The sequence below is a fragment of the Thiohalocapsa sp. genome (assembly GCF_022340605.1).
Taxonomy (GTDB): Bacteria; Pseudomonadota; Gammaproteobacteria; order Chromatiales; family Chromatiaceae; genus Thiohalocapsa.
The window spans coordinates 1-55,892 of the sequence record NZ_JAJDNQ010000038.1 but is presented as its reverse complement, the minus strand read 5'-3'; the positions used below and the strand labels follow the sequence as shown (position 1 = coordinate 55,892).

45 protein-coding genes and 2 pseudogenes are annotated in these 55,892 nt (G+C 67.9%); 27 read left to right on the top strand and 20 right to left on the bottom strand.

Annotated elements, in window-relative coordinates:
- Positions 1-266, bottom strand: a 266-nt coding sequence (locus LJE69_RS04895; RefSeq protein WP_296922069.1) for a PepSY domain-containing protein, incomplete at its 3' end; no start/stop codon positions are given.
- Between the two features lie 962 nt (positions 267-1,228).
- Here LJE69_RS04895 and LJE69_RS04890 point away from each other — a divergent pair.
- Positions 1,229-2,800 carry an aminotransferase class V-fold PLP-dependent enzyme gene (locus tag LJE69_RS04890; RefSeq protein WP_296922067.1) on the top strand — a complete coding sequence of 524 codons (1,572 nt, stop codon included), beginning with the start codon at positions 1,229-1,231 and terminating at the stop codon, positions 2,798-2,800.
- Positions 2,801-3,053: 253 nt separating this feature from the next.
- Here the strand turns inward: LJE69_RS04890 and LJE69_RS04885 are convergent, their stop codons facing one another.
- Both LJE69_RS04885 and LJE69_RS04880 read right to left on the bottom strand, forming a co-directional pair.
- Positions 3,054-3,632, bottom strand: a complete 579-nt coding sequence (locus tag LJE69_RS04885) for a DinB family protein (RefSeq protein ID WP_296922064.1) — start codon at positions 3,630-3,632, stop codon at positions 3,054-3,056.
- Between the two features lie 77 nt (positions 3,633-3,709).
- Entirely contained in the window at positions 3,710-5,383 is a 1,674-nt protein-coding gene (locus tag LJE69_RS04880; protein WP_296922062.1) for a glutamine--tRNA ligase/YqeY domain fusion protein, read from the bottom strand.
- A 558-nt stretch (positions 5,384-5,941) separates the two neighbouring features.
- Between LJE69_RS04880 and LJE69_RS04875 the strand changes: the two genes are divergently transcribed.
- Positions 5,942-6,499 (top strand): EF-hand domain-containing protein, encoded by a 558-nt coding sequence (locus LJE69_RS04875; protein ID WP_296922060.1) that lies wholly within the window; start codon positions 5,942-5,944, stop codon positions 6,497-6,499.
- Between the two features lie 136 nt (positions 6,500-6,635).
- Here LJE69_RS04875 and LJE69_RS04870 read toward each other — a convergent pair whose 3' ends face one another.
- From LJE69_RS04870 to LJE69_RS04855, 4 genes are all read right to left on the bottom strand, one after another.
- Positions 6,636-7,076: a peptidylprolyl isomerase gene (locus tag LJE69_RS04870; RefSeq protein ID WP_296922058.1), complete on the bottom strand. Its 441-nt coding sequence runs from the start codon at positions 7,074-7,076 to the stop codon at positions 6,636-6,638.
- A gap of 231 nt (positions 7,077-7,307) precedes the next feature.
- Positions 7,308-7,700: an SET domain-containing protein-lysine N-methyltransferase gene (locus LJE69_RS04865; RefSeq protein ID WP_296922056.1), complete on the bottom strand. Its 393-nt coding sequence runs from the start codon at positions 7,698-7,700 to the stop codon at positions 7,308-7,310.
- Between the two features lie 24 nt (positions 7,701-7,724).
- Positions 7,725-10,049, bottom strand: a complete 2,325-nt coding sequence (locus tag LJE69_RS04860; protein ID WP_296922054.1) for a Tex family protein — start codon at positions 10,047-10,049, stop codon at positions 7,725-7,727.
- A 38-nt stretch (positions 10,050-10,087) separates the two neighbouring features.
- The gene (locus tag LJE69_RS04855) at positions 10,088-10,297 is read right to left on the bottom strand and encodes a hypothetical protein (protein WP_296922053.1); all 210 of its coding nucleotides are present in this window, start codon (positions 10,295-10,297) and stop codon (positions 10,088-10,090) included.
- Positions 10,298-11,026: 729 nt separating this feature from the next.
- Between LJE69_RS04855 and LJE69_RS04850 the strand changes: the two genes are divergently transcribed.
- The 3 genes from LJE69_RS04850 to LJE69_RS04840 all read left to right on the top strand — a co-directional run bounded on the left by LJE69_RS04850 (position 11,027) and on the right by LJE69_RS04840 (position 15,317).
- Positions 11,027-13,300 carry a response regulator gene (locus tag LJE69_RS04850; protein WP_296922051.1) on the top strand — a complete coding sequence of 758 codons (2,274 nt, stop codon included), beginning with the start codon at positions 11,027-11,029 and terminating at the stop codon, positions 13,298-13,300.
- 180 nt (positions 13,301-13,480) lie between these two features.
- The gene (locus LJE69_RS04845; protein ID WP_296922049.1) at positions 13,481-14,305 is read left to right on the top strand and encodes an undecaprenyl-diphosphate phosphatase; all 825 of its coding nucleotides are present in this window, start codon (positions 13,481-13,483) and stop codon (positions 14,303-14,305) included.
- Between the two features lie 43 nt (positions 14,306-14,348).
- Positions 14,349-15,317: a hypothetical protein gene (locus LJE69_RS04840; protein WP_296922047.1), complete on the top strand. Its 969-nt coding sequence runs from the start codon at positions 14,349-14,351 to the stop codon at positions 15,315-15,317.
- A 448-nt stretch (positions 15,318-15,765) separates the two neighbouring features.
- On the opposite strand, the gene LJE69_RS04835 is transcribed toward LJE69_RS04840, so the two are convergent.
- From LJE69_RS04835 to LJE69_RS04825, 3 genes are read right to left on the bottom strand one after another with little or no spacing between them, the layout of a single operon-like run.
- Positions 15,766-16,461, bottom strand: a complete 696-nt coding sequence (locus LJE69_RS04835) for an N-formylglutamate amidohydrolase (protein ID WP_296922046.1) — start codon at positions 16,459-16,461, stop codon at positions 15,766-15,768.
- A 14-nt stretch (positions 16,462-16,475) separates the two neighbouring features.
- Positions 16,476-18,173 (bottom strand): gamma-glutamyltransferase family protein, encoded by a 1,698-nt coding sequence (locus tag LJE69_RS04830; RefSeq protein WP_296922044.1) that lies wholly within the window; start codon positions 18,171-18,173, stop codon positions 16,476-16,478.
- Between the two features lie 16 nt (positions 18,174-18,189).
- On the bottom strand, positions 18,190-20,334 hold the full coding sequence (locus LJE69_RS04825; RefSeq protein ID WP_296922042.1) for an ATP-grasp domain-containing protein: 2,145 nt from the start codon (positions 20,332-20,334) through the stop codon (positions 18,190-18,192).
- 176 nt (positions 20,335-20,510) lie between these two features.
- Here LJE69_RS04825 and LJE69_RS04820 point away from each other — a divergent pair, with 176 nt between their 5' ends.
- The 4 genes and pseudogenes from LJE69_RS04820 to LJE69_RS04810 all read left to right on the top strand — a co-directional run.
- Positions 20,511-20,753 carry a hypothetical protein gene (locus LJE69_RS04820; protein WP_296922040.1) on the top strand — a complete coding sequence of 81 codons (243 nt, stop codon included), beginning with the start codon at positions 20,511-20,513 and terminating at the stop codon, positions 20,751-20,753.
- A 12-nt stretch (positions 20,754-20,765) separates the two neighbouring features.
- Positions 20,766-21,158, top strand: coding sequence for a type II toxin-antitoxin system VapC family toxin (locus tag LJE69_RS04815; RefSeq protein ID WP_296922038.1), 393 nt, complete (start codon positions 20,766-20,768; stop codon positions 21,156-21,158).
- A 212-nt stretch (positions 21,159-21,370) separates the two neighbouring features.
- Positions 21,371-21,445, top strand: a pseudogene (locus tag LJE69_RS20945) (hypothetical protein); the annotation flags it as partial.
- A 16-nt stretch (positions 21,446-21,461) separates the two neighbouring features.
- Positions 21,462-21,770: pseudogene (locus LJE69_RS04810) on the top strand (PD-(D/E)XK nuclease domain-containing protein); the annotation flags it as partial.
- A 142-nt stretch (positions 21,771-21,912) separates the two neighbouring features.
- On the opposite strand, the gene LJE69_RS04805 reads toward LJE69_RS04810, so the two are convergent.
- Together LJE69_RS04805 and LJE69_RS04800 are read right to left on the bottom strand one after the other, a co-directional pair.
- Positions 21,913-22,620: a NapC/NirT family cytochrome c gene (locus tag LJE69_RS04805; protein ID WP_296922036.1), complete on the bottom strand. Its 708-nt coding sequence runs from the start codon at positions 22,618-22,620 to the stop codon at positions 21,913-21,915.
- On the bottom strand, positions 22,617-24,140 hold the full coding sequence (locus LJE69_RS04800) for a multiheme c-type cytochrome (protein WP_296922034.1): 1,524 nt from the start codon (positions 24,138-24,140) through the stop codon (positions 22,617-22,619). Before LJE69_RS04800 ends, LJE69_RS04805 begins: the two co-directional genes overlap by 4 nt.
- Positions 24,141-24,461: 321 nt before the next feature.
- Here LJE69_RS04800 and LJE69_RS04795 point away from each other — a divergent pair, with 321 nt between their 5' ends.
- Positions 24,462-25,775 carry a cytochrome c family protein gene (locus tag LJE69_RS04795; RefSeq protein ID WP_296922032.1) on the top strand — a complete coding sequence of 438 codons (1,314 nt, stop codon included), beginning with the start codon at positions 24,462-24,464 and terminating at the stop codon, positions 25,773-25,775.
- A gap of 292 nt (positions 25,776-26,067) precedes the next feature.
- Here LJE69_RS04795 and LJE69_RS04790 read toward each other — a convergent pair whose 3' ends face one another.
- The 6 genes from LJE69_RS04790 to LJE69_RS04765 are packed head-to-tail and all read right to left on the bottom strand — an operon-like array spanning position 26,068 to position 34,419.
- Positions 26,068-26,547, bottom strand: coding sequence for a type IV pilin protein (locus LJE69_RS04790; protein WP_296922031.1), 480 nt, complete (start codon positions 26,545-26,547; stop codon positions 26,068-26,070).
- 26 nt (positions 26,548-26,573) lie between these two features.
- Positions 26,574-31,580, bottom strand: coding sequence for a PilC/PilY family type IV pilus protein (locus LJE69_RS04785; protein ID WP_296922029.1), 5,007 nt, complete (start codon positions 31,578-31,580; stop codon positions 26,574-26,576).
- A gap of 17 nt (positions 31,581-31,597) precedes the next feature.
- The gene (locus tag LJE69_RS04780) at positions 31,598-32,122 is read right to left on the bottom strand and encodes a PilX N-terminal domain-containing pilus assembly protein (protein ID WP_296922027.1); all 525 of its coding nucleotides are present in this window, start codon (positions 32,120-32,122) and stop codon (positions 31,598-31,600) included.
- Between the two features lie 7 nt (positions 32,123-32,129).
- On the bottom strand, positions 32,130-33,296 hold the full coding sequence (locus LJE69_RS04775; protein WP_296922026.1) for a PilW family protein: 1,167 nt from the start codon (positions 33,294-33,296) through the stop codon (positions 32,130-32,132).
- Between the two features lie 2 nt (positions 33,297-33,298).
- A complete protein-coding gene (pilV, locus tag LJE69_RS04770; RefSeq protein ID WP_296922024.1) occupies positions 33,299-33,832 on the bottom strand; it encodes a type IV pilus modification protein PilV in 534 nt (177 codons plus the stop codon).
- 11 nt (positions 33,833-33,843) lie between these two features.
- Complete coding sequence (locus LJE69_RS04765) at positions 33,844-34,419, bottom strand: GspH/FimT family pseudopilin (protein ID WP_296922022.1); 576 nt, start codon at positions 34,417-34,419, stop codon at positions 33,844-33,846.
- A 320-nt stretch (positions 34,420-34,739) separates the two neighbouring features.
- Here LJE69_RS04765 and LJE69_RS04760 point away from each other — a divergent pair, with 320 nt between their 5' ends.
- The 5 genes from LJE69_RS04760 to LJE69_RS04740 are packed head-to-tail and all read left to right on the top strand — an operon-like array spanning position 34,740 to position 38,109.
- The gene (locus tag LJE69_RS04760) at positions 34,740-35,276 is read left to right on the top strand and encodes a GspH/FimT family pseudopilin (protein ID WP_296922020.1); all 537 of its coding nucleotides are present in this window, start codon (positions 34,740-34,742) and stop codon (positions 35,274-35,276) included.
- Positions 35,273-35,884 carry a prepilin-type N-terminal cleavage/methylation domain-containing protein gene (locus tag LJE69_RS04755; RefSeq protein WP_296922019.1) on the top strand — a complete coding sequence of 204 codons (612 nt, stop codon included), beginning with the start codon at positions 35,273-35,275 and terminating at the stop codon, positions 35,882-35,884. The genes LJE69_RS04760 and LJE69_RS04755 overlap by 4 nt, the downstream gene beginning before the upstream one ends.
- 28 nt (positions 35,885-35,912) lie before the next feature.
- Positions 35,913-37,061 (top strand): PilW family protein, encoded by a 1,149-nt coding sequence (locus LJE69_RS04750; protein WP_296922018.1) that lies wholly within the window; start codon positions 35,913-35,915, stop codon positions 37,059-37,061.
- Between the two features lie 14 nt (positions 37,062-37,075).
- Positions 37,076-37,609 (top strand): PilX N-terminal domain-containing pilus assembly protein, encoded by a 534-nt coding sequence (locus LJE69_RS04745; RefSeq protein WP_296922017.1) that lies wholly within the window; start codon positions 37,076-37,078, stop codon positions 37,607-37,609.
- A 26-nt stretch (positions 37,610-37,635) separates the two neighbouring features.
- Complete coding sequence (locus tag LJE69_RS04740) at positions 37,636-38,109, top strand: type IV pilin protein (protein WP_296922015.1); 474 nt, start codon at positions 37,636-37,638, stop codon at positions 38,107-38,109.
- A gap of 262 nt (positions 38,110-38,371) precedes the next feature.
- On the opposite strand, the gene LJE69_RS04735 is transcribed toward LJE69_RS04740, so the two are convergent.
- A complete protein-coding gene (locus LJE69_RS04735) occupies positions 38,372-43,144 on the bottom strand; it encodes a PilC/PilY family type IV pilus protein (RefSeq protein ID WP_296922013.1) in 4,773 nt (1,590 codons plus the stop codon).
- Positions 43,145-43,632: 488 nt separating this feature from the next.
- Here LJE69_RS04735 and LJE69_RS04730 point away from each other — a divergent pair, with 488 nt between their 5' ends.
- The 3 genes from LJE69_RS04730 to LJE69_RS04720 all read left to right on the top strand — a co-directional run bounded on the left by LJE69_RS04730 (position 43,633) and on the right by LJE69_RS04720 (position 46,090).
- The gene (locus LJE69_RS04730; protein WP_296922011.1) at positions 43,633-44,529 is read left to right on the top strand and encodes a carbon-nitrogen hydrolase; all 897 of its coding nucleotides are present in this window, start codon (positions 43,633-43,635) and stop codon (positions 44,527-44,529) included.
- Positions 44,530-44,643: 114 nt separating this feature from the next.
- Positions 44,644-45,744 carry an anthranilate phosphoribosyltransferase gene (locus tag LJE69_RS04725; RefSeq protein WP_296922009.1) on the top strand — a complete coding sequence of 367 codons (1,101 nt, stop codon included), beginning with the start codon at positions 44,644-44,646 and terminating at the stop codon, positions 45,742-45,744.
- Between the two features lie 10 nt (positions 45,745-45,754).
- Entirely contained in the window at positions 45,755-46,090 is a 336-nt protein-coding gene (locus LJE69_RS04720) for a non-heme iron oxygenase ferredoxin subunit (RefSeq protein ID WP_296922008.1), read from the top strand.
- Positions 46,091-46,363: 273 nt separating this feature from the next.
- On the opposite strand, the gene LJE69_RS04715 is transcribed toward LJE69_RS04720, so the two are convergent.
- Positions 46,364-46,978 carry a DUF2726 domain-containing protein gene (locus LJE69_RS04715; RefSeq protein WP_296922006.1) on the bottom strand — a complete coding sequence of 205 codons (615 nt, stop codon included), beginning with the start codon at positions 46,976-46,978 and terminating at the stop codon, positions 46,364-46,366.
- 525 nt (positions 46,979-47,503) lie between these two features.
- On the opposite strand from LJE69_RS04715, the gene ccmA reads away from it, so the two are divergent.
- From ccmA to ccmI, 9 genes are all read left to right on the top strand, one after another.
- On the top strand, positions 47,504-48,133 hold the full coding sequence (ccmA, locus tag LJE69_RS04710) for a cytochrome c biogenesis heme-transporting ATPase CcmA (protein WP_296922004.1): 630 nt from the start codon (positions 47,504-47,506) through the stop codon (positions 48,131-48,133).
- Positions 48,134-48,182: 49 nt separating this feature from the next.
- Entirely contained in the window at positions 48,183-48,854 is a 672-nt protein-coding gene (gene ccmB / locus LJE69_RS04705) for a heme exporter protein CcmB (protein WP_296922002.1), read from the top strand.
- A gap of 316 nt (positions 48,855-49,170) precedes the next feature.
- Positions 49,171-49,971, top strand: a complete 801-nt coding sequence (gene ccsA, locus LJE69_RS04700) for a cytochrome c biogenesis protein CcsA (protein WP_296922000.1) — start codon at positions 49,171-49,173, stop codon at positions 49,969-49,971.
- Positions 49,971-50,198 (top strand): heme exporter protein CcmD, encoded by a 228-nt coding sequence (ccmD, locus tag LJE69_RS04695; protein WP_367114627.1) that lies wholly within the window; start codon positions 49,971-49,973, stop codon positions 50,196-50,198. Before ccsA ends, ccmD begins: the two co-directional genes overlap by 1 nt.
- Positions 50,195-50,680, top strand: a complete 486-nt coding sequence (gene ccmE / locus LJE69_RS04690) for a cytochrome c maturation protein CcmE (RefSeq protein ID WP_296921998.1) — start codon at positions 50,195-50,197, stop codon at positions 50,678-50,680. Before ccmD ends, ccmE begins: the two co-directional genes overlap by 4 nt.
- The gene (locus tag LJE69_RS04685) at positions 50,680-52,692 is read left to right on the top strand and encodes a heme lyase CcmF/NrfE family subunit (RefSeq protein WP_296921996.1); all 2,013 of its coding nucleotides are present in this window, start codon (positions 50,680-50,682) and stop codon (positions 52,690-52,692) included. Before ccmE ends, LJE69_RS04685 begins: the two co-directional genes overlap by 1 nt.
- Before the next feature lie 10 nt (positions 52,693-52,702).
- Positions 52,703-53,248: a DsbE family thiol:disulfide interchange protein gene (locus LJE69_RS04680; RefSeq protein WP_296921994.1), complete on the top strand. Its 546-nt coding sequence runs from the start codon at positions 52,703-52,705 to the stop codon at positions 53,246-53,248.
- A 296-nt stretch (positions 53,249-53,544) separates the two neighbouring features.
- The gene (locus LJE69_RS04675) at positions 53,545-54,066 is read left to right on the top strand and encodes a cytochrome c-type biogenesis protein (RefSeq protein WP_296921992.1); all 522 of its coding nucleotides are present in this window, start codon (positions 53,545-53,547) and stop codon (positions 54,064-54,066) included.
- Positions 54,067-54,091: 25 nt separating this feature from the next.
- Positions 54,092-55,480 (top strand): c-type cytochrome biogenesis protein CcmI, encoded by a 1,389-nt coding sequence (ccmI, locus tag LJE69_RS04670; RefSeq protein ID WP_296921990.1) that lies wholly within the window; start codon positions 54,092-54,094, stop codon positions 55,478-55,480.
- Positions 55,481-55,892: the final 412 nt, after the last annotated feature.

Sequence of the window (55,892 nt, the reverse complement as noted above, 5' to 3'; positions counted from 1 at the left end):
TCGCCGGTTGCCGGGTCGATCACCACATCCTTGATCTCCTGGCCATTGACGATGTCGACCTCGAAGATCCAGTTGCCGTCTTTACGCTCGATTGCGGCACTGGCCGCCTTGCCGCCGAGGTGCTTCTCGGCGGCCGTTATGGCATCGATCAGGCTGATCTTCGCCGAGGCGATGCCCAGCTCGTCGGGTTCCTGGGCCGACGCGGCGCCCGCGGCGGCGAGGGACAGCACGGCAACAACGGCGGCCTGATGTAGCTTCGACTTCATGATGAACCTCGTTTTGTCAAGTCACGCGGATAGTCGCGTGGTTGTCACGATAACGCTCGAGAATTAGCTGAACATTAGCGCGGGCGGCGTTGGCGCATCTTTCCGGCCATTGAGCTCAGACCCTCAGGGCTAAGATTTCGAAGAAGTTGCGGGTTACGCGGCAAAGACCACGCACGATTTCCAGTTGCGGCCATGGTGCCCAACCAACAGGCTGGCGCCCGACATGCTCATCGCTCATCGGCGTCCCTGCTGGGTAGGAATTCGCGGATCGGCAGGACGTTCTCGGGCAGCGCGCCCATCTGGTCGAGGCTCTCCAGGGCCAGCGGATGGTCGGCGAAGAATCGCAGCCAGGTCCGCCACTGCGGGTCGCTGACCGGAATCCAGATGTCGCCCTGTGCGCATAATGTATATTATGTAAAGTGCTATACCTTCGCAGTCGCGGCCATTGGCCGCGGCGCGGGATGCGTGTGCGTGGCGACATCTTCTCCTTATTCTTGTTCTTGGTCGCGGCGCCGTAGTCCGGTTCGAGGGGCTCCCTGACGGTTGTTGCCTGCTCGGCTAAGCACTGGGATTCTCCAAGCAAGAATCCGGGGGGCGACTGTCGGCCATGGGGCTGACACTTAGGGCCGTTTCCCTGTTTCAGATCAGATACACTTTACGTTGCTTAACCTTCATCGTTCCGTGTGTGACTTGGTGCACCGCCGGCGTCGATCCACTCGCCTAGCTTAGACAGGCACAACGCGGCTGCTTTGGGTGCGGCCCGCGTTTTGCTGCCGAAGTTGTTCCACCGCGGCGCCGATCATCCCTCAGTCGATCCGTGGAGATGCCCGGATGGATGTGGACGACGACGCCTACTGAGGGTGCCTTGTCTGCGCCCAGGCTGTGGCTCCTCGCGTCTGCGGTGGTTGCGCGACGGCACGCTTGCAGTAAGCCCGTACAATCCAGAAGACCAGGAGTCCAGCATGATCACGCGCAGCCGCAAGGCCCAAAGCCCCGACGTTCAGCAACAAGCGCCGGCCGAAGGTTGGAACCGCCGCGAATTCATCCAGGGAGTGGCCACCGCCACGGCCATGGGCGGCATGATGGGGCCCGGTGTCGCACTGGCCGGGGATGGTCACCACAGGAATAAGCTTCGGTTGCCAAACACGCTTCAGGCGCCGCCGGAGATCCATGGCGACCCCACACACGAACACTACTGGGCCAAAGTCCGCAGGGCGTTCACGCTGGACCAGGACTATATCCACATGAACACGGGCACGACGGGTTCCCTGCCCGCCTTCGCGCTCGCCAACCTCGCCGTCTACAACCTCTATAAGGCGCAGGACCCGAAGGACTGGGAGGCGAACCTGAACGCCGACTACCCGGACCTGTTCCCGCTTGGCGCGTCTGTGTTCGGCCCGTCGGGGCTGGCCGCCCGCCAGCAGCAGGTAGCTGACGCTTATAACGCCGCGAGTGTCTCCGAGGTGGTGTTGAGCTACAACACCACCGACGGCTGCAACCTGATCTTCGCCGGCACGCCTTGGCAGCCCGGGGACCGCATCGTCACCACCAGCTTCGAGCATCCGGCGCTGAGCGGCCCCATCGCCTGGGCGCAGGCGACCCGCGGCGTAGAGGTCGTGACCATAGACATGGGCCTGGTCACGCCCTTCACCGCGGACATCACGGTGCAGGACGTGCTGGACCTGTTCGAGCCGGCGCTGGCCGCGCCGCTGCCGGCGGGCGCGAAGCAATACCTGGCGTTTTCGGAGATCTTCTACAAGAACGGCTTGCGCCTGCCGGTCGAGGACCTCTGCGCCCTGGCTCGCGCATACGGCGCCTACAGCATCGTTGACACGGCCCATGGCTTCGGCATGCTGCCCATCGACTTCCAAGCCTATGGGGCGGACTTCATGTCGGGCGCCGGGCACAAGTGGCTCTGCGGGGGACCGGGCACCGGTAACCTCTACATCCGCAGCACTGGCACCAATCTGCCACCGTTCGATCTGGGCAACTTCTTCCTGTATGCCTACGTGTCGCCCGCGGACATGTCGGTCCGCGCGTACGATCCGAGCGCTTGGGTGCAACTGCGCGGTGAGAACAATCGCCCGGCCCTGTACGCCATGACGGACTCGCTCGCCTTGTTCCAGCAGGTGGGCATCGATGCCATCTACCAGCGCGGCGTGGAGCTGGGCAACTATCTCAAGGCGAAGATCGAGGCGCAGTGGCCGGGGGCGCTCTGGGTCGAGGCACGAGAGCCGTACAGCCCGTTCGCCACGGCGCTGACCGCCTTCAATCCGTTCGTGGGCCGTGACGACAGCAGCGCTTATGAGGCCCTGCACACGGCAGTCAGCGACGTCGTCGATGCCTTGGCCGCGGACGATCCCAAGACCTATATCCGTTACACCACCTGGGAGTCCAGCCTGGCAGCGGCGGGTGACGACCGCGTGGGCTTCCGGGTGTCCACCCATGGCGTCTACAACAACTACGACGAGGTGGACGACATGTTCGACCGGCTGGTGTATCACGTCCAGCAGACCGGGGTGCCGACGATCTGAGTGGGAGCGGCGTCCTCGCCGCGATCGGCAGTGCCCCGCGGGTGATCGCGCCGGGAACGGCGCTCCCACGGCGTGCGCAAATGTGGGAGCGGCGTCTCCGCCGCGATTGGCGATGCCCGCCGGGTGAGATCGTGCCAGGGACGGTGCTCCGACGGCTGCACAGGCGCCCTCGTCCGCTCGCCGCGGCGCCGGCGGTCCGCAGGTTGCGAGGACTCATCCCCGGGGCGAGCGGTCCGGCTGCCCGATCCGGGCTTTAGAGTGCGCGCATGATGCGTTTCACCTGGCGGCGATGAACACTGTTGTGCACCGCCGCCAGGGCATGCCACTGGGCCGCGGACAGCTCGCCGAACCAGGGGTGCGTGTAGCGAATGCCGGCGCGCAGGTTGCCGAGCTTGTCCACCATGTCGGTGTAGCGCTCGACGATGTTGGCCAGGTCCTCCAACTGCTCCGGCCCCGCCTCCGGCACCGGCTTGAAGTCCTGCACGCGCACGGTGTCGCTCACCTCCAGCCCCGAGAACAACCTGGGCAGGGTCGCGGCGATGGCGGAGTTGACGATGACCAGATGCTCCAGGGTCATGTAGATGGACCAGTCGCGGCTGCTGTCCTCCATGCCGAACAGACGCCCCACCAACACGCGCCGGCGGCCCTGATCCTCGTCGATGCCGCGCGCGAGGGCCATGGCCTCTTCGGCCTCGGCACGGAACAGTTCCGTCAGCCGGTCCTTGGACAGGAAATTGGCGGCGGCGCGCAAGCCGGCGCCGATGACCTGTCGTTCGTAGCCGGGGATGCCAGCCCCCGGTGGGTCGAGCTCTGGTGTTGCTCTGTCGCGCATCACCGACCTCCGTGATTTGCCGGTCGCTGGGAAAACGCCGATTGACTGGTGGGTGCGATTACCGCAAAAGCCCGGGCTCAGCCGCCGCCCGCCTGTCGTTTGCCCCAGGTGTCACGCAAGGTGACGGTGCGGTTGAACACGGGGGCGCCGGGCACCGAGTCGGCGTCGACGACGAAGTAGCCTTCGCGCTCGAACTGAAAGCACGCGCCGGACTCCGCGTCGGCCGGAAGCGGTTCCACGATACAGTCCGTGAGCGTGCGCAGGGAGTGTGGATTCAGGTCGGTGCGGAAATCCCGCCCGCCGGCGCCGGGCTGCGGCACGGTGAAGAGCCGGTCATACAGCCTGACGGTCGCCCGCACACCCTGCGCCGCCGCAACCCAGTGGATCACGCCCTTCACCTTGCGCCCTTCCGGGTTCTTGCCCAGGGTTTCGGGGTCGACGGAGCAGCGCAGTTCCGTCACCTGGCCGTCGGCGTCCTTCACCACCTCGTCGCAGCGGATCACGTAGGCATTGCGCAGCCGCACCTCCCCGCCGGGCACCAGCCGCTTGAAGCCCTTCGGCGGGTCTTCCGCGAAGTCCTCCCGGTCGATGTAGACCTCCGCGCCGAAGGGAACCTGACGGCTGCCCATGTCCTCGCGCTTGGGATGATTCTGCGCGGTGATGCTGGTTGGCGCCTCGGCCGGCATATTGGTCAGAACCACCCGCAGCGGGCGCAGCACCGCCATTGCGCGGGGCGCGTCTCGGTCCAGGTCGTCGCGGATGGTGCTCTCCAGCATGCCCATCTCCACCAGGTTCTCTGCCTTGGTGACACCGATCCGCTCGCAGAATTCCCGAATCGACGCCGACGTGAAGCCACGGCGGCGCAGTCCGGCAATGGTGGGCATGCGTGGATCGTCCCAGCCCGCCACGATGCCCTCCTCCACCAATTGCGTCAGCCGCCGCTTGCTCATCACCGTGTATTCCAGGTTGAGCCGGCTGAACTCGATCTGTCGAGGCTGGCAGGGCACGGAGACGTTTTGCACGCACCAGTCGTAGAGGGGCCGATGGTCCTCGAACTCCAGGGTACAGAGGGAGTGGGTGATGCCCTCCAGCGCGTCGGAGATGGGGTGCGTGTAGTCGTAAGTGGGATACAGACACCAGGCGTTGCCGGTCTGGTGGTGGATCACGCCATGGCGGATGCGGTACAGCACCGGATCGCGCAAGTTGATGTTGGGCGAGGCCATGTCGATCTTCGCCCGCAGCGTCCGCGAGCCGTCAGGGAACTCGCCGGCGCGCATGCGCCGGAACAGGTCCAGGTTTTCGTCTCGGCCGCGGTTGCGATACGGGCTGTCCTGGCCGGGTTCGGTGAGGGTCCCGCGCATGGCGCGGGTCTGCTCCGCCGAGAGATCGCAGACGTAGGCGAGATCCTTCTCGATCAGCTCGATCGCGAAACCGTAGAGCTTCTCGAAGTAGTCGGACGCGAAGTACAGCCGGTCCTGCCAGTCGTAGCCGAGCCAGCGCACGTCGGCCTTGATGGACTCGACGAACTCGACGTTCTCCTTGTGCGGGTTGGTGTCGTCGAAGCGCAGATTGCAGGTGCCACCGTAGTCTTCGGCGATGCCGAAGTTCAGCACGATGGACTTGGCGTGCCCAATGTGCAGGTAGCCGTTCGGCTCCGGTGGAAAACGGGTGTGCACCGTCCGGTGCTTGCCGCCGGCCAGGTCCGCATCGATGATCTGGCGAATGAAGTTGGTGCGGGGTGTGTCGCTCATCTGTGTCGTCAGGGCCGCATGATGGCGCGGGCGGCCGATTCCGGCACCGGGTTCAGGCCACTACCCGCCACGATAAACCGTGCAGCATACTTGCTTGTGCACCGGCTTAGAAGGGTGCGCGATGTGCGGCCTTGGTCGTAACTCCGTTCAGAGCTATGGCCCCGTGGGAGCGGCACCCCCGCCGCGATTGGACGCCCGTCGCGCCGAGGACGGCGCTCCCACGGCGGCGGACGCGCTCATGATCGACGCCCGACGTGAACGCCATGGCGCCGGCAACCGTGCCGCGGCACCAGCGATCTCCGGACTATCGCACAGTCGGTTTCCGGCATTTGCCAGCGGCCGTCGCTGCCACTACCCTTGCGCATGGTCGCTTGCAGGTGCCGCTGCGCCCCGAGCCCGCCAGCGGCCGGAGCCCGCGGCCAGCACGGCCGCCAGGCGACGGCTTCCGTCAGGTCCCACTCGTCGTCGGTGCTCCCGTTCAGAGCGACTGCGAGCACCGGGGCGCGAAAACTGCCCGGGCATCCTGCCCGAATCCTTCATCCTCAGGAGATCGACCTCATGCAGAGAGCCATCCACCTCGCCGTGCTGGCGCTGTGCGCCGGTATGGCTGCCCAGAGCGCATCGGCTCAGTCCGACGCCCCTAACCCGCAGGCCCAGGCGGACGCGGCCGCCAAGGCGTTCATGCAGAAGCTGGACACCGACAAGAGCGGCGGCATTTCGCTGGAGGAGGCCACCGCACCGCAAAAGGAACAGTTCCAGGCCAACGACAAGAACGGCGACGGCTACATCACCCCCGATGAGGCCAGCGCCGCCTTCGCCGAGCAGGTGCCGCCGGAGATGATGCAGGCAATGAAGGACCGCGGCATGCCCGACCCGGGTGAGACCTTCGTCAAGAACCTGGACAAGAACGGCGACGGCAAGGTGGACCAGGCCGAGTTCGAGCAGCCCACGAAAGACTCCTTCGCCGCAATGGACGCCAACGGCGACGGCAACGCCGACGAGGCGGAGGCGACTGCATACTTCGAAAAGATGCGCGAGAAGATGCAGGAGCGCATGAAGCACGTGCAGGAGCAGATGGAGAAGATGCAGCAGAGCGCCCCGCCCGCCCAACAGTGAGCCATCTCCACTGAGGCAACGTACGGCGCCGCGCACGGAATAGCTGGAGCGCCGGCGTGCGACTGGCGCGCCGAGTTGCATTCGGCTCGCCGCCTGCGCGGCTCAATGCCGCGCCGGCGGCGTCAGCGCACCCGAGTCAGGCGACGGCCACCAGTTCCAGGTCGAACACCAAGTCCTTACCGGCGAGCGGATGGTTGCCGTCGACGATGACCTCTTCGTCATCGAACCGGGCCACAGAGAAGTTCACCGTCTGCCCCTCGGGGCTACGGGCGGTGAGCACCATGCCGACCTCGAGCTCGATCTCATCCGGGATCACGGTGCGCGGCAGGGTCTGGGTCATCTCCTCGTTGCGCTCGCCGTAGGCCTCGTCGCAAGGGATGGTGACGGACTTTTGCTCGCCGGGGACCATGCCGAGGACGGCATTCTCAAAGCCGGCGATGGTCTCGCCCTGGCCCAAGGTCACCTTTAGCGGCTCGGCGCCGCGGGAGGAGTCGAACTCGGTGCCGTCCACGAGGCGTCCGGTGTAATGGATGGTGACGGTATCGCCGATGGCGGCGGCTTTGGAGTCTGCGGACATGCGGGTGCTCCTGTCGGGTTGGCGGAGCCGACCCCGTGCGCGAACGCGGCCGACCTGTTGCGGATGAAATGTGGATGGATTGCGCGGATGGAAAGGCAGCGGATGGAACCGCATAGGCGCCGAAGCGCACACGTGCGCCGGAACGCCTATCGCTTTCAACCATAGACCAGGCCGCGGCGCATTCGCAAACTCGGGCTTCCCTTGCTCGTCCGGCGAAAACGCCCCGCCTGGTTACTCAAGGCCGCCGCCCCCGGCGTAGTCGAAGGTGATTTCAGCCCCCGGCGCGATGGCGCGCACGGCATAGAGGTCGAAGCCGTCGAAGACGGCGTTCGGCGTGTCGCTGTGGTTTAGCCAGCGCAGCAGGTTGCGTCCGCTGCGGCCCTGCCAGTGCTCGCCGTCTTCGCTGACCCAGAGCACGTAGGTGCCGTTGCGCCGCGCGGGCCGTCCCTGGTAGGTGCCGATGTAGTCGCCGGCCGCGAAGCCCACGCGGGCGAAGCAGCCCTGGCCGTGGATGGGCGACGTCGCCCGGCGCACACGCCCGGCCAATCGCTCGGGCGCTTCATCGCTCGGGCGCTGATCCGGTGGTTGCGCCGCGCCCTTCGCCGGTGCACCAGCGTCGGCCATGCGCGCACTTAGTGTGGCGTGAGCTCAGTCGCGGCGGGCCGCCGCAAAGGCCGCCGCCAGCGCGCCGGACGGCTTCGGCTCGTCCCGCGTGCCCTTGCCGGGCTTTGCAGCCCGCGCGGAGGTGTTCTTTTGCGGCCCGCCGCCGCCCCGGCCATCACGCGCGGCATTGCCCGCGTCCGCCTCCAGCGGCTCATCCAGGCGCATGCTGAGCGCGATGCGCCGGCGCGCGAGATCCACGGACAGCACCTTCACCTTCACCACCTGTCCGGAGCGGACCACCTGGTGCGGGTCCTTGACGAAGTGGTCCGCCAGCCGGGAGATGTGCACCAGCCCGTCCTGATGGACGCCGATGTCGACGAAGGCGCCGAAGTTGGTGACGTTGGTGACCGTGCCCTCCAGCACCATGCCGGGATCGAGGTCTTCCGGCTTCTCGACGCCTTCTTTGAGGGACGCCGTCTCGAAGGCCGGGCGTGGATCGCGGCCCGGCTTTTCCAGTTCCACCAGGATGTCGCGCACCGTGGGCGCGCCGAAGACCGCGTCCGCGAAGCGCTCGGCGGCGAGTCCGCGCAGCGTATGCCGGTCGCCGATGAGGGCCGTGACGGCCTTGCCCGTATGAGAAACGATACGCCGCACCACGGGATAGGCTTCCGGGTGCACCGCGGAGGCGTCCAGCGGCTCATCGCCGTCGGCGATACGCAGAAAGCCCGCGCACTGCTGGAAGGACTTCTCGCCGAGGCGCGGCACCTTTTTGAGCTCGCCGCGGTTGCGGAAGGGGCCGCGCTCGTCGCGGTGGCGCACCAGGTTCTCGGCGAGGGTCGCGGAGATGCCGGATACCCGCGCCAGCAGCGGCGCCGAGGCAGTGTTGAGGTCCACGCCGACGGCGTTCACGCAGTCCTCCACCACAGCGTCCAGCGAGCGGGCAAGGCCAGTCTGGTTGACGTCGTGCTGGTATTGGCCGACACCGATGGACTTGGGGTCGATCTTCACCAGCTCTGCCAGCGGGTCCTGAAGCCGCCGCGCGATGGACACGGCCCCCCGCAGCGAGACGTCCAGTTGCGGCAGCTCCCGCGACGCATACTCGGAGGCCGAGTACACCGAGGCGCCCGCCTCGCTCACCATCACCCCGGTGATGCCAAGCTCCGGATGGCGCTTGGCGAGGTCGCGGACCAGGCGGTCCGTCTCGCGCGAGGCGGTGCCGTTGCCGATGCTCACCAGCTTGACGTCATGATCGCGGCAGAGACGGGCCAGCGTGGCGATGGTCTCGTCCCAGCGGTTGCGCGGCACATGCGGATAGACGGCGTCGGTGGCCACGACGCGCCCGGTGCCGTCCACTACGGCCACCTTGACGCCGGTGCGCAGCCCCGGGTCCAGCCCCATGGTAGGCACTCGGCCGGCCGGCGCGGCCATCAGCAGCGCGTGCAGGTTGGTGGCGAAGACGCGGATGGCTTCCGCCTCGGCCGCCTCCAGCAGGCGACCTTTGAGGTCCAGGTCCAGGCGCGTCAGCAGCTTGATGCGCCACGCCTTGCGGACGGTTTCCATGAGCCAGGCATCGCCGGGGCGGCCGCGGTCGGCGATGCCCAAGTGCGCGGCGATCCGCGCGCGCAGCGGCAATTCGGCCTCGGCATCCTCGCCCGCCAGCAGTTCCAGGCTCAGCGCGCCCTGGTTGCGGCCGCGAAACAGCGCCAGCGCGCGGTGCGACGGGATCTTGCCGATGGGCTCGCAATGGTCGAAGTAGTCCGAGAACTTGGCCCCGGCGCTCTCCTGACCGGGCAGCACCTTGGCCTGAAGCAGCCCGCGCCGCCACAACGTCTCGCGCAGCTCGCCCACCAGCTCGGCGTCCTCGGCGGCGCGCTCCATCAGAATCTGCCGGGCACCCTCCAATGCCGTCGCGACCTCGGCCACGCCCTGTTCCGGGTTCACGAAGCCTTCCGCCTGCGCCTCCGGTGCCTGCTCCGGGTGCGCCAGCAGCGCGTCGGCGAGCGGCTCCAACCCCGCTTCGCGGGCGATCTGCGCCTTGGTGCGGCGCTTTGGCCGGTATGGCAGGTAGAGGTCCTCCAGGCGCTGCTTGCTGTCCGCCGCCAGCACGGCATCGCGCAATTCGTCCGTCAGCTTGCCCTGCTCTTCCAGGCTCTTCAGCACCGTGGCGCGGCGGCTCTCCAGCTCGCGCAGGTAGCCGAGGCGCTCTTCCAGCAACCGCAGTTGGGCGTCGTCCAGGCCGCCGGTGGCCTCCTTGCGGTAGCGGGCGATGAAGGGCACCGTGGCGCCGTCATCGAGCAGCCGGACGGCGGCCTCCACCTGCTCCGGACGGGCGGAAAGCTCTTGAGAAATAGCTTGAATTATAGATTGCATGCGGTTGAATGGAAGGGAAATCGAGCGAGAACCGAATTCTAATCCAAACCGCAGCGCTGCCCATAGACCGCCATGACGGACTTCAGCTCGGCCAGCACCCGGGCGCGCTCGGCGGCCGTCAGATCCTGCGTCTCGGGCAGGTCGCCGTCCTGCTCCAGGATGTCGATGGCGTCCCAGACCTCGCGGCAGCCGCGCTCGCAGATGGTCTCGACGCGGACTTCCAACAGTGGGTTCTGCAGTGCTGACAAGGCTGTCCTCCGGCGTGTTCCTGACGGACCGGCCGGGAAGTATGCAAGATCGGCGGCGCGGTGTCAGCGCCCTCCCCGGCCGCCGGACGGTGCCGCACTTGGCCCCAAACAATTGAGGCTCTGTGTCCAAGACGATTGAGAACGGGCGGTCCCTTGCGCGATGACCGCCTTTGGGTCAGAGTACCCTGCGGCAATGGAGGAGCGACGCGACTCAATGAGAGCCCAAGGCGAGTCGCTGGCATTTCGTGCTGATCAGGACCGCAACGGACCTGGACCCCTTTGGTAAGGACCGAAGAGGCCGCGAAACTGCGTGCCGAAGAAGTATCCGGCGATCTGAATCGGGTGGATGAGGGGGCGCCGCCCAGATGGAGAGCAAGTAATCCCCCGTACCAAATCTGGGCCGCCGTTGGAATCCCCTACCAGATCCGAGTGATGTCCGGGCACCGAAGCGAGGTGCTTCTGGATCATTCGATCAATGGCGGCGTCACTGCGGCCTAGGTGCGCATGCGCTGGTGGATGGGGCCGCAGGCACAGCCGCGGCGCGGGGTTTCATCTGCGCTGTCGCGCGCCAGCGCCTGCCGGCGCCGGCGCACTCGCAGGCGCTGCGGCTCACCACGGATTGAGACCTGCCGCCACTTCTGCGGGCGAACCGGCGGCCTCCGCCCGCCTTTCGCGCTATTCTGTGCCGCGCCTGATGCTCTGCCCAGAGGAAGCGCCGCTTCGCCCCCCATGGTCAAAGTGAACCTGCAACGCGCCGACGTGTACAGGATCGGTCGCCGCCTGTGGCTCGCCAGCATGGTTGCCGCTTTGGTCATGGCCGCTCTGGGGCTCGGCGTGAGTGCCTGGCTGCTGAGCGACACCGAGTGGCGCGCCGAGGTCGTCAATGGCGTTGCCGCTGCGTTGCGTCCGCCCGACCAGTGGCTGTTGCTGGTCGAGGCCGCAGCGCTGACGGGCATGATGGCGGTGTTGCTGGTGGCGCTCGGATTGCTGCGCCGGCAGCTCGCGGCGGTGGCGGAGAGCCGCGAGCGCAACCGTGCCATCGTCGACAATATGGTGGACGGCGCCATCCACATGGACGCACGCGGCCGGATCGTCGCCATGAACGCCGCCGCCGAGCGGATGTTCGGGCGCGACGCCGCCGCGGTCCGGGCCGCGCCCTTGTCGACCCTGCTGGCGGAGTCGCACCGCGACGAGATGGAATCGCTGATCCGCGCGGCGGCCGGGGGCGGCAGCCCGCAGGTTCAGGAGGCGCGCGAGGTGACCGGACTGCGCGCCGACGGCGGTGCCTTTCCGCTCTACCTGGCGTTGAGCGAGGTCGACATCGGCGAGCGGCCCGTGTTCACCGCCATTGCCCGCGACCTCACCGAGACGCGCCGGCGCATGCAGGAATTGGCGGAGGCCCGCGACCAGGCCATGGCGGCAGATCGCGCCAAGAGCCAGTTCCTGGCGGTCATGAGCCACGAGATCCGCACGCCCATGAACGGCATCCTGGGCATGTTGGACCTGCTGCGCGACGGCGCGCTGTCCGAGCAGCAGCGGGAGTTCATCGACACCGCGGAGCAGTCGAGCCAGGTTCTGCTGGGCATCATCAACGACATCCTGGACCTGTCCAAGATCGAGGCCGGCAAGCTGGAGCTCCAGCACATCGACTTCGATCTGCGCGCCACCGTGGAAGAGGTCACGGCGCTGGCCGCGAGCCACGCCCGTGACAAGGATCTCGAGGTGGTGAGCTTCCTCGAGCAGGACGTGCCCGCGGGTGTCGTCGGTGACCCCTTCCGACTGCGCCAGGTGCTGATGAACCTCACCAACAACGCGCTCAAGTTCACCCGGCAGGGCGAGGTCGTGGTGCATGTCGTCGCCGAGGATGTCACCCAGCGGGACGCCCGCATCCGCATCAGCGTCCGTGACACTGGCATCGGCATCGAGGCGCCGGTGCGCGAGATGCTGTTCAAGCCCTTCTCCCAGGGCGACGCCTCCACCACCCGGCGCTACGGCGGCACCGGTCTCGGTCTGGCCATCTCCAAGCGGCTGGTGGGCATGATGGGCGGCGAAATCGGCGTGGAGAGCGTCGCGGGCGAGGGCGCCAAGTTCTGGTTCACGCTGCGGCTGGAGCGCGCCCACGACGACGTCGCCGAGCCCGCTGCCGACCTGCACGGCGTACGCGTGCTCATCGTCGACGACAACGCCACCAACCGCCTCATCCTGGAGAATTATCTCGGCAACTGGGGCGCCCAGAGCCAGAGCGTCGCCGGCGGCGTCGAGGCGTTGCAGGCACTGCAGCGAGCGAGTGACCGCGGCGAGCCCTTCGCACTCGCCATCCTCGATATGCAGATGCCGGAGATGGACGGCATCGAGCTGGCCCAGCGTATCAAAGGGGACAGTGCGCTCGCCGGCACGCGGTTACTCTTGCTGAGCTCCCTGGGCTTTCCCGGACCGGATGCCAGGCGCGCCGGCATCGGTGTGAGCCTGCTGAAGCCGGTGCGGCAGACCCTGCTCCGCCAGGCGGCGTTAAAGGTGCTGGGCCGGATCGGCGACGACAAGACGCGCATACTGCCGGCAGAGCGGCGGGCGCAATTCCGCGCCAGCGCCCTGGTGGTCGAAGATAACCCGGTCAACCAGCGCGTCGTCGTGCTGATGCTCGAACGCTTCGGGCTCGTGACCGCGGTCGCGGAGAATGGCCGGGTCGCGGCCGACGCCCTGTCCGGCGATCACGGCTTCGATCTGGTCTTCATGGACATGCAGATGCCGGTCCTGAACGGCCAGGAGGCCACCCGCGAGATCCGCATGCACGAGGGGCGCCGCGGCACCGATCCGGTGCCGATCATCGCCATGACCGCATCAGCCACCGCCAACGATCGTGCGGCCTGCCTCGCCGCCGGCATGGACGACTTCATTGCCAAGCCGGTGCAGCGCGACGCGCTGGAAGCGGCGCTGCGCCGTTGGCTGCCGCGACAGGCCGTGCTGACGCCGGCCCCTGGCGTGGCTGACAGCTCCTTCGCCTGAGAGACTGGACAACTAATCGGCATAGGCCGGGGCGGCGCCGTTGATTGTCGGGTTACGCTATCGCCAACCCGAACCACGATCCGCCCGATGCCGACCGCCCGATCGGCTGCACCCGATCAGGCCCAAGACAGAAGCCAAGCACCGCACAATCCAACCACCTCAACCGGACCGTAAACCCCCGTGGATAGTACCGAAATCACCCTCCTCGCCTTCGTGCAAGGGTTCACCGAATTCCTGCCCATCTCCAGCTCCGCGCACCTCATCCTGACGCCGCTGCTGTTCGGCTACGAGCTGCAAGACCTGTCGTTCGATGTCGCCGTCCATCTCGGCACCCTGCTGGCGGTGGTGCTCTACTTCCGGCGCGACCTGGCGAACATGGCGCTGGCCATGGCCGCGGGGCTCGGCGGTGGCACGAACAGCCCCGAGCGACGCAAGGACGCCCGGCTGGGCTGGATGGTGATCATCGCCACCCTGCCGATCGTGGTACTGGGGCTGCCGCTGAAGAACGTGCTGGAGGTGCTGCGCACCGACGATACGGTGCTTGCGCTGGTGATCGCCTGCACCACCATCGGCTTCGGCCTGCTGCTCTGGTACGCCGACGTGCGCGGCAGCCGGCGCATGGACGAGTACGCCGTCAACTGGGTCGCGGCCCTCATCATTGGCCTGTTTCAGGCCATTGCCATCATCCCTGGCACCTCGCGCTCGGGCATCACCATGACCGCCGGACTCTTCATCGGGCTGACACGAGAAGCGGCATCCCGATTCTCCTTTCTCCTCGCGATTCCGACCATCGTGCTGGCGGGCGCGGTGGCCACCAAAGACCTGCTGGACGCCACCAGCCCCGTGGACTGGGGCTCGCTCGGCATCGGTGCGACGATTTCCTTCGTCGTGGCATTCCTGACCATTCACTTCTTCCTGCGCTTCATCGAGCGCGTCAGCATGCTGCCGTTCGTGCTGTATCGGCTGCTGCTGGGCGCGGTCATCCTGTGGCTGGTGCTGATGTGACCGCGGCTGCGACCGCGGCAATCGACGAGGGGAGCACTGAAGCATGCAAAACCCGAGGCTCATCGATGACCCGCGGGTCATGGCCCGCCTGCGGTCGCTGACCACCGAGGTGCCGGAGCAGGAGCTCGAGGAGTTCATTCACTACGCGCACGTTTCGGTGCTGCGCGAGGCGAGCCATCGGCTCGGGCTGTTCGTGCTCTTGCGGCGCACCAATCCCGAGTCCATCAAGTTCGTCGGCTATCCCGGGTTCGTGCCGAAGCCATTGGCCTGCAAGCCCAAAACGGCCACGACCGATGCCCGCATCATGCAGGCCGGTGGCGCGCTCATCTCCCACTGCGCCGGGCTGGTGGTTGACCCCAGGCTGGTTGGGCGGAGCGCCTTCGGCGGCAGAGCCGGCGCGCACGCGGCCGCCCTCGCCACCTGGGACAAGTACTGGGCCGGCGGGCCGCCCCGCGGCTTCCGTATCCAGAATGATCCGCAGAGCGGCTATTACGGCTGCGTGATGCGCTGTGGTGAGGACACCCAGGTGTATCCGCACAGCCGGACCTCGGCCAGCCGGCAAGCCGCCACCGACATCCGTACCCAGCCCCTGGAGCAGCCCGGGGCGACCGGCTTCCAGTTACTGCCCGACCGTGACATCGACCGCCATGCGCTCGGCACCCTGCCCAAGGGGTGCTCGTACATTCATGGCGACTACGACCTCTACGCGCTGGTCCACAAGGACAACCTTTCCGGCCGCAATCCGCGCACCGGCAAGTTCGAAGAGGCCGATCACCGCTATGGCGACAACTGGAAGGCGTTCGAGGCCCTGGTGCGCAGCAAGATCAACCTGGACATGATCCAGCACGGCAGCCAGGAGCACTTCAGCGACCACACCGACGAGACGGTGGACATGTTCTGTCCCACCGTCGACCGCAGCCTGTGGCACGTGAAGCTGGAGGGCGTGCGGGCGTTGGAGCGGGTCTATGAACAGGCATTCGAGGGCCGCCGGCCGATGCGGATGCCGCTCTAGTACCCCGTTTCAGCCAATTTTGCAGGCGTCAACCCGGGTGAGGCCGGAGCAGAGGAACCGGGTCGAAGTCTCCGCTCGTGGTCGTGCTCATGCTCGTGGTCGTGGTCGTGGTCGTGGTCGTGGTCGGATACTCGACAACGACAACGACAACGACAACGACGGCAAAGTTAGGTGAAACGCTGCACTAGGCACCAGACGCATGTGGAAGCCAGCACCACAAGGATACGCGCTGGGAGCGCCGGCGAGCCGGAGCGCCGGCGTCTCGCCGGCACCTGGGAGCGGCGGCTTCCAGCCGCCGGTGCGGGAGCGCGCGGGCGGTTGGGGACGGGGCCGCGAGGGACCGTCTATTTTCCCTCGGCGGGCCGCGCCGACGCGACGCCGTAGCGTCGGCGCTTGCGCCAACGCCGGACAGACCGGGCAAGTATCGGCCGTAGGCCGGATAAGCGCATCACAAATCGCGCAGCCAGTCCCTCAGCGCCGCCAGCACCCGCCTGCCCTTCTCGGTATCGCTCGCGAAGGGCGCGCGGCTCAGCTCGATCATGACCCAGGGCAGCTCGGCGGCGTGGGCGCGGACGATGTAGCCGCCGCTGAAGGGCCGGTTCAGGGTCACCTCGCCGGTGAAGTGCCGCCGAAAGCAGTCGACCAAGTGCTCGGCCCAGTCGCGGGGGCAGGCGCCGTCGCCATCGCCGATGCAAACCTCCGGTCGGGGCTGGCCCGTGTCCGGTCCCACCGGCGGGCCGGCGGCGGCCATGGTGTGGCAATCCACGCCGAGCACGACGCCGCTGCCGGCGAGCTCACTGAGCCGGCGGTGATACGGCCGGTGCCAGCGCGCCAGCAGCGTCTCGACGGTTGCGAGCGGCAGCGGCTCACGGTAGATGGGCTCGTCCCAGCAGGTGTGGGTCTTGACGACGCCGTCTTTGCGGAAGTCGTCCTCGGCGCGGTTCAGGTCCACGAAGGCACGGGCGATATCGGTGGTGACGAAATGGGCGACCCACTGCCGGAGCCCGGCGTAGATAGCCGCCGCGCCCTCGTCGCCGTCGGCGGCGATCTGCCCCGGCGTCAGCAGGTTCAGCGCTTGCACTTGCTCCGGCACCGCCAGCCCCGCGTGCGGCACGGAGATCAGGAGCGGGAGCCGGTCGTGCATTCGCCTGCCCTGCCCTAATCCGCCGGGCCCGCCGCGGAGCCGTCGCGCCGCGGGTCCGCGACACCGAGAAACTGGCCGTTCTCCCGCAGCACCAGCTGCACGCAGCCCAGGTAGAAGGAGTATGGATCGCGGGCGTCGATGGCGAAGCCATGCTGGGCCAGGAGCCGCGGTATATCGTCGCGCATGCGGGTGGCCTCCAGCGACACCTTGCCTTCCACGGAGCAGTGCAGCCGCGGCGATTCCACCGCCTCGAACGGCGTCGCGCCGCGCTCCAGGCGCAGCAGCACCTGCAGGATGGCCGAGACGATGCGCTCGGACCCCGGTGAGCCGACGGCGAGCCAGGGCCGCTGGCCGCGGAACACGATGGTGGGCGCCACCGACGCCCAGGGCACGGCGTTGGGGCGCAGAAAGTACGGATGCGAGATGTCCTGGTACTCGAAGGCGCTCATGTAATTGTTATAGATGAAACCGAGCTCGGGGCTGGCGCTGAGGGAGCCGTAGACCCGCTCGATGGACTGGGTCAGGGCCACCACGTTGCCGGCCGCGTCCATCGCCGACAGGTGCGTCGTCTCGCCACTGTGCGCGCCCGTATTCGGCGCATGAGTCGGCGCACGAGCCCGCGGCGAGACGTTTCGCAGCAGCCGGCCCTTGATGCGCCGGGCGACGCGCTTGGCGTAGTCCAGGTGGGTGATGTCCTCGCCCAGGTCCAGCTCCTGCGCGAACAGCACCGGATCCTCGGGGCGGTCGGCGCGGTCGAGGTTGGCCTTGCGGATCACATGCGCCAGCAGCAGCGCGCCGCGCGGCGAGTCCGGGTCGCGCGCGGCCTCCGGAAACTGCGCCAGCAGGTTCAGCGCCTCGATGAGGGTGCGCCCCGCGCCCGGCGGCGGAAAGGTGAACACGCGCATGGGGCCGAAGTGGGTCGCCAGCGGCCGGCGCTCGGTGGGCCAGGGGATGCGCGCGAGGTCGTCGTCGCGCAGCAGTCCGTCGTTGGCCAGCATGTCGGCATGAATGGCGCGGGCGATCTCGCCCTGGTAGAAGTCCTCGACGCCCGCCTCGGCGAGCCGGAGCAAGGTCTTGGCCAGCACCGGCTGTTGGAACACCGCACCGATGGGATATGGGGTCCGGCCGCTTTTCAGCATCAGCGCGCCGGCGGAGTGGTTGCGCAGGTGCCTGAGCTCGCGCCGGGTCAGATAGTGCTGCAGCGGCGAGATGCGATAGCCCTGCTCCGCCAGCTCGATGGCAGGCGCCAGTACCTCGTCGAGACGCTTGCTGCCGTAGTGCTTCAGCGCATAGGCGAGCACCGCCGGCGTGCTCGGCACCGTGGTGGCGCGATGGCCGCGCAGGTGGGCACTGCGCTTGAGCCCGCCGGGCGGGGTGCGGTTGGGGGCGCGGGTGGCGCCGTCCAGGCAGAACTTGCGGCCGTCCTCCGCCAGGTGCAGCAACAGCATGGTCTGCCCGCCGAGCCCACAGGCGGCAGGTTCCACGACACCGAGCGCAAAGGCCGCCGCCACCGCGGCGTCCACGGCATTGCCGCCGGCCGCGAGCATGGCCGCGCCGGCCTCGGTGGCGTGGTAGTGCTGGGTGGCCACCATGCCGCGCGCCGATACGCCCACCCGCTGCGGGTAGACGACACGGCGGTCGCCCGGGTCCAGCAGGTCGCCGTGCTCGGGCTTACGGGTCCAGCGCCGCGGGGCGCCTATGCGGTCGCTCACGCGTTGGCCTCCGCCATCAGGGGGCAAGCAGGTACTGCATCAGCAGCAGCGTGCGCTGCACCAGGCTGATGCGCGAGACGGCCTCGTCGGAGGTGTAGAGATCGCCCGCCACCGGCCCCAGGCCGCAGACCACGGGCACGGGCTCCGGCACCAGACCGGCCACCGATGGCCATAGCGAGGAATCGGTCTCCAGCGGGATCTCCCACTCACCGGCGATCTCCTTCAGCCGCGCGATGGCCGGCGCGTTGACCTTGCGCTCCGGCATCGGCGGGCGGTCCGACACCAGCACCAGGTCCCAGTGCACGCCGCCGCCGCGCAGGATGGCGCGCATGGCCCCATCCAGCGCCTGCGCCTGCGCCTGGTCCGGGTAGGAGACCTGCAGGCCGATGCGCACCCGATGCGGCAGGCGCATCGGGAAGGCATCGGTGGCGATGTCCGAGACCGACACGGCGACGCGCGTCTTGCGGTCCGTCAGCGCCGTCAGCTCGTCGAGCTTGCGGTACAGCACCCGCATGACCTCGGCGCTGCGTCCGGCCTGGCCGAGCCGCAGCGCCCTGCCCTCCACCCGCAGCCGGTAACGGCGCTGGCCCCGGCGCGAGGTGATGATGCGGTCGCCGGTGTTGCCGGGGTTCAGCACCAGCACCCGGCCCGCTTCGGCACAGACGCGCCGCAGCACGTCCGCGCTCTCCTCGCAATCACGGCCCTCGTCGGCATAGATGGCAACGCCGAGCGGCGTGCGGTTCAGCTTCCGCACGTGCTTCAGCGCCCGCAGCGCCATCTCCAGCATGGCCAGCGAGCCACGCGAGGAGCCCACGCCCTCGCCGTACAGCCATTCCGGGTCGCGGTGAAAGTGCTCCATGCCGAGCTGCGGGTTCACCGGCACGTCCAGGTGGCCCACCAGCAGGGTGCCGCCGGCGAGCCCGGCCGGGCTCTCCCAAGTCCAGATGTCGCGCTCGTCGGTGAATTCGCGCACCGGGCGCAGGCCGATGTCTGCCATCTGCTCCGCGAGGCGCTGCGCCGCCAGGCGAATGCCGACGGGGTCGTCGGAGCGGCTGCCGATGCCGGTCCACTCCTCCAGCACCTTCTCCAGCCGGTCGCGGCGCTCGGTGAGAAAGGCGAACGCGGCGTGCTTCGGCTCCGAACGCCGCCGGCTCAGCTCCGGCGGATTCGGCGTGCCGAAATAGCGCGAGGCGGCCACCTCCACGAGGCGCACCACCAGGGCATCGAAGTCGAGCCCGATCGCCTCGGCGGCGGCCACATAGGAGCCGTGCTCGCCCAGGCTCGGCAGGCTGTTGATCTCCAGCACATAGAGGTTGCCGGCGGCGTCCACGCGCATGTCCACGCGGGCGCAGTCATAGCAGCCGAGCACGTGGAACGCCTGCATGGCCACCGCCTTGGCCCTTTCCGCCAGTGCCGCGTCGATGTCCGCCGGGCACTGCACCCGGACTTCACGGCCGGAGGTGTGCTTCTTGTCCTCCATGGTGTAGATGTTCGGCCCACCCTCGCCGAAAATCAGCTGCGCCGGCGGAAACGCCTCCAGGTTGGCGCCATTGCCGAGCAGTCCGACATTGATCTCGCGGCCCTCGATGAAGCGCTCCGCGAGCACGGGCTGATCGAACTGCTCGAAGATCACGTCCGCCGCCGCGCGCAGCTCGGCCTCGTCCTGGACGATGCGAATGCCGAAGGACACGGCCTCGTTCTTGGGCTTGACGATGAGCGGGAAGGCCAGGTCGGGCGTCTCGAAACCGGGCGCATCCAGCACCGCGAACTCCGGCGTCGGCACCCCGCGCTGCGCGAACAGCATCTTGGCGACGACCTTGTCGAGCGCCAGGGAGTGCGCCAGCGGCCCGGAGCCCACGTAGGGCACGCCCACCATCTCCAGAATGCCCGGCACATGGGTGTAGCGCGCCTGCCCCTGGATGCCATAGGAGAGATTGAAGGCCATGCCCGGGCGCTCGCCCTTCAGCGCCCGCGGCATGAACTCCTCCAGGTTGTCGATGAGGTCCTTGTCGCCCTCCAGCGCGATGGCCTGGTGGCCGCCCTTCTTGAGCGCGTTGACGATGCGGTTGATGGCCTTGATGCCGTACTTCTCCCGGTTCGGCTGGCCGAACAGGTTGATGACCTTCTGCGACTCTCTGTTGTAGATGACGGCGACCTTCATGGGGCCTCTCGCTGATGGGCAGGGCCTCCGCACACGGGAGGCGTTGCTACGGCGGTGGAGCATACAACGGTGGGCCGCCGCGGGAGGATGTTCAACATCGATTGTGAGCGGACTTGACCAGCTCACATGCCAAACAGTACGTTCGCATGCGCATCACATGCAATGGGATCAGCCAAATGCCCACCAACATCCAGTTGCGCAACGTTCCCGACGAGTTGCATCGCACGCTGAAGGCGCGCGCTGCTTTGGCCGGCATGTCCTTGTCGGACTACCTGATCGAATACGTGCGCCGCCTGGCCGAGCGGCCTACACCGGACGAGATGCGTGAGCGCTTGAGCCGGCGCGAGCCGGTGCACGTCAGCGAGCCGGCCGCCGCGGTGCTGCGGCGCGAGCGCGATGGCGCCGAGCCCGATCGCTAAGCGGCGCCGATCATGGTAGTGGTGGACGCCTCGGTGATCCTGGATTTACTGCTGCAGGGGGACGATGCCGCGGCACTCACAGCGCGTCTGCTCGACCCGGCGCGGATCTTGGCCGCCCCGCAGCTGCTGGACGTGGAGGTGGCGCAAACGCTGCGCCGTTACGTGCGCACCACGGACATGACACCCGCGCGCGGCCGCGCGGCGCTGGAAGACCTGGCCGACCTGCCTATCGAGCGCTACCCGCACACCCTGCTGCTGCCGCGCATCTGGGACTACCGCGACAACCTCACTGCCTACGACGCCACCTACCTCGCCCTGGCGGACGCGCTGGATTGCCCCGTCTGGACGCGGGACGAGCGCTTTGCGGGCGCGCCGCCGGCGTCGGGGCGGGTGCAATTGATCTAGTGCATCCATGCGGCAGTATCGAAACCACTCTCAACAGCCGCACACCCCCGTGGGAGCGGCGTCCCCGCCGCGAACATCCGCGCACCCGCACCTCGCGCCGAAGACGGCGCTCCCACAGGCCGGCCGCCGCCGGCTTGATGGCGGCGGCCTCACCACGCGCGCCAACGAGGCGCTAGACTCCCGAGTGATTCCCGGCAAGGCCCGACGCATCCATGTCCTCCGCACGCAAGAAGCTGTCCATCGGCATCCAGACCTTCCGCAAGATCCGCGAGGGCGGGTACTACTACGTCGACAAAACCGGACTGGTACAACGGCTACAACTGGACCGGCGAGTCGGTCTACAACCCCTGCGACGTGCTGCTGCTGTTCCAGAAGCGCCAGTTCCGCCCCTGGTGGTTCGAAACGGCGGCGCTGCGCTTCAACGGCCAGGTCTGTCTGTTCGAATTCAAGGTGGTCGAGCTGGCCCCCGAAGGGCGCGCGCTGCAACAGCTCAAGGAGAAAGACTACGCCGCCCGCTACCGCGGCGAGGACCGGCCGATTCACCTGATCGGCGTCGAGTTCAGCCGCGAGCAGCGCACGGTGGTGGGATTCGAGGTGGAATCGGAGGCTTGATGCCGCCCAGCTGGGATGGCGGATGCGCTTCGAGACGGTGAAAGTATTGCTCGCGACGCCGAAAATGAGCGGAGCGTACCGAATACTTCCGCAGTCTCGCAGCGGTTCCACCACCGACCGACGACAGAAAAATCAGGCCGCACTAGTTGCCGCTGCTGCCCGCAACTGGCTCTTCGGCGAGCTGGGTCGCCGGCGCTGGCTCTGTCCGCGGCTCGGGCATTGCCTCACCGGCCAGCAGGCGGGCCGCCGTGCCTGGCGCGAGGCCAAGTTCCTCCTCCACCATGGTGTTCCAGGCCTCGCGCTTGAAGGTCTGCTCGCTCGGCACCTTGCGGTGCACAAGATTCATGTGGCAATCGATGCAGGTCTTGCCCGCGGTCTCTTCCTGGTGGATGGCGGCGGTGTTCGCGCGGGTGCCCTGGATCGCTTCCAGCGTGTGGCAGCGCTTGCAGGTGGCGGAGTCGCGTCGGCGGAACCACTCGCGGGCGTTGAACGCGGCCTTGGGCAGATGCAGCAGGTTCACCGCCGGATCATCGTAATCGGCGCCGAAGAGCTGCTTGACGAGGTCTTTGGTGCCGACGGCGTGGTCGTAAGTGGCCATGATGATGCCCTCGGAGACGTGGCAGTCGCCGCAGGTGGCGCGCACACCGGAGGCGGAGTTGTAGTGGGCGGACTGCCGATACGCCGTGTCGGCATAGGTCATGGAATGACAGGTGGTGCAGAAGGCATTGGAGCTGGTGTAGCGGTCGAATTCCAGCAAAAAGAACATGAACACCACGCCGCCGACGCCGCCCGCCACCAACGCGAACAGCACATGGCGGGTGATGAAGACCGGCGGCTCCAGCCTGATCATTCGCCGCCCTCCTCCGCGATGGATTCGCCGGGTGACGATGTGGCAGCGGCGGCATCGGTGCCAGGCGCATTGGGCACCGACGGCGCGAGCTCCGGCGCTGGCGGTATCCAGCCCAGGATCGGGTTGCCCTGCTGCGTCTCGGCACGCCAGGCATGGTCGGCGGCGTCATCGATGTGCACGTCCACTAGCGCGGCCGCTTGCGCGCCGGCCGCGGCGCGCGCCTGCGGCAGGAATTGGCTGTAGAAGTTGCGCCCCACCAGGTACATACCGTCCCACCAGGCATGATTCGGGCTCGCCATGGCGGCGCCGTGGCGGGCGCGGGCGCCCTCGTCGTGCCACAGCTCCCAGTAGCTGAATTCCACCGGCTCGTCGAAGGGCAATGGCGTCAGCTTCCCGGCGTCGTAGAGGCCCGCCATGATGGCCGCCGCCGGTGCGCCGAACTTGCGGTTGTAGAGCTCCACCACGTCGTCGAACTGGTTCATGAAGCCCTGGATCATGGTCTTGGAGTGACACTCCAGGCAAACCGTGGACATCACCAGCCGCCGGCGCTCCGGCGTCGCGACCACCTTGACCTTGGCGGTGCTCCCGTCGGCCTTGGCGAGCTCGGTGCCGCGCTTGGGCGGCTTGGCGTCGGCGGGCAGTTCCAGCTTCGCGCCGTCGTCCAGCACCACCAGGTACTGGCGCTCGGAGATGGGCGTGTTCAGGCTCCAGGCGTTGCGCAGGCCAACGTCATGCGTGGCCGGCACCTTGCCGGCCGCGCCCATGTGGCAGGTGACGCAGGTGGGCGCGGCGGTGTAGTCCTTGCCCGCCACCCAGGTGTCGGCACCCAGGTTCATGGCGTCACGCTGCGCGGCGTAGAGCATGCCGTGCTTGGACGCCTCGAAGACCTCCTTGTCCGGGGAGTCCGGCCCCGAGTGGCAGCGCACACAGGCGTCGGGCTCGCGCGCCTGGGCCTTGGAGAAGGCGTGGCGGCCGTGGCAGGACGAGCAGCTCCCCTTGGAGCCGTCCGGGTTGATGCGGCCGATGCCGGAGTTGGGCCAAGTGGCCGGGTCCAGGGTGCCGTCGCCGCGAACCCTCACCTGCGAGCCGTGGCACTGATCGCAGCCGGCGGCCTGCATCTCCGGGCCGGTGAGCTGATGCGCCAACGCCGGAACGCGCGCCTCGATGATGGCGTAGGCCTCTGCGTGCACGGAGCCCTCCTGCTCCCGGTACTCCTGCCCGTGGCAGCGCCCGCAGTCCTTCGGCGAGACGATGGTGGCGATCACCTGCCCCTCGTGCTCGATGGCATCCACGTCAGCGGCGTCCGCCTGGTGGCAGTCCATGCAGTTGACGCCGGCCGCGGCGTGCGCGCTCTCGTGCCATTGGCGGGCGATGCCCGGCGAGGCCTTCTCGTGGCAGCTCACGCAGTCTGCGCCCGCGGGGTGCCCCCACTCGCCCGGGTCCAGCTTGACCTTGGCCGCCGCGGCTGGCCCAGCGGCCGTTAGGGCCATCGCGAGCGAGAGCACGCAGGTCGGCAACACCCGCCGGTGCTGCCGGCGCCGAGGCGGCCGCGCGCGCGACCCGTGTCTGGTTGGATTCATCGCATGCACTGCCTGTTGCTTACGGTCGACTTGGCCGATCACCCGCGGTGCGCATCAGCGTTTTCTTATTTAATTAATTGAGCAATTAAAGCGCAGGCAACGCAATCGGATCATTGCACTCTGCGCCGCGGTTGCGGATTACAGCAAGAACCTCCATGGCCGGCAATGAACAACATTGACGGTGCGCATGTGATGCTCCGGTCAATCTGGAAACAATGGCGCCGCCTTCAGCCGTGTCAAAACAAGCAAATGGAGGAGATCGTGAAACTGCTCGCCAAACCCATCGTCGGCCTCGCGGCCATCGCCCTCGGCTGTCTCACCGGTGTCAGCCCCAGCATCGCCGCGCAGGCCGATGCGTCCATCCACCACGTGTCCTCGGAGGTTTGCGCCAACTGCCATCAGGAGATCTACAAGCAGTGGCAGGGCTCGATGCATTCCAGCAGCACAGCACTCGCGGACCCCATCCACGCCACCTTCTACAAGAAGGTCGCGGGTGACCCCACCGCGGAAGGCGTCAAGCACCAGGCCTCCGGCAAATACCCGGTCTGCCTGCAGTGTCACGCCCCCAACGCCGCCAAGGACGAGACCACGAAGCTCGACGCCATGGCCGCCTACAGCGAGGGCGTCAACTGCGTCGCCTGCCACACGCTGAAGGCGTACAAGGGCATCAAGGGTGACGACGGCAAGCTGCGCCTGGGCCTCAAGGCCTACGAGGTCGCCGATACCATCCAGGCGCCGGCGGGCATCAACAATGGGCTGGCACAGCTTGCCTCCGCCAGCGACGACTTGTTCGGCGGCGTCGGCGTCGGCGGCGAGGAGTCGCAGAAGCCAAACCCGCACCTGGGCGAGCCGGTGGAGTACGAAGGTAAGGAGATCCCGGCCCTGCCGATGGAGGGCAACCCGCGGTTGATGAAGACCTCGGACGCCTGCATGGGCTGCCACGACCAGCGCGACAATCCGCACGGCGTGCCCCTGTGCCAGACCGGCAACGAGTACATCGACAGCAAGACCAACGTGAACTGCCTGTCCTGCCACATGCCCGTCAACGGCGGCCTTGCCGATCACAGCATGGGCGGCGGTCACGACCATGCCATGCTGAAGCGCTCCGTGGTGTTCGACGTCGATACCGTCCCGGACGGCGACGTGCTCAAGACCAGCGTCTACATCAAGAACCAGCAGCCGCACGCCATGCCCACGGGGGCACCCTTCCGCAACATCTACGTCAAGCTCACCGCCTACGACGCGAACGGCGAGCCGGTCTGGCAGAACGCCGACGGCCATCCCGCCAAGGAAGACCCGCAGGCGTACCTGAGCTACGCGCTGGAGGATGACCAGGGCATGCCCGCACCGCCACCTACGGCCACCAAAGCCGGTGCCGACACGCGCCTCAAGCCCCACGAGGCGCGTACGCTGGAATACGAGATCCCGGCGCAGGGCGTCGCGCTGGTGCGCGGGGAGTTGTACTACAACCTGCTGTGGCCGGGCCTGGTGCAGAAGTTCAGCCATCTGCCCGACGACGTAAAAGAGCCCGCGCTCATCGCCGTGTCGGAGCAGCCGGTCAGCGCCGCCGACTAGTGCCCGGAGCGTCGGCCGGAGTATCGGCCTCCAAGGCGACACCGTCACGGTTCAACGCCGAGATCAGGTTAGCAATCGCGTAACCCGACGCCCATCGTCGGGTTACGCTGCGCTAACCCGGCCTCCCATAACGGCTGCTCCGGGCGCGCCGGCGTGGGAGCGCCACTGCCTTTTGTGGCGCGACGACGGCTGGGAGGTTGCCTGCCGCTTGGCGGTTGCTAGGGGCGTGGTGTACCGCTCTGCCGCCGGTCGCGGCACCGAGCGTGCCGCTCCCACAAGAGCTGCTACGCCTTCACCAGCAGTCGTCCACGTTCGTGCCGCCGCTCACGCTCCGCCGGCCCGCCTGGTCCAGCGTCAAGGTTCCGCAACGGGCGTCGAGCTCAGCCTGACGGTCGATGGGGACTGCCTGCACCCTGAACGCATCCGCCGCAGGATCGACTGCGAAGCCAAGGCTGTAGCGGCGCGCCAGGTCCTCGTCCAGCATCACCCAGGCCGGATCGCCGCCGATGGCGCAGGAGTTCGGCGGTGGGTCGGTACCCGCGTAGCTCATGGCCGCGGTGAAGCGCCGCTCCATGCCCTGGGCAATCTCCTCCAGGCAGGCAATGGCCTGGGTGCGCCAGCCGCGCGCCAGGTAGTCCTGATAGGATGGATAGGCCACCGCCGTCAGGATGGCGACGATGGCTATCACGACGAGCAACTCGATGAGGGTGACGCCGGTTGCCGTTGTCGGCCCGGGCCTGCCGGGGTGTCGCCACGGGGATGCGGCGCCCACGGCAGCCGATGCAGGTCTGTTGCGCATCATCTCAGCTGTCGCCACGACTGCCGTCCGGCGCCGAGGTCGGCGCGGTTGTCCACGTCGAGCAACAGTCCGCTGGAGAGGCTGGAGTACTTGACGTCCTTGTAGCCGATGGTGATGAAGGCCGGCGCCTTGGCGATGGCCGGGATGAAGATGCCCGAGACGGCCATGGTGACCTCGTCGGTTGCGGTCGGGTCGGTTTCCGACGGCACGCGCAGGGTGACGAAATCGCCAAGGTCGAAGTGCTCGTCATCGTCCAGGTCGAACGTCGAATAGGCCAGCCGGGCACCGCTGATGTAGTCCAGCTCCATCAGCCAGCTGTTGCCGCCGGACGAGCACTGGTCGTTGTTGGGGATCAAGGTGGTGAACACGATGCGGTCGGTGCGCATGATGGGTGAGTCGATGACGCGCTCGCCCTCGCGCGCGCCGGCGAAGCTGAGGTCGATGAACCAGCCGTCCTGGGTGTTCCAGTCGATGGGCTCGTTGCTGGTGACCCGCACGTCGTCGCGGATGTCTTTGTCACCGGACGCGCCCTGGTAGAGGATCTCCTGCTCCACCAGCGCGGTGGCCCGGGGACCCACGGGCACGCCGTGATCCCAGATGCCGTAGAAGCTCTCGATTTGGGTGCTCATATCGACGACGTTGTCATCTTCCGAGAAGAACTTGCCGGTGCCGAACAGCACCAGCAACCCACCCCGTGGGTGCCGCGCCACCGCCGGGCGGTGCGTGATGGGCTGCGCCTGCCCCGCCTGATCCGTGGCCGTGAACAGTGGCGCGCCGGCGTAGGCAATCCCCCAGTCGTCGCTGCTGGCGCCGGTGAAGTCGAACTTCCACACATTGCCCTGAAGGTCACCGGCGTAGACGTAATCGGTGATGCGATCGTAGTCCACGTCCACGGGCGTCGGGCTGGCGAGGCCGTTGGGGTGGACGCCGTCACCGACACCGGTGTCGATGCGCTTGAGGATGGCGCCACTGCTCAGATCCACGACGATGAGCTGCGCTCGACCCGAGGCGCTGTTGTAGCCGTTGCCCACCAGCACGACCCAGCGGTCGTCCGCCGCGACCCGGGCGATGGTGGCCTGGCCGAGCGTGAAGCCCAGCTCGTCGTCGGTCAGCTCCCAGAGCACCTGCGCCGGACCGAAGCTGTCGGGGTCGGTCACGTCCAGCGCGAACACCGCCCGCGCCCCGGCGCCCGTGGTGCCCACCAGCACCGTGCGCCACGCCCTGTCGCCGTCGGCCAGCCGGATATAGGCGTCCACGGCGCGCGGCGAGCCGTCCACGTAGTAGCGATGGTGGTAGTCGGGATCGGTGAGCTCGGCGATGTGCTCGAAGGCCGCTTGCGGCACGTAGCTGAACACCTCCTCGCCGCTCGTGGCATCGAAGCCGTGCAGCATGCCGTCGTTGGCGCCCACGTAGAGCACCGCACGGCGCCCCGGCTCGTCGTCGCCTTGCGGCAGCAGGCTCGCGCGGAACTCGTCGTAACTCGACTCCGGCCCGGTGAGGGAAAGCGACTCGAAGCCGTACTCCTTGCTGTCCACCAGGAAGGGGTCGGAGTGCACGATGTCGCCGAGGAGACGCTTGCGGGTGCGCAGCAGACCGCTTCGCTCCTCGCTCTGATCGCCACGCAGCCAATCGAGCCGCTGGCGCGCGAGCCGTGTGTCGACATCGTGCAGCTCATCGAGGTCCGCACAGCTGCCGTCGGCCGGATCATGGATGCCGAGCAGGCCGAGCACCGCCGGGACGTCCATCCCCAGCAAGCCACCACACTGTGCGAGCGACAGATCGTCCCAGTTGCTCGTGGTCAGCTCGATGCCAGCCGTGCCGTTGAAGCTGTACACGCGCCGGTCGGACGGGCTCGCAAACTCGTCGGGGTCGTTGGTTTCCCATCGCAGCCCACCCAGGGAGCCGTCCGCATTCACCTCCACGGCGCGCACCTCGCCACTCCAGTCATCCGGATCGAAGCGTGCCTGGTAGACCAGGGTGTCGTCACGCAGTAGCGTGGAGTTGGTGGCGGCCGCCGAGGCGGAGGACACCAGGCCGAGAATCTCGTAGAAGGCGTTGTCGAGCTGCTTTTCCAGGTTGGTGGCATTGGTGACGAGGAAGTAGTTGGTGGAGGTCTCGCCCTCGGCGAGGTCTTCGGCATTGGCGGTGCCGTACTTGGCCGCGTACCACAACGGGCTCTCCAGCAGCGTGGCGCCCGTGGCCACGCCGCTCGGCGTGAAGGTGCGGGTCGCCGTCAGCGGCAGCGCATCGGCACAGGCGGACGGGCCGAGGTAGGTGCAGGCCCCTGGGGCGAGGCCTGCCGGCGTGTCCAGGAAGTAGGCGACATCCGAGCTGGCGGCGGTGTCCTCATCGCGCACCTCCAGGTAGACCCCGTCGGCCGTGGTGCCGGAGATGACGTAGCCCAGGTGTTGCTCGATGCTGCCCGCGGCGTACTCCGACAACAGGCTCACGGTGAGGGTGTTCTCGGCGTTGGCACGCAGTTCATAGACCACGATGGCGTCCATGTCGTGGTCGGCGCCCTGCTCCACGTCCTCAAAGTTGATGCGGAACTTCACATAGGGCCGGCCGTCGTTGACCTCCGGGTCCGCATCCGAGCCATCCGGGTCCGTGTTGGCGAAGGTGTCGACAAAAAAGTCGACAATGGTATTGGTGGGCTGGAATTGGCCACGGGTGTGGTCGATGGCATAGCCACCGCCGTCCACGGACTTCGCAAACGGCACCACGGTGACGGTCGTACCGCCCACCGGGATCTCGATCTTCGGCAGCGGCGAGGCGAGGGCCACGACGACGGTGTTGAGATTCTGCTTGCCCTGCAAGTCCGCGCGCAGGTCGTTCTCGTAAGCGAACTTGGCGACGGATGCCGAATAGTAACCGCCTTCCTTGGTGGGCTCCTCCGGCGCCAGTCCGCGAATGTTGCCGAGACCCGAAACGCTCTTTTCGCTGGGCGCGCCGTCATAGTCGTCGCCCACCTGGCCGATGAAGTGCTGGCGCGTCACGGTACCGTGCTCGGCGGCCCAGATCGCATTCGCCTGGGCGGTGCAGTCGAGCCCGCTCAGGTCGCCGCTGAAGCTGCTGAAGGCGCTGCCGGGAACGGCGTCTGTGTCGTAGGACGGATAGATATCGCTGATGACCAGCAGCGCACCGGCAGAGCACCAGGCGGTGGAGGAATCGGCCTCGTCCAGCGGGTCGTTCCAGTCCGGCAGCGGCAGCTTCATGGTGTCTTTGTCGATGTAGTCCCGCAGCGTGATCTTCTCCATGCCCTTCTTGTCTGGTGGACGGAACTCGGACGTCGGTTCCCGCTTGCCGGCGAAGTAACGCACCCCCTCGTACATCATTTCGCCGATGGGGTTGCCCCAGTCCGGGAACTGGCTCCAGCTCTCGGACATGGGCGCCGAGGTGAGCCAGCCGCCGTTGTACTCGTAGTTGCGGTCCTGGTTGAAATCGATGATCCGCATCAGGTCGATGGTGCGAATGATGCCCACCGTGTTGGACCAGGCGCCGGTGTCCAGGTCGATCTCGTCGGTGATGCTGCCCATGTTCTTGCGCACCACCCCGCCCTGCATGTTGTACGGATAGGTGTAGGAGCCGGAGATGAGACCGAACAGCATCTGGTCATCCTCGCCGTGCTTCTGCAAGAGGCCGGTGGGCTTGTAGTTGCCGGACGGATAGATGCGGCAGTTGGACTCCAGCCCCACCGCCGGGTCGCAGACCTCCACGCGCGCGAAGTAGTCCGTCATCTCGGACGGTGGCCGGTAGCGCCACCAGCGCAGATAGTACTGGTCGCCGCCACCCCACTCCTGGTGCCTGAAGCGCAGGTCGTGGGTGCCGGGCAGTAGAAAGACCTCGCCGGTGTGGTCATCGCAGCGGCACGAAGTGTCGCTGCACTGGGCATGCCCGCCATACCAGGCGGCGACGACATCGCCGTCGATGGCGACGTCCACCGCGTCGTCCCCGTCCACGGTGAAGGTGTAGTAACCGGCGTTTTCCACCGTGATGGAGCCGGTGAACAAGGTCAGATAGTAGTCGTTGGTGCAGCGATTGACGCCGGCGAACGGGTTGCCGGAACCGTCCACCTCCGACACCGGGCGCGAGCCACAAAAATTGGACCCGGTTGCATTCCAGGCCACCAGCACGTCGAAGTCCCGCTCGTCCAGGGGATAGCTGCCACCCGTTTCCCAGCCGGTGCGGGTAATGCGATAGGTCTCCTGGGTGAGATTCAGGTCCGGCACGATCTCGCAACTCGTCGATCCGGAGTCCTCGCAACTGCGCCGGCCGCTCGTGTCCTCGCACTCGCTGCCGGCGACGGGCCGCTCGATGGCCACCCATTCCCAAATGTGATAGGTGGAATGCGTCAGCACCCGCAGCCGCGGCTCCATCTCACCGGTCTTGAGCAACGTGGTGTTCGCGAACAGGTGCCGCGTGCCCGGCGCCGGCAGGTCCAGCGGCGCATAGTCGCGGATGTCGTAGCCGTCCTGGGCAATGCCCTGGTACTCCTTGCCCCAGCTATGGGCGTCCTGGGGAATGTAGCTGCGCTCGAGCACCACGAGGTCGTCGTCGTCGATCAGCCGCGAGCCGCCGTAGAGCACCTTGCGCAGGGCGTCGATGCGCGAGGTGGTGAGATAGTTCAGAAAGTCCCCGCTCCAGTAGCCGCTGCAGGTCTTGTCCGCGCTGCGGGACACCGGCTGGAAGCGTCCCCTGCGGCTGCTGTAGCGATAGCACTTGTGCGAATCGAAATAGCCGAAATAGTCGATTTCGCCGGGCTTGTAGGTGGTGTCCAGCACGCCGTCGCCGTTCAGGTCCGAGGCGTCGTTGTAGGCCTCGTAGTAAAGCCGGTGATCGCGTCCGAGCACGAGCATGTTGAGTGGCGCGGCCGAGCCGCCCAGATACAGGGGCTCGCGGGCGATATTGACGGCCGCCTCGGCAGCGGTGCCGGGCAGCAGGGCCGCCAGCGTCGCCACCAGCGCCGCCAGCACAGGTGTCGTTCTTGTCTGTCCAGGTCCACACATGACGTGGCCCTCCGCGCTCATGGTCGAAACGTGGACTGCAGCAACACCACCGCGTCCGTGGTGCCGCCCACGGCGCGCACCGTAATGCGGTAGAGCCCCGCGCTCGAAAGCGCCTCGTCGGCGGCGAGGCTGCCGTAGTTGCCGGCGCGCAGATGCTCGATGCGGTACTCGGGGGACGCGGCAATGCCCCAGGCATCCGTGTCCACCGTATGCACGACGGCGGGCGGACAGTCGGTGCGCACCCCCTCCCAGCAGTCGTTCCAGTAGTCGGGGTCGCCCGGGTCCGCCACCGAGGCGGCGCTGCTGCCAGCGTCGACGACGAGCGCCGCCTCCGCTGCCCGCAACGCCGATTCGGCGCTCTGGAAGGCCAGGTTCCGATCGCGCAGATTGCTCGCCATGCGCTCCTGCATGCCCGTATTGCGCACGCCGGCGAGGCTCAGCAGCGTGATGACCACCAGCAGAATCAGTCCCACCGCCAGCGCCACGCCCTGCTGACGCGGGCCGCGGCCGGGCGCGTTGATGTGGCGAGGTGTCATCGGCATGCCCCGCTCAGCCGACACGGTTGCGCACCGCCACGGTGGTGGAGAAGAAGCGGTAGATGCGCCGGTCCGGCGGCACGAAGCGCAGCTCACCCGCGTCGCCGTCCGGGTCCGCGACGACCTCCGCGCCGGAGAAGTCCCAGATCGTCTCATCGAAGGGCACGGTGTACTCCTCGTCGGAAACGGTCTCGTCGGTGCCCTCGCCGCCGTAGGCCAGGATGCTGATGCGCACCGCAACCACCTGTTCCCAATCCACGGAGCTCAGCGCATCCGCACGGCGAAAGGTGTCGGCGCTGCCGTTGCCACTAAGGTCCAGACCGTATTGCACGCGCATGTCGTACACGCCCTGGAGCAGCTCGTCGTCGGGTGGGGCACCGTCGACGCGCTCACCCATGCGGATGCGCCGCAGGCTGGTGCCGCCGGTGACCTTGCCGTTCGCGGTCCGCGCGAAGCCCACGTAGTACAGGTTGCTCTGGGCATGCAGCAGCTCGGTGGAGATGGCCGGATACAGCCGGCTGAACAGATGCAGCGACGGGTCCAGATTGCCGGGGCCGATACCCGTCAGGGTCTCGTTGCGCTCCAGCCGGTCCGTCGGCGACGGGTCGTCCGTCGTCACCTGGAACAGGTCGCCGCCGCCGGTGCAGTCGGCGACGAGCACCAGGCCGCCCACGGGGACATCGATGGCCGAGCTCAGCTGCGCGAAGGTGCTGTCTGTGGTGATGTCGGCCGCCAGCCCGACGCCCAAGGACTCGGCCGCGTTCTTGACCAGCAGCACGTCACCCCGCGCGTAGCGGGTGTTGAAGTCGGCCGGTAGCGTCCCGGCAGAAATCGTCGGGACGTCCGCTTCGCTCCAGCCGAAGAAAGGCCTGTCGAAGTCGTACACGGCATTGCTGTAGCCGATACCGAGGGGGTTCAGCAGGCTGTTGACGGTGCCGTAGGCACAGCCGCGGTAGCCCGCCGCGCGTATGTCACGCTCCAGCATCAGCAGCGCGAAGCGCCCGGCCTCCTGGGTGCGCGCCAGGGCGTCGAAGGTGCCGCGGCTGCGGGAGGTGGCCACCACCATCGCGAGCGCGGCGGAAATCAGCAGCAGCCCCAGGAACATGGCGATCAGAAGCTCCACCAGCGTCAGGCCCCGCTGGCCCGACGAGCCGCGCTGACATCGGCCCGGCAACAGCATGCTCACAGCTCCGTCACCACGCTGAATTGCTCGTAGAGCCGCCTGCGCTCGCCGAGCAGTTCCTGCCGCAGCCGGTCGCGCCAGCGCAAGGTCACGGTGAAGCGCACCCCGTCGCGCTCGATGCTCGCCTGGCCGTCGTAGGGCCGCATCGCGTTCTCGATGCCGAGCAGCCAGTGGCGGAGGTTGCTCGCCGTCAAGGACGCGGATGCCTGCTCCTCCGATGGGATCGGATCATCGAGGGCGCGGTCATAGGCCCCCGCGAGGGCCGCAATCCGGTCCGCGCGCATGGCATCGAGCACCTCGTAGCTCAGCGCCACCGCTTGCGAGCGCAAATAGGCGGTGTGGTTGAGCTTGAGCGCGGTCACTTGCAGATTGGTCATGGAGGTGATGCCCAGGGTCAGCAGCACCATGGTCACCAGCACCTCGATCAGCGAGCTGCCGCGCTGGCGCCGGGCCGCGAGGCGGGGGCAGCGCGTGGTCGGTCCATGACCTGCGCGCCCCTGAGCACGAGCTGCGGGCGCCGCAGGTGTGCGCATGACGCGGCCGCTCAGGGCGTTCGCAGTGCGACGCGACCGGAGGGCAGCAGTTCCACGACACGGTCGCGCAGCCGCGGCGCCGCCGGGTCGCCGATCGCGAATGCCGCACCTGCCGCCGAGACACAGTCCGGCAGCGTCGCGGCACCGAGCGCGTCGAAGGTGACCCAGGGCGCACCGCTCTGCTCCACCGGGCCGATATGGCCGCCAACCGACTCGCGCGCCCGTACCACCGCACCACCGTCCTCCGGCAACACGATCCAGCCCCCGCTCCAGTCGGCGTTGCAGTCGTGGGCGCTCGTGATGTCGCAGTCGACACCGTCGGCGCTGGCGCACACGCGCATCCGCGCACCGCGCCGGATGCCCTCGGCGCGCCCCAGCGTGAGCGCCAGGGTGAGATCGTTGGCGACGATGGCCACCCGGTTGTTGTGGATGAGCGCCGAGAAACTGGGAATACCCATGGTCGTGAGGATCACCAGGATGCCGATGGTGATCATCAGCTCGACCAGGGTGACACCGGCACAGACGCGGGTTGGCGTGTGCTGTGCGGCGCGGCTTCCGAGCCGGCGCTCGCGCGCGGAACTGAGCATGGCGAGGGGGCTCTGTGGGCTCTTGCTTATCGTTATTAAGGACTGTAACGGCGGCCCGCACGGGCCGCAGTGATAGCAATCACAGAACCACGGGCGCCCCGGCCGGACCGGTCTGAGCGCGACATCCGGTGGCTTCCGCGTGATAGGCGGCGGGCCGGGGGCAATCCAGATGGGACCGCTGTCACAGCGGTTTGATGGGGCATCCCCTAGTCTTTCCACAGGTCGACGAAGCAAGTCATGTACCGTCGGCTCTGTATTGGAAAATCAAGGAATTAGGTCACCGACGCAGGGCCGGAGCAGCAACCTTTCGGGTCAGCGTCATGTTCAGGCCGGCACATTCGCAGAAACGCAGCTCGCAGAAGGGCATCAACATCGTCGAGCTGCTGATCGTGATTTGTATCCTGGCAATCTCGCTGACGCTGGGCATCCCGGGCTTTCAGGCGCTGAAACTGCGCTCCGACCGCTCGGCGGCCCTGATCGAACTGGTTTCCGCCGTGCGACTGGCGCGCAGCGAGGCCGCCCTGCGCGGCACGCCGGTCAGCATCTGTGCGAGCACCGACGGCGCGCGCTGCAGCGCCGCCGACGACTGGAGCGGTGGCTGGCTGGTGTTCCAGGACCCGGACCAGAACCTGGTCGTCGAATCCGCGGCCCAGGTCATCAGGGTGGTCCGCTTCGAGCACGTGCGTTTCACCCTCACCGCGGACCAAGATATCGACGGCGGCATTACCTTCGGCACCTTCGGCTTCTCGCGTCCGACCGCCGGGGCCTTCAGCTACGCCGACGCGTTCGAGACACGCGACATCGCCCTGACCTACCTCGGCCGCCTCTACGTCACGGACACGGAGCCGTCTTCATGAATGGCGCAACGCGGCGCGCCGGCCCCGGCGTGGCGCGGGCTCCGGCCCGCTGCCGCTCCGGCCCGGCAGGCGCCCCCGGCTTCACCCTGATCGAGGTCCTGCTCGCCGCGTCGATTCTGCTGCTGTGCATGACCGGTCTGCTGACCGTTCAGCTCACCGGCATCAGACTCAGCCAGAACGCCTATCACCGCACCCAGGCGACCAACCTCGCCTACCAGATGACCGACTACCTGCGCTCAGCCTGCGCCTCCCTCGACGCCTACGAGGGGGAGACCCTGTGTCACGCCGGCAGCCGCAATCCCAACGACCGCCGGGTTTGCAGCATCTCGGCGCCGGCCGACATCCCGGCCGACCCCAGCAGCATGGTGGACGACAACCTGCGCGCCTGGTGGAGCACCATCGACGCGGCGGACCTGCCGAGTTGGTTCGCCACCGTGCAGCCCCGCGGCACGCAACTGGTGCAGGTCATCGTCCAATGGGACGACACCCGGGCAACCGAGACCGCCACCGACGCCACGGAAGCGAAGACCTCCTGCCTCGGGGGCGCGATTCCGGCACCGATGGAAGAGGTCTGCCTGACGACGGACCCGTGCGGCGGCAATCCCTGAGCGAATGCGCCAACCGAGCCGGCGCCCGATGCACATGCGCGCTCCCGCCACCAATCCCCGCGGCGCCGCTACGCCGAGATCGTGGCGCACCGCGGGCTTCACCCTGGTGGAGATCCTCATCGCGATGTTTCTCGGGCTCCTCGTGGTCGGGGCACTCGGGCAGATCTATGTCAGCGGTCGTGTCGTCAACCGGGTCATCGAAAACTCGGCGACGCTGAACGAGAACGGTCGCTTCGCCATGGAGTTCTTTGCGCGCGACATCCGCCTCGCGGGCTATTTCGCCTGTGGCGGGGCCAAATCGATGATGGCCGACGCCCTGAGCGAGGAGACCTTCTGGACCAGGCTGCAGGGTATCGAAGGCTTCGATGGCGGTGACTCGCTGATCGCCGCAGACACCCTCCCCGACGTGTTCGACGCGCTGCCGCCACCACTCGCCGGGCGTGACGTCTTCGCCGTGCGCTATGCAGACCTGCGCCGCAGCATGCGCATTTCACCCGGCGATCTCGACCTCGGCAACGATCGGTTCCTGTTCGATACGACGCATCCCTTCGTCGCAGGCGACGTGCTTGTCGTCAACGACGCGGCCTGTCACCAGGCCGGGGTATTTCAGGTGATGTACGCCTACAACGACAGCGGCAATCACTCCATTTCCTACGATCCGGATGCGACCAACGCCGACCCCGGCAACTGCACCGACAAGCTCGCGGGCGAGTACACCTGCGCAGACCCCGACCGGGCACTGAAGGAAGCGAACCCCGTGGACAACTTCGTCGGTGGCGTGCTCACACCGCTCACCGTGCGCACATTCTTCGTCGCCAATCGACCCGCCGACGAATGCACCCCGACCGCCATCGACTGCGCCGCCATCGCGCACTGCCCGACGCTCTATGTCGCCGGCACCGACGTGGCCGGCGCCGTCCCGGTCCTGCCCGATGTCACGGACCTGGAGGTGACCTACGGCATCGACGCGGACATCGAGGCGGGCCAACCGGCCAGCGGCGACGCCGACGTGGACGCCTACCTGAGCGCACACGAGATCCGCGCCCAGGGCCTGTGGCACAAGGTCATCAGCATGCGCATCCAGCTCCAGCTCACCAATGCGGACTGCAGACGGGTCGACTTCGTCACCACCACGGCGTTGCGCAACTCCGCCGGCGGCGGCCTGCTCGCCTACTGAAGCGGAGTGCCGAGATGCACAGGCATCCACGCACGCCATGTCCGCGGCGGGCCGATCAGTCCGGCTCCGCGCTCATCATCGGCCTGCTGCTGCTGTTCTTGATGACGCTGGTATCTCTGGTGACCACCACCGAGACGCGCACCGATGCGCGCATCACCAGCAACGAGCTCGATCGCGTCATCGCGTTTCAGGCGGCGGAAGCGGCCCTGCGCGAGGCCGAGGCGCGACTCATGGTGCCGAACCCGAGCGAGGCCATGGAGGGGGACATCGGCTTCTATGACGAGCTCTCCGTGCCGCCGGACGACTATGCCGCCTGGGACAGCACCAATTCCTATGAATATTCCGGCGACATACCGGGCATCCTGTCGCCGCCGCGCTATGTCATCGACCAGTTGCCCGGCTCCCCCGTCAATCACGGCTATCTGGTCATCGGCGAGGTCTACTACGGCCGCGAGGAATTCCTCTACCGAATCATCGTCACCTGTACCGGCCGCTCCGGCACCAGCCGCGTGGTGATTCAGAGCACCTTTTCGCCACCGGAGGCGTAAGCCCCATCGACCCTGGGAGAAGGCGTATGTCCAGCAATGCCCGCAAGCAACCGGTGATCGGCGGCGCAGGCTTCACCCTGACCGAGCTGCTCGTCACCATCGCCATCGTGGCCATCCTCGCCACCGTGGGCTATCCCTCGTATCGTGCGCAGATCGTGCAGACGCGCCGCGCCGAGATGCAGTCGGAGCTGCTCAGCCTGGCGCAGTTCTTCGAGCGCCGGCACGCGGAGACCGGCTGCTACAACGCCGGTCCCGACGCCGATTGCACCACCACCACCGACGCGGCGGCACCGGACTTTCGCGACACCTTCGAGTATTACGGCGTCGCGCTGGAGGAGGGATCGCTGTCCGCGGACAGCTTCACACTGGTCGCAACGCCCACAGGCTCCCAGGCCGGCGACGGTGCGCTCTACATCGACAACGCCCAGCGCCGATTCTGGGACGAGAACAACGATGGCGACCACGACGACGCGGGAGAGGACAATTGGACGCGGGGATGACGCTATGGCGAGCGCGTAAGCAACGCCCATCGCGGCGGGGACGCCGCTCCCACGGGAGGGGCCGCGCTGCCGTGGGAGCGCCGTCCTCGGCGCGATCTTCGGGCGCGCCAGCACGCCCATCGCGGCGGGGACGCCGCTCCCACGGGAGGGGCCGCGCTGCCGTAGGAGCGCCGTCCCCGGCGCGATCTTCGTGCGTGCCGGCGCGGTCATCGCGGCGGGGACGCCGCTCCCACGGGGATCGGCGCTCGCGCAACGCCCGGGCCTACTCCAGCTCGAGCCAGGAGGTGCGTCCGCCCGCGGCGGCGCCGGGGTTCTCACGGGTCACTTCCACGTCCGCGGGCATGCCGCCGCTGGCGAATTTGTACTCTCTGGTGCCGGCGCCGATGATCGCCGGTTGCTGGATGATGCCGATCAGCGATGCCTTGGCGTTCGCGCCCACCTGACGCGTGTGGGGCGTTTCCAGATCGGGGTCGTCGACCACGACGGTCAGGGTGTCCAGGTCGTCGAATACGCCGTCGTCGTTGAGGTCGAACAGCACGCCCGCCGGCGGCGCGCCGTTCAGATAGTTGAGCTCGGTGAGCCAGCCCTCGCCACCGAAATCGCAGGGCTCCTCGGACGGAATCATGCTGGTGACGATGACCCGCTCGCCCCGCACCTTGAGCTCCGCCGCCACCAACTCGCCCCTGGGGGTCGGACCGTCGTCGCCGCGTGGGTCGAGCAGATCCAGGTACCAGCCCATGTACTCTGGTGGATCTTCGGTGCCGTCCGGTAGATCCTCGCCCGTGTACCACTTGAACGTATTGCTCGTCGAGACACGCAGGTCGTAGCCGTGCGCCGCGCCGCCGGCGTAGAACGCCTGCGGCTGGAGGTGTTCCCGGCGCAGCCCGGCGGTGCCGTCGAGTCTGTCCCAGACGGCGTAGATGCTGTTGACCCGCGACGGATCCGGTGTGGCATCCTCGATTTCAAAGAACTTGCCCGTGGCCACCACCACCAGCACGCCGCCGTCCGGATGCATGAATACCGCCGGGCGGATGGTGATGGGCTGCGGATGACCGGCTTCGTCGGTGGCCCTGAACAGGGGCTCGCCGGAAAAGCTGACCTTCCAGGCGGTCCCGGCGCTGGTAGGCTCAAAGCGCCAGAGGTTGCCTTGCAGGTCGCCGGCGTAGATGAAGTCGACGTTGTAGTCACCATCGATGTCCACCGGCGCCACGCTGGACAGCCCATTGTCCGGTCCGGCGTCCACCTCGATGTTTGCAAGCAAGCTACCGGAGCCAATGCCAACCAGGAACAGGTTCGCGCTGCCGCGGGCACTCGCGTAGCCGTTGCCGATGGCGACCGCCCAGGTGCCGATGTTCCAGGGGTCGTCGACCGTACCGAAATAGTTGCGCAGCCGGATCACCGACGGCGCGCTGAAGGTGTAGCCTAAGTCCCCGAAGCCGTAGTCCGCGGCCGTGTAGTCCCACAGCACGAGCTTGTCCGCCGCGGTGAGCGTCTGCTCGAAGTCGTCCGGGTCGGAAATATCCAGGGCGTAGACGCCCTTGCCCCCTGCCCCCAGCGTGCCCACCAGCACCGAGTGCCAGCCGTCGCCGGTGTAGCCCCACCAGTCGAGCACCACGTCTCCGACGATGATGCCGCCGTCTACGAAGAAGCGATGATTGCGCTTGTAGTCCAGGCTGGTCAGCCAGGACAGGCGCTCATAGACCCCGCGGGGCACGTAGGCCAGGCGCTCCTCGCCGCTGGTGATGTCGAAGCCGTGCAGAAATCCGTCGTTGCCGCCGACGTAGATGATGGGATCGCGCTTGGCGGCGGCGAACTCGCTGTAGTTGGCGTATCGCTCCAGGGAATCCGGGTAGTTGAACGGCGGTTGTCCGACGTACAAGGGGTCGGAGTTCACGATGTCGCCGAGCAGATGGCTGCGGTCGCGGAAGCCGCCGCCGTGCTGGAGCTCGTTGCTGATGTCGCCGCGCAGAAAATCGAGCCGCGCCCTGCCGTGGCCGTCGTCGCGATCGCTCATGGGGTTGCGGTTCAGTGCCGCCTTTTCGGCGTACGAAAGGTCGTCCCAACGGAACCGCACCCCGCCGCCGAGGCGGCTCGCGGAGGTGAGCACGACCCGGCTGCTGTTCCAGCCACTGCCGGCCAACTGGCGGTCCAGCACGTCGCGCGCCTGCCATGCGATGCTGCCCAGCGAGCCATCCAGGTTCACGGGGAAGGCCACCAGGTCGCCGGACCAGTCGGTGCTGTCGAAGCGGCCCTGGTAGATGTAGGTGCCGGTCTTCAGCATCAGGGTATTGGCCACCACGGACGACGATGACGAGACGCCGGCGATCAAATCGAATACGGACTCGAAGGATTCGGCGATATCCTGCGGCTGATACAGCAGGTGATACCCGTCCGGATTGCCGTCGCCGTCGGAGTCCCACTCGGCCTGGAGGTCCGGCAGGCCGTTGTCGTTGCTGTCCACGAAGCCGCCGTACTTGGTGGCGAACCACAGCGGTGGCTTCAGCATCGGCGCCTGCTCGCCGACGCCGCCGTCGCCGGGCTTGAAGCGGCGGCCGCAGAAACGGTTCTCGCGCTCCGGGTTGACGCTGGCGTAGATGTGCAGATCCGGCGTGTAAATGGTGAAGGAGCCGGTGACCTCGGTTTTTTTGCATGCTTTAGGGTTTTTCTTATCGCATGCATCAGGGTCTGCGCTCAGATCGGTCCCCGGAATGGCCTCCTCCAGGTAGATTCCGTCGCCATGGCCGATGCCGTTGTCGCAATGGTCCGCGTCGGAGGCGTATTGCTCGTCGTGGAACAGGCCGTCGATCAGAAACCCCATGCTGATGGCCCGGTCGCTGTAGACCTGCACGGTGGAGGCCGTCACGCGGATCTCATCTCTATCCGCCTGGACGCTCATGGGCAGCACATAGTTGCCGCCGCCTTCGGCATTCTCCCAGCCGAGCTCGTAGCGAGCGGCCCACATTTGCTCCTCGCTGCAGTGGCCTTGGTCGGTGCAGGCCGTGCAGTAGTATTCCCCGACACAGAAATGAATGCGCGAGATGGCGTCCAGCTCCGAGTCGCTGCCGAGCGCCGTGTCCTCCCAGAAGGCATAGAGGTCGCCTTCCATCAGGAAGCCCTCGTCATCGTAGACCAGATTGTAGGGCAGCACCCCCCAGAGGCCGCACTGCCCCCAGCCGTGGGGGTCCGTATCGCGCGCGATCAAGTTATCGTTCTCGTCGATGAGATCGCGGACCTTCGGCACCTCTGCCTCGGGATTGGCATTGGTGAGGCAAATGGGCGTGATGGTCGCGCCGCGGCCGATCGTCAGGCTCCCGTTGCGGATGCCGGTCAGCTTCGGAATGCCATCGCCCATGTCGATGGCGCGGGTGGCGACGAACTGATCCTTGGCGCGGTCGCTGCGAACGTCGTTGACGTGGGCGAAGTACGACATGCCGGCCACGTCCCAGCCGCCCTTGAGCTTGCCGCCGGTGGGGCAGACGCCGAACGCCTGCGACAGTGTGTCGATGTGGCGGATATAGCAATTGCCGTCCGACTCGGTGGCATTGCCGCCGAGCACCCAGTCGCCGGCCACGGCCTCGGCGGCGCCCACCGCATCGGTCTCGGCGTTGATGTCCAGACCGGTGATGTCGTCGGCCAGCTCGTCGCGGTCGAAGGAGTTCACGCCGCCGGTGACCACCAGCACATTCGACTTGGCGCACCATTCGTTCTCGGGGATTGGGTCCTCCCAGGTGACGGGCGAGAAGGCGCCGTTGACGGCGCTGTCGTCGGCGTCGTAGGTGTCGGTCGGGGACGCCTTGCCGGCGAGGTAGCGCAGGGTCTCCAGCACCATCTCCGCAATGGGATTGCCCCAGTTGGTGCAGGTGCCATCGGACAGGTCCGCGGTCTCCGGCAAGTCGCAGCTATCGTTGTAGCTGTTCGTGGCGAAGTCGTAGGCGTTAATGCGGAAGCTGTCGATAGTCTTGACGATGCCGGGGTTGCCGGTGAAGGTGCCGTCGTCTATATCCACCTCGTCGTAGCTCGTGAAGCCCGTATCGTTGTCGGCCGTGTAGGCGCTGTTGCGCCGCAGCACGCCGCCCGATGCGTTGTTGCCGTAGCTGCCGCTCAGCATGCCGAAGCGCAGCTCCTTGGTATCGCCGAACTCCTGCAGGATGCCGGTGGGCTTCTTCACGCTGCCGGCGGCCGGGTAGCGCTTGCAATGGGGCTCCTCCAGCCCATCCACGCAGACGGCGACACGGGCAACGAAGGTGCCGAGCCCCTCGCCGCTGCCCTCATGCGGCGCGACGTGGACACTGCTGTCGTCGTCCCAGGTGCAGGGCACGTAGACCTCCGACGCCTCGCCGGTGGACCAGAGCTGCCAGGCGCCGGCAGCGACCCGGATCACGGGTGGATTGAGGCTCGTGTCCAGGCCCTGGCTCTCGCCGCTGACCGCATCGGTCACGTTGCACAGCGTGATCGCGGTGGTGGCGAAGGGCGTGTACCGCGCCATCTCCGCGGCACCGCCCGCGGGCTTGAAGACCTTGGCAAAGGCGTGCAGGTCGGCTGGGATCAGCGCCCGCTCCAGAATCGTGGCGGCGCCGGTGTCGGTGGAGCGCTTGCCGCCGTAGAGCACCCGGCGCAGCAGGTCCATGCGCGTCATACTGGCCCAGTTAAGGAAGTTGCCGCTCCAGTAGTCGGCGGTGCAGGCGTGCTCGGTAGCCTCCGCGACGGGCTCGAAGTAGCCGCCACCGGCGTTGTAGCGATAGCAGAGCTCGGCGCCGAAGTAGCCGTAGTAGTCGTAGTCGTTGTCGTAGCCGGTCTCGATGACGCCGTCGTCGTCGAGGTCGGTGAGGTCGTCGTAGCCGCGCTTGTAGAGCTGGTGATCGTTCGAGAGCGCCAGCATGACGATGGGACGCACGGCGCGTGCGACGGTGAGCGGCTCCTGGGCAACGGTTGCCCGGGCGGTGCCCGGCAGCAGGCCCATCAGCAACACCAACACCAACGGCCCGAGGGACTCGATCCAGTCAGCGGGCTTGCGTCTCCAGGGTGTATCGTTCATCGCAAACGGCTCCGGCCTCCAAGTGTTGGTGGACGCCGGTTGCGGCCCGATTCAGGTTCCGGCTCAGGTCCCGGTTTACGGCTCCGCTCAGGGCCCGGCCACGTCCAGGCCCGGTTCGAGCCCGGTGCGCCGAACGCGGGGCAGTCGCGACGAGGGCCGGTCGCCGGCGTCAGTTCCGAGCCTAGCGGCCGGCCGCGTGAACTTTTGCGATAGCGATCTCGGAAACCCTTAAGCTCAACCCAGGGACATACGCATGCGCGGTGAGCACGCAACCGCCGCGCCGCCGCCGACAACGGAGCCAAAAAACTAAGCTAATTCAGAGAAATGGAGGCTCTCGGCAGGCGCGAATGAGCGATGGATCGGCGCGCCGCCAGGACGCGCGTAGCCATTTCGCCGACGAGTGTCCAAGCGCTCGCGCCCGTTCCCGGCGGTGGGCGGCGGGCCCGTTCCGTATCCCGGGCGCGGCGCCGCGCCCCCAGCAACGAGACATGACGATGCGCACGATCAAGGTCGCCCTCATCCAACGCGCGGCACAGGGCAACCCCGCCGACGACCTCGCCGCCTGCATCGCGGCGGCGCGGCGCGCGGCAGCGGCCGGCTGCCAGCTCCTGCTGCTGCAGGAGCTGCACAACGGCAACTATTTCTGCCAGCGTGAAGACCCCGCCGCCTTCGATGCCGCCGAGCCCATCCCCGGCCCCAGCACCGAGGCGCTGGCGGCGGCGGCGCGCGAGCTCGGGCTGGTCATCGTCGCCTCTTTGTTCGAGCGCCGCGCCGCCGGCCTGTACCACAACACCGCGGTGGTGCTGGAGCGCGACGGCAGCCTGGCCGGCGTCTACCGCAAGATGCACATTCCGGATGATCCGGGCTACTACGAGAAGTTCTACTTCACGCCCGGCGACCTTGGCTTCACGCCGGTGGACACCAGCCTCGGGCGGCTCGGCGTGCTGGTGTGCTGGGACCAGTGGTTCCCGGAAGCCGCCCGGCTCATGGCCCTGGCCGGCGCCGAGCTGCTGCTCTACCCCACCGCCATCGGCTGGGACCCGGCCGACCCCGAGGACGAGCAGCGCCGCCAGCTCGACGCCTGGCGCACGGTGCAGCGCGGGCACGCCATCGCCAACGGCCTGCCGCTGCTCGCCTGCAATCGCGTCGGCCTCGAGCCCGCGCCGGACCCGGCGGGTGCGGACGGCGGCATCCGCTTCTGGGGCAGCTCCTTCGCCTGCGGTCCGCAGGGGGAGCTGCTCGCCAGCGCCTCGGCGACCGAGGCCGAGGACCTGATCGTGGACATCGACCTCGCCCGCGCCGAGGCCGTGCGTCGCATCTGGCCGTTCTTCCGCGACCGCCGCATCGATGCCTACGGCGACCTCGTCAAGCGCTGGCGGGACTGATGCGAACGCCGGTGGCCGCGGCGTATCCTTGAAGGTCGGCCCGATAACCCCGAACTGCACCGGGGCAAATCAACCCGTCCCCAACCGCTCACCCACAACCAGCAGTCACCAGCGATGAACGAAACGCAAAGCACCATGCGCTCCATCATCCAGCGCATCGCCACCGGCCCTGAGCTCTCCAAGGACATCTCGCAGGAGGAGGCCCGCATCGGCATGCAGGCCATCTTCGACGCCGAGGTGGACCCGGTCCAGGCCGGCATCTTCTTGATCGCGCTGCGCATGAAGCGCGAATCCGACGACGAGATGCGCGGCGTGCTGGACGCGGTGCGCGACGCGACGGCCCACGCCGTCGCCGACGTTGACGAGGTGGTGGACATCGCCGACCCCTACGACGGCTACAACCGCTGCCTGCCCGCCTCGCCGTTTCTGGCGCCGGTGCTCGCCGAATGCGCCGTGCCGACCGTGAGTCACGGCGTGGACAGCGTCGGCCCCAAGTTCGGCGTCACCCACCGCCACGTGCTCGACGCCGCCGGGCTGCCGGTGGACCTGTCCCCCGCGGAGGCGGCGGCGCGCATCGCCGACCCGGCCTGCGGCTGGAGCTACCTGGACCAGCGCGCCTTCGCTCCGAAACTGCACGATCTGGTGCCGCTGCGGGGCACCGTCGTCAAGCGCCAGGTGCTGACCACCGTCGAGGTGATGGCACGGCCCATCCACGGGCGCAAGAAGACGCACCTGGTGACGGGCTATGTGCACAAGCCCTACCCGCGCATCTACGCGTTGCTGGCGCGCCATGCCGGCTTCGAGTCCGCGCTCCTGGTGCGCGGCGTGGAGGGCGGCGTGGTGCCGTCGCTGCGCCAGACCGGCGCGTGCTTCAACTACCAGCACATGGGCGAGGAGCAGTCCTTCGACATCGACCCCACGGCATTGGGCATCGAGCAGAACGTGCGCTCGGTGCCGCTGCCGGACGACCTGCCCACCACCACCCGGCCCGGTGACGACATCGCCGTCGCCGTGGACGTGCCGGCCACCGCCAAGGCGGCGGCCCAGGCCGGCATGGCGGCGCTGGAGGGCCAGCACGGCCCCACCTACGACAGCCTGGTGTTCTCGGGCGCGCTGGTGCTGTGGCACCTGGGCCGTGAGCAGAGCCTGCAAGCGGGGGCCGACCGCATCCGCGGCGTGCTTGACAGCGGCGCCGCGATGCGCCGGCTGCGCTGAGGGGGTGAGCATGGCAGCCCAGCCACCGGAACAACTCGTGGACATCGGTGCCGCGGCGGACATCGCACCCGGCAAGTTCGTCACGGCCAAGGTGGACGGCCGCGGCTACATCATCGCCCGGGTCGAGGACCGCTACTACGCGGTGGAAGACAACTGCACCCATGAGGACTATCCACTGTCTTACGGCTGCCTGGACGGCGGCTACATCAAGTGCTCACTGCACGGGAGCTGGTTCAGCCTGGAGACCGGGCAGCCGCAGGAGCCGCCGGCCGAGGAGCCCATCGCTACCTTCCGGCTCGAGGTGCGCGACGGGCGGCTGCTGCTGGACCCCGCCCGCGCGGCCTGATGAGAATGGTGGGTCGGGCCGCCGGGAGGCCCGACACAACCGCCGTGTCGGGTTTCGCTGTCGCTTAAGCCCGGCCTTACACAGCTCGCGCTCCATCCGGCGCCGTGGGAGCGCCACTGCCTTTTGTGGCGCGACGACGGCTGCGAGGTTGCCTGCCGCCTAGCTGTGACTCGGGGCGTGGTGTGCTGCCTTGCCGCCCGTCGCGGCACCGAGCGTGCCGCTCCCACAGCGATACCGAGCGTGCCGCTCCCACAAGGCCGGCAGGCCGCGCACTCAGCGCCGGCGCCGCGGTGCCCGGCCGTCCGGCTCCTGCATGGCCGCGGCCAGCTCCGCCAGCAGGGTCTCTTCGTCCTCGGCCACCTGGTCCGGCGCCGTACTGACCCGCACCTCGGCACTTTCGATGGCGCCCAGCAGCTCGCGGCGGATGGCGGACAGCTCGTAGCCGTCCTTCAGCTCCAGCTCCACCAGCGGCAGCCCCGCGTCCGCGCAAGCCTCGCGCAGGAACTTGAGCTCCCGGCGCCGCAGGCGGGTCGGCTGGGCAGGGTTCGCGAGAACCGCGCAGAGGGGGTGCGCATCCGCCGCGGAGCACACCAGGAGATCGAACATCCGCCCGGCCAGTGCCCGCTCGGCGGCGCGGCGCTTGCGCCGGCGGAGATCGACATCGCCCGCCAGCACGGCGCGGGCTGCGACCCGGGGAAACACCCGGAAGTCCCGCCCCACGGCCTCTTCCACCGTGCCGAGGCAGAGCCGCTCCTGGAAATCCAGCAGGCTCTCGCGCCGCTGGTAGGCCAGTACGCGCTGTGGCCTGACCGGCAGACGTACCAATTGGAACAACAGGTTGGCGGCCACCAGTCCGGCCGCGAAGACCATGATGTAAAACGGCGCCAAGTCGAAACTCCCTAGGTACGGCTATGGAGCGCCCCGCCGGGCGCTCCTGCGTGACGTCTCAAACTGGTCATTTTAACCAAGTGACGGATATCGTTGCGCCACGGGCGTCGTTGAACGCGAACATCTTCCACTGGCGGCGAGGCCGCGCGGTTGTGACTGCCGCCGGCAGCCTGTATCGTCTCGCCTCCCGTCGCAAGGCCGGACGGCGTAAGTCGAGCCGGCGCCGGGAGGCCCGGCGATCAGCGGCCCGGCGCCAAGCAGGTTATCGGGCACCCGGGTGTCGGGCTTCGTGACCTCAGCCCGACCTACCGTCCTCGCCTTCCGTCGCAAGGCCGGACGCTGTAGGTCGGGCCGACGCGAGGAGGCCCGACGGGCAATGGCTCGCGGGACACGGCATGTCGGGCTTGGTGGCCTCAGCCCGACCGACATCGCCCAGCCTGACATACGGACCACGCGCGCTGCGACCGCACTGCCGAACCCAAACGAATCGCAACCTAAACATATCCGCCCCTTTTGCACCACCTGATGCTCGAGGTCGACCACCTGTCCTGCCGCCGCGGCGACCGCACGCTGTTCACCGGGCTCAGCTTCACGCTGCCCGCCGGCACGCTGCTGCACGTGCGCGGCCGCAACGGCAGCGGCAAGACGACGCTGCTGCGTGCCCTCTGCGGCCTGCTGCGGCCGGATCATGGGCACATCCGCTGGCGCGGCGAGCCCATCACCGAGCTCGCGGACGATTTCAACCGCGAGCTGCTCTACTTTGGCCACCTGAACGGCATCAAGGCGGACCTCACGGGGCTGGAGAACCTGCGCGTCGCGGCGACCCTCGACCAGGATCCCTGCGCCGACGCCGACATCCTCGCGGCGCTCGCACGCATCGGCCTCGCCGGCTTCGAGGACCTGCCCACCCGCATGCTCTCCCAGGGCCAGAAGAAGCGCGTCGCACTGGCACGCCTGATCCTGAGCAAGGCGCCACTGTGGATCCTCGACGAGCCCTTCACGGCCCTGGACACAGACGCGGTGGCCCTGCTGGAGCGCCTCATTGCCGAGCATGTCGCAGGCGATGGCGCCGTGGTGCTGACGACGCATCAGGAAGTGCAGCTCACGCGCGGGGAGATTCAGCGGCTGACGCTCGGGAGCGTACCGTCGTCGTGATCAGCACCCCGCACCTGGTACGCCGTACTTCGCAGTTCTGCTCAACGCCATGCTGAAAGTCTTCTGGTGCATCCTGAAGCGCGACATCACGCTCGCCATGCGTCGGCGCACCGACGTGCTGACGACGCTGTTCTTCTTCATCATCGTCGTCAGCCTGTTCCCGCTCGGGGTCGGCAGCGAGCGGGAGCTGTTGCGGGAGCTGGGACCCGGCGTGGTTTGGGTCGCGGCGCTGCTGGCGTCCATGCTGGCGCTGGAGCGGTTGTTCGCCGCGGACTACGACGACGGCACCCTGGAGCAGATGCTGCTGGCGGGCCAGCCCTTGTCGCTGCTGGTGCTGGCCAAGGTGGTCGCGCACTGGGTGCTCACCGGTCTGCCGCTGGTGTTCATCGCGCCGCTGATGGCCATGCAGTACGCGCTGGACGGCACCGCGGTGTGGGTGATGATGGCCTCGCTCGCGGTGGGCACGCCGGTGCTGAGCCTGCTCGGGGCCATCGGCGCCGCGCTGACGTTGGGGCTGCGCGGCGGCGGCATCCTGCTGTCGCTGCTGATCCTGCCGCTCTACATCCCGGTGCTGGTGTATGGCGCCGGCGCGGTAACGGTAAGCGCGATCCAAATCGCCGATACTCAGCCCTACTTCGCGCTGCTCGGAGCCTTCCTGCTGGCCGCGCTGGTGCTGGCGCCGCCGGCCTCCGCCGCGGCGCTGCGGATCTCGATGGAATAGCGCTTGTCCAACCCGCAATGCCGCGCCAGGGCAAAATTTCTCGGGCTGGCTCAGCGCCGGTCGCGGCACCGAGAGTGCCGCTCCCACGGGGACTGTGGGAGCGGCACTGCTGTTGGTGGCGCGATGAGGGCGCGCTGGTGGCCGGGGCTGGGTGAGTACTGCGTGCTTCCGCATGTTGGCGCACCGCCGGTCGCGGCACCGAGAGTGCCGCTCCCACTTGCTGCTCCAACTTGCTGCTGCCACGACGCCTTTCCCTACTCCTGGTCCGGAATTTCCCAACGCCGAAGGGTGATAAACTGCGCGGTCGCTGCACACCATGAAGATCAACTGGTTCAAATACGCCTCCCCCGCCACCTTCTATCCCGTGGCGGGCCGACTCGTGCCCCTGTTCGGCATCGCGGCCGTGGTGCTGATGCTGTTTGCGCTCTACTGGGGCTTCCTCGAGACGCCGGAGCGCCTCGGCGGCACGAACCCGCAGAAGGAGTACTACCGCATCATCTTCATCCACGTGCCGGCGGCCTGGATGTCCATGTGGCTGTACCTGGTGCTGGCGGGCTGGTCCGCGGTGGGGCTGGTGTTCAACACGCGCCTGAGCTTCATGCTGGCCAACGCGGTGGCGCCCACCGGGGCCGTGTTCACCTTCATCGCACTCTGGACCGGCGCCTTCTGGGGCCGGCCGAGCTGGGGCACCTACTGGGACTGGGACCCGCGGCTCACCTCGGAGCTGATCCTGTTCTTCCTGTACATCGGCTTCATGGCGCTGCACTCGGCCATCGACGACAGCCGCCGCGCGGACCGTGCCGCGGCGCTGCTGGCCATCGTCGGGCTGGTCATGCTGCCCATCATCTTCTGGTCCATCAACTGCCCGGACCCGAACAACTGCGCCGCGCTGCACCAGCGCTCCTCGCTCGGCAAGATCGAAAGCAACATTCTCATCGCCATGCTCACCATGACGCTCGGCTTCTGGCTTTACTCCTTCGCCACGTCTTTCGTGCGGCTGCGCGGGATCATTCTCATGCGCGAGCAGGACAGCGCCTGGGTGCGCGAGCTGGTGGCCGATGACGGCGGTGCCGTACAGCCAAAACCCGGAGAATCCGATCGAGAGGTAAGCGCCTGATGCAGTCCCTGCTGGACTTCCTGCACCAGGGCGGCTACGCGTTCTATGTCTGGAGCGCCTTCGGCATGACCTTCGTGCTCCTCGTCGCGGAGGTCGTCAGCCTGCGCCGCAGCCGCCGAACCATTTTGCGCCGCGTCGGTCGATTGGCCCGACTGCGTGCCCAGAACGAGCCATCTTCCCAGCCATCTCCCCGGCCATCGCCCCAGCCAACGGAGTTCCAACGATGAAAGCGAGACACAAGCGCATGATTCTCGTCGGCGTCGCCATCCTCGGCGTCGGCGCGGCGGCGTCCATGGCGCTGAGCGCGCTGAAGAGCAACATCGCGTACTTCTTCAGCCCGAGTCAGGTGCTCGCGGGTGAGTCTCCGAAGGATGCCGTCTTCCGCGTCGGCGGGCTGGTGGTGGATCACTCCCTGAAGCGCCAGGAGGACGGCCTCACGGTGCGCTTCAACGTCACCGATAACGCCGGCACCGTGCCGGTGAGCTACACGGGCATCCTGCCGGACCTCTTCGGCGAGGGCCAGGGCGTGGTGGCCAAGGGCCGCATCGGCGGCGACGGCGTCTTCTACGCCGACGAGGTCCTCGCCAAGCACGACGAATCCTACATGCCGCCAGAAGTAGCCGACACGCTGAAGACCGCCCAAGCCGAAAACCTCGTCGAGTCCACCGGCAAGTCCCTCGCACCTGCCGCGCAGACGGTGGCGCAGTAATGGTCCCCGAGCTCGGACACCTGGCGCTGATCCTGGCGCTGCTGATTGCCCTGGTCCAGGCGGTGTTCCCGCTCGCCGGATCGCTCTCCGGCAACCGCCCCTGGATGGCCATGGCCCGGCCGCTGGCCTACGGGCAGCTCACCATGATCGCCATCGCCTTCGCGGCGCTGACGCAGGCGTTCCTTACCAGCGACTTCTCGGTGCTCTACGTCGCCGAGAACTCCAACTCCCTGCTGCCGACCATCTACAAGTTCTCGGCCGTCTGGGGCGGGCACGAAGGCTCGCTCCTGCTCTGGGTGCTGTTCATGGCCTGCTGGGGTGCGGCGGTGGCGGCGTTGAGCCGGAACCTGCCGCTCACGGTGATGTCCCGGGTCATCTCGGTGCAGGGCATGATCACCGTCGGCTTCCTGCTCTTCATGCTGCTCACGTCCAACCCCTTCGAGCGCCTGTTCCCGGTGCCGCAGGAGGGGCGTGACCTCAACCCGCTGCTGCAAGACCCGGGGCTCGCCATCCATCCGCCCATGCTGTACATGGGCTACGTGGGCTTCTCGGTGGCCTTCGCCTTCGCCCTCGCCGCGCTCATCGGCGGCCGGCTGGACGCCGCGTGGGCGCGCTGGTCGCGGCCCTGGACCACGGTGGCGTGGATCTTCCTCACCATCGGCATCATGCTCGGCTCCTGGTGGTCTTACTATGAGCTCGGCTGGGGCGGCTGGTGGTTCTGGGACCCGGTCGAGAACGCCTCCTTGATGCCCTGGCTCGTGGGCACCGCGCTGATCCACTCCTTGGCCGTCACCGAGAAGCGCGGCGCCTTCAAGAGCTGGACCGTGCTGCTCGCCATCTGCGCCTTCTCGCTGAGCCTGCTGGGCACCTTCCTGGTGCGCTCCGGCGTGCTGACCTCGGTGCACGCCTTCGCCACCGACCCGGCGCGCGGCATGTTCATCCTGCTGTTCTTGTGCGTCGTCGTCGGCGGCTCGCTGGCGCTCTACGCCTGGCGGGCGCCGGAGGTGTCGGAGGGCGGCCGCTTCGATCTGCTCTCGCGGGAGACCTCGCTCCTGGCGAACAATCTGCTCTTCGTGGCCTTCACCGTGCTGGTGCTGTTCGGCACCCTCGCGCCGCTCATCTACGAGGCCTTCGACTGGGGCAAGATCTCCGTCGGCTTCCCGTGGTTCAACAAGATGTTCCTGGCGTTGGCACCGTTCATGGCGATCCTGCTGGGCGTGGGGCCGGCGGTCCGCTGGAAGCACGACGAGCCCATGCGCCTGCTGCGCACCCTGTGGTGGGCGCTGGCCCTGAGCATCCTGGTGCTGGTCGTCTCCTACCTGCCGGCCTTCAGCAGCGGCCACCTGTGGGTGCCGGTGGGCCTGGCGCTGGCGGCGTGGCTGGTGCTCGCGCATGTCGCGGTCGTCCTCGAGCGGCTCAAGAACAAGGGCGGTCTGGCCCGGATGGGTCCGGCCCTGCTCGCGGACCTGCGCGGCGGCGGGCGCAGCTTCTACGGCATGGTCATCGCCCACCTGGGCGTGGCGGTGTTCGTGGTGGGCGTCACCATGGTGTCCAACTTCCAGCATGAGGAAGACGTGCGCCTGTCACCGAACGCCTCCTACGAGCTGGCCGGCTACCGCTTCGAGTTCCTCGGCGCCGAGGCCGTTCCGGGGCCGAACTACATGGCGCAGCGCGGCCACTTCAAGGTCTATCGCGGTGACCGCCAGATCGCCAACCTCTTCCCGGAGAAGCGCGCCTACCTGGGCGGCGGCATGCCCATGACCGAGGCCGCCATCGACCCCGGCCTGTTCCGCGACGTCTACGTCTCCATGGGCGAGGCCGTGGGCGACAAGGGCGACTGGGCGGTCAGGCTCTACTACAAGCCCTTCGTGCGCTGGATCTGGCTCGGCGCCATCCTGATGGCCCTCGGCGGCGTGGTCACCGTCTCCGATCCGCGCTATCGCATGGCCCGCGCGCCGGCGCGCAGGCCCGCCACGAGTTCCGCCGGGGGCACCTCGGCGGCGACCGCCTGAGGTTCCGAGCATGGCGATGTCCAAGTCCGTGCGTTATCTGATCCCGCTCGTCGTCTTCGCCGCGCTGGCCGGGCTTCTGGTGTGGGGGCTCGGCCAGGACCCACGCGAGGTCCCCTCCCCGCTCATCGGCAAGCCGGTGCCGACGTTTAGCCTGCCCACCCTGGAGGACCCGAACCGCGCCTTTACCGACGCGGACCTCAGGGGCAAGGTGTCGCTGGTGAACGTCTGGGCGTCGTGGTGCAGCGCCTGCCGCGCCGAGCACCAGTCGCTGATGGCGCTGTCCGAGATGCCGGGCTTCCAGCTCATCGGCCTCAACTGGAAGGACGACGCCGCGGATGCGAAGCAGGTGCTGGCCATCAGCGGCGATCCCTACACCATGGTCGGCTACGACCCGGACAACAAGGTTGGCATCGACTGGGGCGTCTATGGCGCACCAGAGACCTTCGTCGTCGACCGCCAGGGCATCATCCGCTACAAGCAGATCGGCCCCATCGACCGCAAGGCGTGGGAGGAGAAGCTGCAACCGCTGTTGGAAAAGCTGAACGCGGAGGGATAGCGCGAAGCCGCGGAAGATGGGTCACGCGAAGCCGCAAAGCCGCGAAGAGAAGACGCGAGAATTTAGCCGCGGCGAGCCGTGTCGAGCGCAGGCGCGTGAACACCGTAGGTCGGGCTGAGCGATAGCGAAGCCCGTCGGGCGACGGCCGCGTCGGGCCTCCTGGCGTCGGCCCGACTACGGCTCGCGTGGCGCGTAGGTTGGGCTGAGCGATAGCGAAGCCCAACAGGGACGTGACGCTGCACCCGCTAGCCCGTACTCTGCACCCCGTACTCCGTACCCCGCACTTCTTCAAACCCATGTCACCACTGATCAAGACCCTGTTAATCGCCGCGGTACTGCTGTTCGGCACCGCCGCGAGCGCCTTCACGCTGGAGGAGTTCCAGTTCGACAGCCCGGCGCAAGAGCAGCAGTTCCGCACGCTCATCGGCAAGCTGCGCTGCCTGGTGTGCCAGAACGAGTCGCTCGCCGCCTCGCAGGCGGAACTGGCGCAGGACCTGCGCAACGAGGTCTACCGCATGATGCGCGCCGGTAAATCCCAGAGCGAGATCATCGACTACCTCGTCGCCCGCTACGGCGACTTCGTGCTCTATGACCCGCCGCTGCGGCCATCCACCTACGTGCTATGGTTCGGGCCCTTCGTCATCATCCTCATCGCCGGCTTCTTCATGCTGCGGGCGATCCTGAACCGCAAGCCGGGCGCTGACGACGCCATCTCCGACGCCGACCGCGAGCGCCTGCAAGCCCTGCTCGGCGCCGACGCCGCCGGCCCTTCCGCGACGGGCTCCCTTCCGGGCGGGGAGCCGAAACAGCCCACCTGACCGATCCGGCACCGAAAGCTTCACCATGACCATCTTCTGGATCCTCGCCGCCGGGCTGCTGCTCCTGGCGGCGCTCTTCGTCGCCGCGCCGCTGCTCGGCAACCGCCACAAGGACGCCGATGACACCGACGTCGATCAGGCGCGCATCAACCTGGAGCTGTTCAAGCAGCAGCTCGCGGAGCTGGACGCCGACCTCGCCGCCGGCAAGCTGGATCGCGCGCAATACGAGTCCGCCCGCCATGACCTGGAGCGCGAGCTGCTCCGCGACATCGCCGATTTCGGCACCGCAGATACCAAGCCCGCCGCCGACACCAAGCTCACCGGCGCCCGGCTCACCGGCGTAGCGCTGCTGTTCGCGGTGCCCGCCACCGCCGTGGTGCTGTACCTGATGCTCGGCAACCTTACGATCATCCCGCAACTGGAGCAGGCGCCCGTGACCTCCCAGGCCGCGCAGCACGCCGGCGCCGCCGGCACGCAATCGCTGGATATGTTGGTGCAGCGGCTGGAAGAGCGCCTGCAACAGACGCCGGACGACGGCCAGGGCTGGACCATGCTGGGCCGCACCTACTTCGCGACCGGCCGCACGCAGGACGCCGAGCGCGCCCTCGCCCGCGCCCACGAGCTGCTGCCGAACGACGTGCAGGTCACGCTCGCCTACGCCGAGAGCATCGCCGCCAACAACGACCGGAACCTGCAAGGCAAGCCAGCGGAGCTCATCGCCGAGGTCCTGAAAGCGCAGCCGGACGACGCCACCGCGCGCTGGCTCTCCGGCATGGTGGACTTCCAGCGCGGGCAGTTCCAGGCCGCCGCCAAGACGTGGAAGCAAGTGCTGGCGCAAGTGGACCCGGCGAGCGATGACGCCACGGAGCTCAGGTCCCTCATCGTGCAGGCGCAAGAGCGGGCCGGCATACCGCCGGACCAGCGGCTCGCCGCCGGCGGCAACCCCACCCCGCCCGAGCAGCCAGCCGTGGGAGCGGCGTCCCCGCCGCGATCGTCCCCCGCGCAGCCAGCCACAGGCGCCGAGACGCCAGCACCCGGCGCTCAACGCGCACCCCAAGCGGCCACCGCCGCGGCACTCGACGTCACCGTGTCCATGGCGCCCGACCTCGCCGGCCGCATGCCGCCGGACACCACGGTGTTCGTCTTCGCCCGCGCCGCGTCGGGGCCGCCCATGCCGCTCGCGGTGCAACGCCTGAAGGTGTCGGATCTGCCCACGACGGTGCGGCTCGACGACAGCATGGCCATGATGCCGCAAATGCGCCTCTCCGCCTTCCCGCAGGTGGTGGTGGGCGCCCGCGTGTCGCCCAGCGGCCAAGCCATGCCACAGTCGGGTGACCTGGAGGGCGACACCGGCCCGATCTCCAGCACGGACACCGGCAGCATCAGCGTCACGATTGATCACGTGCGTCAGTGAGGCCAAGCGCCAGGCGCGGTCCCTCTCTCTGTGGGAGCGGCACTCGCGGTGCCGCGACCGGCGGCGAGGTAGCCCGCGAAGGCCCGAGCACCCGCCAAACCGCGGGCAACAGCGCGCCCGTCGCGCCACAAAAGGCAGTGGCGCTCCCACAGCGCCCTCGCGGTCCCGTGGGAGCGGCACTCGCGGTGCCGCGACCGGCGGCGAGGTAGCCCGCGAAGGCCCGAGCACCCGCCAAACCGCGGGCAACACCGCGCCCGTCGCGCCACAAACAGCAGTGGCGCTCCCACAGCGCCCTCGCGGTCCCGTGGGAGCGGCACTCCCGGTGCCGCGACCGGCGGTGGTGTAGGATGCCAAGGTTCGAGTACCCGCCAACCCGCAGCCAAGAGCACAACGCCCACCGTTACGTGTCGAG

Excerpts from the sequence above, each read along its gene's own strand:
- LJE69_RS04890 (WP_296922067.1), top strand. The coding sequence starts at position 1,229 with ATGATCACGCGCAGCCGCAAGGCCCAAAGCCCCGACGTTCAGCAACAA.
- LJE69_RS04885 (WP_296922064.1), bottom strand. The coding sequence starts at position 3,632 with ATGCGCGACAGAGCAACACCAGAGCTCGACCCACCGGGGGCTGGCATC.
- LJE69_RS04880 (WP_296922062.1), bottom strand. The coding sequence starts at position 5,383 with ATGAGCGACACACCCCGCACCAACTTCATTCGCCAGATCATCGATGCG.
- LJE69_RS04875 (WP_296922060.1), top strand. The coding sequence starts at position 5,942 with ATGCAGAGAGCCATCCACCTCGCCGTGCTGGCGCTGTGCGCCGGTATG.
- LJE69_RS04870 (WP_296922058.1), bottom strand. The coding sequence starts at position 7,076 with ATGTCCGCAGACTCCAAAGCCGCCGCCATCGGCGATACCGTCACCATC.
- LJE69_RS04865 (WP_296922056.1), bottom strand. The coding sequence starts at position 7,700 with ATGGCCGACGCTGGTGCACCGGCGAAGGGCGCGGCGCAACCACCGGAT.
- LJE69_RS04860 (WP_296922054.1), bottom strand. The coding sequence starts at position 10,049 with ATGCAATCTATAATTCAAGCTATTTCTCAAGAGCTTTCCGCCCGTCCG.
- LJE69_RS04850 (WP_296922051.1), top strand. The coding sequence starts at position 11,027 with ATGGTCAAAGTGAACCTGCAACGCGCCGACGTGTACAGGATCGGTCGC.
- LJE69_RS04840 (WP_296922047.1), top strand. The coding sequence starts at position 14,349 with ATGCAAAACCCGAGGCTCATCGATGACCCGCGGGTCATGGCCCGCCTG.
- LJE69_RS04835 (WP_296922046.1), bottom strand. The coding sequence starts at position 16,461 with ATGCACGACCGGCTCCCGCTCCTGATCTCCGTGCCGCACGCGGGGCTG.
- LJE69_RS04825 (WP_296922042.1), bottom strand. The coding sequence starts at position 20,334 with ATGAAGGTCGCCGTCATCTACAACAGAGAGTCGCAGAAGGTCATCAAC.
- LJE69_RS04820 (WP_296922040.1), top strand. The coding sequence starts at position 20,511 with ATGCCCACCAACATCCAGTTGCGCAACGTTCCCGACGAGTTGCATCGC.
- LJE69_RS04815 (WP_296922038.1), top strand. The coding sequence starts at position 20,766 with ATGGTAGTGGTGGACGCCTCGGTGATCCTGGATTTACTGCTGCAGGGG.
- LJE69_RS04805 (WP_296922036.1), bottom strand. The coding sequence starts at position 22,620 with ATGATCAGGCTGGAGCCGCCGGTCTTCATCACCCGCCATGTGCTGTTC.
- LJE69_RS04785 (WP_296922029.1), bottom strand. The coding sequence starts at position 31,580 with ATGTGTGGACCTGGACAGACAAGAACGACACCTGTGCTGGCGGCGCTG.
- LJE69_RS04780 (WP_296922027.1), bottom strand. The coding sequence starts at position 32,122 with ATGCCGATGACACCTCGCCACATCAACGCGCCCGGCCGCGGCCCGCGT.
- LJE69_RS04775 (WP_296922026.1), bottom strand. The coding sequence starts at position 33,296 with ATGCTGTTGCCGGGCCGATGTCAGCGCGGCTCGTCGGGCCAGCGGGGC.
- pilV (WP_296922024.1), bottom strand. The coding sequence starts at position 33,832 with ATGCGCACACCTGCGGCGCCCGCAGCTCGTGCTCAGGGGCGCGCAGGT.
- LJE69_RS04765 (WP_296922022.1), bottom strand. The coding sequence starts at position 34,419 with ATGCTCAGTTCCGCGCGCGAGCGCCGGCTCGGAAGCCGCGCCGCACAG.
- LJE69_RS04760 (WP_296922020.1), top strand. The coding sequence starts at position 34,740 with ATGTTCAGGCCGGCACATTCGCAGAAACGCAGCTCGCAGAAGGGCATC.
- LJE69_RS04755 (WP_296922019.1), top strand. The coding sequence starts at position 35,273 with ATGAATGGCGCAACGCGGCGCGCCGGCCCCGGCGTGGCGCGGGCTCCG.
- LJE69_RS04750 (WP_296922018.1), top strand. The coding sequence starts at position 35,913 with ATGCACATGCGCGCTCCCGCCACCAATCCCCGCGGCGCCGCTACGCCG.
- LJE69_RS04745 (WP_296922017.1), top strand. The coding sequence starts at position 37,076 with ATGCACAGGCATCCACGCACGCCATGTCCGCGGCGGGCCGATCAGTCC.
- LJE69_RS04740 (WP_296922015.1), top strand. The coding sequence starts at position 37,636 with ATGTCCAGCAATGCCCGCAAGCAACCGGTGATCGGCGGCGCAGGCTTC.
- LJE69_RS04735 (WP_296922013.1), bottom strand. The coding sequence starts at position 43,144 with ATGAACGATACACCCTGGAGACGCAAGCCCGCTGACTGGATCGAGTCC.
- LJE69_RS04730 (WP_296922011.1), top strand. The coding sequence starts at position 43,633 with ATGACGATGCGCACGATCAAGGTCGCCCTCATCCAACGCGCGGCACAG.
- LJE69_RS04725 (WP_296922009.1), top strand. The coding sequence starts at position 44,644 with ATGAACGAAACGCAAAGCACCATGCGCTCCATCATCCAGCGCATCGCC.
- LJE69_RS04720 (WP_296922008.1), top strand. The coding sequence starts at position 45,755 with ATGGCAGCCCAGCCACCGGAACAACTCGTGGACATCGGTGCCGCGGCG.
- ccmA (WP_296922004.1), top strand. The coding sequence starts at position 47,504 with ATGCTCGAGGTCGACCACCTGTCCTGCCGCCGCGGCGACCGCACGCTG.
- ccmB (WP_296922002.1), top strand. The coding sequence starts at position 48,183 with ATGCTGAAAGTCTTCTGGTGCATCCTGAAGCGCGACATCACGCTCGCC.
- ccsA (WP_296922000.1), top strand. The coding sequence starts at position 49,171 with ATGAAGATCAACTGGTTCAAATACGCCTCCCCCGCCACCTTCTATCCC.
- ccmD (WP_367114627.1), top strand. The coding sequence starts at position 49,971 with ATGCAGTCCCTGCTGGACTTCCTGCACCAGGGCGGCTACGCGTTCTAT.
- ccmE (WP_296921998.1), top strand. The coding sequence starts at position 50,195 with ATGAAAGCGAGACACAAGCGCATGATTCTCGTCGGCGTCGCCATCCTC.
- LJE69_RS04685 (WP_296921996.1), top strand. The coding sequence starts at position 50,680 with ATGGTCCCCGAGCTCGGACACCTGGCGCTGATCCTGGCGCTGCTGATT.
- LJE69_RS04680 (WP_296921994.1), top strand. The coding sequence starts at position 52,703 with ATGGCGATGTCCAAGTCCGTGCGTTATCTGATCCCGCTCGTCGTCTTC.
- LJE69_RS04675 (WP_296921992.1), top strand. The coding sequence starts at position 53,545 with ATGTCACCACTGATCAAGACCCTGTTAATCGCCGCGGTACTGCTGTTC.
- ccmI (WP_296921990.1), top strand. The coding sequence starts at position 54,092 with ATGACCATCTTCTGGATCCTCGCCGCCGGGCTGCTGCTCCTGGCGGCG.